The sequence below is a fragment of the Pedobacter sp. UYP24 genome, assembly GCF_054057295.1.
This window is the reverse complement of sequence record NZ_JBSRZD010000001.1, coordinates 749,729-807,399: the sequence shown is the minus strand read 5'-3', so window position 1 is coordinate 807,399 and position 57,671 is coordinate 749,729. Positions and strand designations below refer to the sequence as shown.

Here is a 57,671-nt window from a genome sequence, read left to right as displayed (position 1 = left end):
CCGAAGCAGGTATGTGGGTAATATGGCTTTAAAAGATTTGACAATATAAGCCACAATTATAATAATCGGGTTAATCCAAACAGATCCCTTCTGTGTTTAATTTTTTAACCTAAAGACCAATAACTTAAATGAACCGGGCAACGGGATTTTACTACCCTGCTGATAGTCAGATACAGGAAAATATATTTCATGTGTTTCTGCATCTAAAGCCATTGTTTTAGCACGAGGCTGTGTAATTAATGTTTGCAGTAATGTATAGCTATCAGGACTGTTTTGTTTAAATACATTGGCCGTACCGTCACCATTAGAGGCGATGACCAGTTTGTTAACTGCATCATAAACTACTGCGTCCACACCCGCGCCAATGGGCAAGGTTTGTAAAACTTTACCATTGGTAGCATCAATTACGCTCATTCCTTTATTTTCGCGACAAACGGTAAACAGCCGTTGATTCTTTTTATCCAAGGCGAGGCCAGTTGGTCCACCACAGCGATCAAGGGGGTAGCTTTTAGACACCTTCAACGTTTTAGTATCGATAACTGCAAGCCTACTTTTATCTTCCAGATTGGTATAAATCAACCCCTTGCCGTTAGATACTGCAAATTCAGGCTCACCGCCTGCATCTATAGCGCCAACTTGTGTTAATTCCTGCGGATCGATGACAGCGACAGAACTACTGTGACCCTCAAACGCAAAAACTTTTTTGGAGAACGGGTCGTAAATTATTGCGTCAGGATTTTTGCCGGTTATCGGGATGGTTTTAATAATCTTTAGTGTTTTAATATCAAAAGCAATAATGGCGTTAGCCTTACCATCGGTAATGAAGCCCCTATTTAAATCATTCACAATAGCGATGCCGTGTACTCCCTGCATACCGTCTATAATCCCGATTGCTTTGCCGCTTTTAAGATCTACCACATTCACGATCGTGCCATGCGAAGCATACAAATGATGGTTTGCCTGATCAATATATACATAATCATTGCCGCCATCTCCGGGCAGCGGTATTGTTTTTTCTAAAACGTATAGATTTTTTTGCGCAAAAACATTTGCTGAATTGATGCCACACCAAAAGGTAATACTTAGTAGAATGTAATATATTTTTTTCATGTTAATGGATTGTATAATGGTTTAAATAATTTGCTAATTAATGTTGATTGCCTTTACCGTCAGAAGTATAAGCACCCAAGTCAAGGTTGTATTTGGGGTTACCTGCACTGAAGGCGGGGGAATTGTTCTGTAAACGAAAGTCATAACTATTTGGAAAACCGTTTGGTGCCGCTACCGTACCGTCGAAATTCACGAACAATGGGTCCTTATCGCCTATCTTTTTAGAGATTAGATCTGACACTTGTGGCTTACCCAGTGCACCTTCCGGATAGAAATTATCCCGGATACTGATTTTTTGTGTAGGCACTACCAAATCAGCATAGGTATCAACAGTTGCGTAAAACAAGTTGTTTCCATAGGTAGTTTTAGTTAGGTCGCCGTCTGTAAATAGCTCAATGCCATGATAACAATTAACGATGATATTATTGTAAATATGGCCGATGGCATTAACGCCTACAGATACTGCCCGACCTGGTTCTGCCGACCCCCGGCGCCAGCCAATGGACACAAAGGTATTGTTATAAACGTCAACTTCAGTTTGCGGGAATGGTACTTTGGAGCTTGTTTCCAGTTTAACACCGGAACCCGCCTGGCTGAAGATCACGTTATAAGCGACCACGCCTTTAATACCGGTTTTCAGATTAATACCTTCACCATCGGTACTACCGGATGAACTGATGGTATTTCTTAAAAGGGTAACCGTAGCGCCATTGCTAATGGCCATTAAATCATCCTGACCATTAGTGAACCAGGAGTCTTCAATGTCTACATTGATCGCTTTAGCAACTTTAAGGGTTCCCCTGGCAGATCCTGAAGCGTCAGGCCCACCGGTGTTGTCAATATGTGTCCACTTAATGGTAATGGCCTGTGCAGTATCGCATTTGAAACCTCCCCAGGTACCTGGCTTATTACTATCTGAGTTGAATGAGATTGGCTGATCTTTTGAACCAATTAATTTCAACGCTCCCTGAACAATAATCTGTGCATTGTTCTTTACAATGACAACGGTACCGGGCTGTGCGGACAGTGTATCGCCTTTCTTTATAGTTATATCGGCAGTGACCGTATAAGTTTGCCCAGTTAATAACGTTCCCTTTACGAAACCGCTTATATTACCCGGTGTAATTGGACTGGAGGTTGGTATTTTTATTTGGTTGAAGGTAGTTACTTCTGATTTTTTACAGGCGTTGAAGGTCAACGCCAACAGCAAACCTGCTGCAAGCGTATAGGTATAGCTTAATTTCATCTTCTTATTTATTTTAAAGTGCATAACGGAAACCTATATTGAAGTTTACATTATAAATATCCCGCGACTGAATAAGATTGTTGATCTTAACCGTTGTAGGCGTGTTCAGGATGTTATTGACCTTGGTTGTCAAGGTAAAGTGCTTGCCTACCTGCTTTTCTCCTGAAAGTGCCAGGAAAGACTGTGGTTGCTGATAATAGTCATAACCATAATTGCTATATACAAGCGTTAGTGTACGGCTGGTATAGGTGTATGCTAGTTGCACGAATGCCTTTTGCGTATCATTTTTATACATTACCGATAGGTTCACAACGTTTCCAGTCTGTCCCTGCAGCGGCCTGCTTTGCAGTTTCGGAACCGATGTAGTTACACCACCGGCATCAGTGGAAGTATAGATTTTAGTAGTGTTAATATCAGAATAAGTGTAGGTATAATTACCTGACACACCGAAGTCGCCAAAGTATTTGCTGTAAACTACTTCGGCACCAGCTACTTTTGCTGTTCCAAAGTTTTGAGGCGTTGTACTTAGCTGGCCATTGTTTGAACTATTTAATGCAAATTCAATCGGATTAACGATATTCTTATAAAAACCACCGATAAATATTTGTTCTTCCTTTTTCGGGAAAAGTTCAAATCGGAGGTCATAATTATCTGCTACAGTATGCTGTACAAATGGGTTACCAGTTACATCAGTACTTTGTCCTAATGTTGGAGTAGGCACCAATTCGTATAGCGCCGGGCGTGAAATAGATTTAAAATAAGACGCACGTAAATTTGATATTTCAGTTAGCCTGTATTTAAACTGCAAACTCGGCAAAACATCTGCATAAGTTTTTTTAGAATTGCTTCTGATGTCCAGTACCACCGGATGTGTATCATAGCCCTGCTGAGTCTTTTCTAATCGCAAGCCACCTACAACATCCATCTGATTTAGCGTAAGTTTAAATTCGCCATAACCAGATGTTATATTTTCATACGCCGTATAATTAGCCTTATCACTTGCCAGTGAACCGGTAACATTGTAAACTATCCAGTCGGCCGAGTAGATATCAGTGAACGGGCTTTTTACTCCATTTGCTGTTGCTGTAGGTCGTAATGAATATTCATTTTGACGATTATATCGTGTGCTATGCCGATATAATCCTCCTGCTTTTAATTCTATTGATTTGTTAGCGCCCAAGCCAGTTTTATAACCCAGGTTCGCCATAGCACTCAGATCTTTATTGCCATTTTTTTGCCAGATGCGGGATATATTATTAAAATAGTTAGGTGTGTTGGTAAAATCGGGATTGACTAAATGGTTATAAGAAATATCCGCCCGATCTGGCGAAATCTGTGTAGCATTAGAATAAACCCCCGCCCAGTCAAATAGGAAATGCTGAGACAACACATGCTTGGCTGATAGTTTAAGATTTTCCACATATTGGTTCTGAAGGGTAGAACGATTGTCATTAAATACTGTACCTGTTCCAGGACCCACTCGGCCGCCGTTGCCCCCTAAAATAGAGGTATCGATGCTTAAACGGGTTTGGGCAAGACGTGTATAGAGGAACACATTGTCAAGGCTAATCTTATTCTGATCGTCGAATTTATAATCTACGTGACCTGATAAACCATTGTTCAATTGTTGCGTGGAATAAGTACGGTTGGCCACATCGGAAATGACCGGCTGAAAACCTTTGCCTGGCCGTGTATCTAATTGCGCATTATTAAACTGTGAATTGGTACCATAATATTGATTTTGATAACTATCCCCAATAATAAAACCCAATTTGTTATTAAAGAAACGGCGACCATAAGTAAAGCCCAGCAGCGATGTAGCTGGTGCATTCTTGCGAGTAAAATCCAGGTTAGCCCTTGAAAAGTATCCCGGTGTAGCCAGGTAAGAAGATCCAAACCTTTTAATGGGACTTTGCCTTTGCACCGCACCTTGGTTGAAATCATCATATTTTCTGTTTAAAAACAGACCGCTGTAACCAATAGAACCATTGGCTTTGAAATATTCATACTCGGGAGCATCTTTAAACACCAGGTTAACTGTTCCGCCAATCGCATCTCCTTCCATCTCCGGTGTTAATGATTTACTTACTTCAATCTTTTCCAACAAATCCGATGGTACGATGCTTAAGGAAATGAAACGAGATACCGGGTCCGGACTGGTTACTTTAACACCGTTGATCAGGGTATTGTTATAACGCGGCTCCAAGCCCCTGATAATGGCATAGGCATCATCAGAACCGCTATTACGCTGAATAGTAACCGCTGAAACACGGGCTAGCGCATTGGCTGCACTGATATCCGGTGACCGCTTCATGGCTTGTTCTGAAAGAACGTTAGTGATGTTATTTGCATTTTTCTCAGAGCGACGCGAAGAGGTTTCTGATTCTCCATCAGTTTTCCCATATACCTGAACCTGTTTAAGTGACTTTGACTTTTCCGAAAGTTTGATATTTAAAACTTGACTCTCGGAAATCTGGATCTTTTCTTCATATTCGGCATAGCCAACATATTTGACTTTTAATTTGTACTCCCCTCGAGTTATATCGTTAATTGAATAATAGCCAAACGCATCTGTAATGGCGCCGCCTTTTTTATCCTCGAAGTGCACATATGCACCTGTCAGGGGCTCGCTAGTATTTTTATCAACAACCTGCCCTTTTAAAATAATTTGTTGGGCATAGGAAAAGGAAGCTATAAAAAGGAGCCCTGTAATGAGGTAGAATGTTTTCTTCATAGAGAATTTTTGATCGAAAGACCCGACCAAATCTGGAGGAAAACTGAATAAATAAATAGAAAGTAAAATATTAATATATTAATAATCAACAATTAACATTTCATTGGTGCTTTCAACAGCTACTTAACATGTATCGTTTTTCATTTAACAATACCTTAATGGAAAAGTGCCCATAATATTGGTGACTTTTTATTTATTACTTTTGTTACTCGTCAAATCTGAATAGTAACTCCAGAGTAGCGTAAAAATTAACATCATATGTCCGGTATATATATCCACATTCCATTTTGTAAAAAGGCTTGTACCTACTGTGATTTTCACTTTAGTACTTCTTTAAAGTATGTAGATGAAATGACAGATGCGATTTGCGATGAAATTTCTAAGAAGAAGGACAGGATCACAGATCAAGTAGGCACCATTTACTTTGGCGGAGGCACTCCTTCGGTATTGCCGACTAAACATTTTGAAAAAATCTTTAATACCATCACCAAAAACTTCTCCGTTACAGCTGATGCAGAGATTACGATTGAAGCAAATCCAGACGACCTTAGTTCCTCAAAGATCTCTGAGCTTAGGCAGTTGCCCGTGAACCGCTTTAGCATTGGTATTCAGTCTTTTTTTGAGGAAGATCTGATTTGGATGAATAGGGCACACAATGCCAGCGAAGCAGAAACTTGTATTAAAAGGAGTCAGGATGCAGGCTTTGAAAACCTGAGTATTGACCTCATCTACGGCTACCCCCTGCTTACGGACACTAAATGGCTGCAGAATATTAATAAAGCAATTGAACTGGAAACGCCACATATATCAGCCTATTCCTTAACCGTTGAGCCACGCACAGCATTGGCCAGTTCTATAAAAAGAGGAAAAGATATTCCGCTAAATGATGAGCAAAGTGCCGCCCAATTTATCGCGTTAATTGATAAACTGAAGCTCGCCAATTTTGATCATTACGAAATTTCTAACTTTAGTAAACCCGGAAAGCACGCAGTGCACAACACCAACTATTGGCGAGGTGTTCCTTATTTAGGCATTGGTCCTTCTGCTCATGGTTTTAATGGTAATGTCAGGTATCTCAACATAGCCAATAACGCCGCTTATCTAAGTAGCATGGCCGAAGGAAAAATACCAGAAAGCATTGAGGAATTGGGTATTTACGATAGGTTTAATGAGTATATGATGACTTCCCTTCGTACCATGTGGGGCAGTAGTTTAACTAAGATTGAAAACGAGTTTGGTCAATTTTTCCTGGCCGATACACTTAAAACCAGTAAAACTTTTGTGCAGCGAAACTGGCTGACAGAGAACGAGGGTTATTTACAATTAACTGATGATGGTAAGCTCTTTGCAGATTATATTGCATCCGAATTTTTCCTCTCTATTGAAGACCACAGATAAATAGCAATACCATGAATAAAAACGTGATCTGGATAACAGGTGCTTCTTCAGGCATAGGCGAAGCATTGGTTAATGCATACAGTAATGAAGGTGCTAAGCTGATTATTTCTTCCCGCAACAGAGAGGAATTGTACAGGGTTAAAATGGCTACTAAAAACATGATTAACATTCACGTTCTGCCACTTGACCTTGCCGATACCGCGTCGCTTAATCAGAAAGCTGAAGAAGCATTGCGCATATTTGGACGCATTGATCTGCTAATTAATAGTGGTGGGATTAGTCAGCGTGCCCTAGCTCTTGATACTCAGTTAGAAACCGAACAGCGTGTGATGAACGTGAATTTTTGGGGAACAGTGGTTTTGAGTAAAGCGGTACTTCCTTTGATGATTAAAAATGGTGGGGGACAAATCGTATGCATCAGCAGTCTTACTGGCAAGTTCGGAACAAGATTGCGCTCCGCCTATGCGGCTTCTAAACATGCGCTTCATGGGTATTTTGATTCACTTCGCTCGGAAGTTTTCGATAAAAACATAACAATAACCATAATTTGTCCTGGTTTTATTAAAACAAATGTATCCATCAATGCCGTAACAGGTGATGGTTCTCCTCAAGGAACAATGGATGGAGATCAGGAAAATGGTATGTCTGCTGAAGAATGCGCAGCGAAAATAGTTGCTGCCATTAAAGCTAAAAAGGAAGAGGTTTATGTAGGTGGAAAAGAAGTTAAAGGGGTTTGGCTTAAACGCTTCTTCCCCTTAAGATTTTCCAAATACATGAGAACAGCCAAAGTAACGCGTTAAGTAATCCCTTAGCTCATCACCCCGATCTGTTTACCCGTCCATTCCGGGAATAATATTTTATCGTTATGGATGCCAAGGTGTTTATCTGCTACCTCGCTAAACACACTCCTGAAATCTGTAGTTACTGCCAGATCTCTTCCATCTTCCAAATTTTCTACAGCTAATGGATTTACTAATCCATGTACCAAACCTCCTTTAACACCGCTACCCAATATAAAATTACAGGAAGCGCGACCGTGATCTGTTCCTCCTGTTCCATTTTGTTTTACGGTACGGCCAAATTCAGTCATTGTCATCACCGTTACATCGTCTTGTAAAGTTCCCATGTCCTTCCAAAATGCCATCATACTCTCGCTCAGATCATTTACATTTCGGGCAAATATCCCGGTTTCTTTACCTTGATTAAAGTGGGTATCCCAGCCACCTGATTCAGTAAAGGCCACCTCCATACCTACATCCATTTTTATAAGCTGTGCAATTTGTTTTAAGGAATTACCTAAAGATGTATTGGGATAAACCGCATTGTTTTCAGGTTTGTAATTTTTTATATCAGTTTTCTGAAGCATTTTAATGGCATCAAAACTTTCTTTCCCGGTTTCTTTTAACAAGCTGGAAGAGGTTTGATCATATAGGTCTTCAAAGCTTTTGGCTGTGCTATTTACCAACCCCGCACTGCCTTTCATTTGCAGATTAAAATCTTGCAAGTTATTGATAGCTACCGCAGCATTGTCACCATAAAAAGATCTGGGTAAAGATGAGGTAAGGCTAACTCCCTGGAACGGTGTTGCGGCTTCATGACCCAACAAACCCACTGCTCTATTTAACCAACCGCTATCAGTCCCCTTTTTAAAAGGCGTCCCTGATTCCATATAATCCTGCGCATCAAAATGAGAACGGGTATTATTTGGAGACCCAATGCCATGTACAATGGCCATTCGTTTATCTCTGAATGCAGACTCAAAAGCAGACATTGATGGGTGCAAACCAAATTTACCATCCAGGTCTATCAACGGATTTACAGATGAACCCTGCGCGGCCGACATAAACAAATTTGGTCGTGCAGCTTTCAAATATTCATCTGTAAACGGAGTAACAGCCATTAATCCATCCATGGCGCCACGTTGAAATATGCATACCATCACCTTGCGTCTTTTAAATAATCCTGGTGCTTTTGTGCCAGCAACAGCGTTGGCAAGAAAGCCTGGTATGCCTCCTAATCCAATACCAAACAGGGCCAAGCCCCCTCCTTTTATAAATCCTCTTCTTGAAGTCATGATCTATTTCTTTTAGGTCTTTATTTACGTTGAAATTCTGGAGAGCCGATAATTACACCCACCACCTGGGCCAGCATGTTGTTGTTTACTACAGCTACAGAAACAGGCTTAATTTTTTTAGGCTCAGTTCCCTCATCACTCATCATATTGTCTCCCTCTCTCTGCTGCATTGCGGGTTGAAGTACCGGCGACTTTTCCGCAGCCTTAGCTACTTTCGCCGTTAATTCCGGATCGTTTAACATTGGTTTTAATCGCTCAATTGTTTTTGTCAGGTCGCGCTCTGGCATAACCAGTTTGCTGTATGTAGACAAAGCAGCTTCTGAGCTCTCGGGCTCATGGTTGTTATTTAGTGCTAGTAAATTGATTTTAATACCCGGTATTCTTTGAGCCGCTAATGCCAATCCGAAATTCATCCTATTGAGCAACGCACCTGTGTTTATCCAGTATTGTCCACGGTCTGGAAAACCGGTTGGTGCCTGGTAATAGTACATCTTTTGTCCCATTTTGTTAATCCAGTTGTAAAGCTGATAAGGCTGGGTAATTTGTGCATCAAGCCCCCTTACTGCACTGATGGCCAACTCAAATGGAGACTTGGTTTTCTCTCGCAGGGAGCTGGCCGACCAGAATTCTGGTGCGGATACCATAGTAATCATCACTTGTTTAATATCGCCATCTGTACTCAAAAAAGTCTTGGCCATTTTATCAACCAGCTTAGGATCTGGCTGATCATTAACAAATCTGGTAGCTAATTTCTTAGCAATGAACTTAGCGGTTGAAGGATGATGTGCCAGCATATTTAGCAAATCAACTCCTTCCTGATATCCGCCTCCGGCGGGAAATTTTTTACCTAAAACTGTTTTCTCCTGATTATCATGGCGAGGTGGAACGAACAGGAAGTCGCCTTCTTTTACAAAGCCCCTCTTTCCCAGGTTTTCTTCTCCAATTTTTTCAATCACTTTCTTGTAGGCGGCACCATAACCCCCTTCGTCGCCCATTGGTGCGATAGTCCAACCTGTTAATACTCTGGCGGCTTGTGTTACATCGCTTTGGGTATAGCCTCCGTCAACACCTAGCGTATGCAATTCCATAACTTCCCTTGCATAATTTTCATTCAATCCACCAGAGGTTTTTTTATTTTGTTGGGCCTTTTTTAGTTTTCCCACCATTGCTGTATCCAATGGAGAAAGGTTCTTGTTGTTCATTCTTCTCCGAAACAAGTTTGCACGGACTTTAGCACCCATATCTGTGTTGGGATTGGCCATTTGCATGCCATCCATATCTGTTGCAGCGACAGGCTGACCAGCACTGGTGAAATTATCCAGATAAATGAGCATGGCCGGCGATTTGGCAGTAGCCATTAATAATGTGCTGAACTTGCCCGTTACATTGGGACGGATTACGTCACGCTCAAAGGCTGGCACGTACGCAGCACATTGATTTTTTGTAAGCGATACATTAAAATGATTAAACCAAAAATCCGTAAGCAACTCTTGTAGCTGGTTATTGGTGTAGGTAGCACGCAACATTTTCTGATTGATGAACTGGCGAAGCAGATCCTGTTCCTGTCCGTACCCCTTTAAATCTCTATAACCCTGAAGTTGCTTCCTATAGGCTTTTTGATCACCCTTATTTACGGAATCCTTATTGATTACACCTTCTTTAATAGCCATTCTTAGCACCTTAGGTGCACGGGGATATTTGTTTTCAACCTCGGTGTTGGTTAAATTAATATCTGCAAAAGGCTTTAGCATGGCTTCCAATTCCTGATCCGGCTGTCCGCCATCGAGCTCCTTTTTAAACCATTTTTCCAATCCTTCTTTCACTACTTCATCAACATCGCCTGCTTTAACTCCATAGGTAAAACGACTAAGCAAATGAGCTGCCGCCTGACGTTCTGTAAGTCCGGCCTGCTTATAAGGGAAGGTCAGCTTAATTAGGGCAGTTTTACTACTTTGAAATGCAGTAAATAAAATGGTTAAACTGAGAACAAATAAAAATGAACTGATCACTCTAACTGGTGTTTTCATAGAGAATACTTTTATAATTGTTATGGGTATGACAACTAAAAGATTAAAAAGATTAAAATAAATGTAACGTTACCTGCATTTTAAATAGGTAATTTATAATTTTTGCCGCTGTTTTCATCAGTTATGGAATTGGTTTATTAACTTTATTTAACCAATACAAACTCATGAACACTTTAAGCACTTACGATTACGTCGTTTTCCTGGTATATTTTTTCATTGTGGCCATCTATGGCTGGATGGTATACCGCAAAAAACAAGCACAAAAAGAAAACTCTAAAGATTTCTTCCTTGCAAAAGATTCCTTAACCTGGTGGGCCATTGGAGCCTCGCTAATTGCTTCCAATATATCTGCAGAGCAATTTATTGGGATGAGCGGATCAGGTTTTAAAATGGGTCTTGCCATAGCTACTTATGAATGGATGGCCGCAGCCACCCTGATCATTGTGGCTGTATTTTTTATACCGGTATACATCAAGAATAAGATCTATACCATGCCCCAGTTTCTTGGGCAGCGTTACAACAGTACGGTAGCCATGATCATGGCTATATTCTGGCTGTTGCTATATGTAGTAGTTAACCTAACTTCAATTTTATACCTGGGGGCACTTGCTATTAACAGTATATCAGGAATTAATACGACGGCCTGTATGTATATCCTTTCTGTATTTGCCGTAATTATTACCCTTGGTGGAATGAAAGTAATCGGATATACAGATGTAATACAGGTATTCTTCTTAATTCTGGGCGGTTTGGCAACAACCTATTTGGCTTTAGAACTGGTTGCAACGCATTTTGGTACTTCAGGCGTATTAAATGGATTAAGCCTGATCAAAGAAAAGGCATCAGACCATCTTCACATGATTTTCCATAAAGAAAGCCCACATTATATGGATCTGCCTGGCTTAACGGTATTGATTGGTGGAATGTGGATTGTAAACCTTAACTACTGGGGTTGTAACCAATACATTACCCAAAGAGCATTAGGAGCTGATCTGAAAACTGCAAGAGGCGGTTTATTATTCGCCGCGGGTTTAAAGCTATTGATGCCGGTTATTGTGGTATTGCCAGGTATTGCAGCTTATGTATTATATAAAGAAGGTTATGGATCTTTCCAAACCGCCATGCTTAAGGATGGTTCATTAAATGCCGATTCTGCCTATCCTGTATTACTGAACTTATTGCCTGCCGGATTGAAAGGACTTTCTTTTGCAGCATTGACAGCGGCTATTGTTGCCTCTTTAGCTGGTAAAGCAAATAGTATTGCAACCATCTTTACTCTTGATGTGTACAAGAAAGTAATTAATAAGAATGCTGATGAGAAAAAGCAGGTAATTATAGGTCGGATCACAGTTATTGTAGCAATGGTTCTAGCAATTGTAATTGCACCTCAATTAGGTATTGATAAAAAGGGAGGCTTCCAGTTTATACAAGAGTATACGGGTTTCGTATCTCCAGGTATCTTTGCGATGTTTATACTGGGCTTTTTCTGGAAAAGAACCACCTCAAATGCTGCCCTTTTTGCGACTATAGGAGGTTTCCTATTATCTGTTGGCTTTAAGGTATTACCAATGTTTGCCAATCTGGAATGGTTAAGTCCTTTTGGATTCTCTAAACTTGCAGAACAAAAAGATGGAACGATGTTGTACGAGATTCCCTTTCTGGACAGGATGGGGTTCGTATTCCTGATCTGTGTAGTTTCCATGTTTATCATTAGCAAAATGGAGAACAGAAAAGGCGTTAACCCTAAAGGTCTGGAAATTGATAGGGGAATGTTTAAAACCAGTCCGGCTTTTGCTGTTGGCGCTTTGTTAATTTGCGGGGTAATTGTTGCCCTTTATAGTATTTTCTGGTAAAATAGGAGTATAGAGGGGCAGCAAAACTGCTCCTCTTATTTTAAGGAGAAGGCTATATAGCTATCGCCTTTTTTTGTTCCCAGCTTTGCTCCTCCACAAGCGACAACAATGTATTGCTTACCATTAACCTGGTATGTGCTTGGCGTAGCATAACCCGCCGCAGGCAATTCTATTTCCCACAACAGTGTTCCTGTTCTTTTATCATATGCCCTAAACATACCGTCTTTAGTAGCGGCAATGAAAAGCAGTCCACCGGCAGTAACTACTGGTCCGCCATAATTCTCTGTACCCGTTTGAGGAATGCCCTTTGCAGTAAGTTCTTTGAACTCCCCAAGTGTTTTTTGCCATAAGTGTTTACCCGTATTCATATCTATAGCTGTGAGCCTGCCCCAAGGTGGAGAAATTGCAGGATAACCGTTGTTGTCCAAAAATTTGTTATAACCATCAAATTGGTAAGGTCGCCCGGCGGGCTTTGCAGCATTGACCGTTGCAACATTGGGTGCTTCTGTTTTTTCTTCTTTGAATAGAAAATCTACAATTGTTTGTTTCTGAATACTTGTTAAACTGCTAAAACCGGGCATCATACCCTTTCCAGTGGTGATGAGACGGGTTGCCTCCTTACGTGCCAACTTTGCTTTAATGTTTACTAAAGAAGGAAACCCGCTGGCCGGATTGCCTTTGAGCTCAGGTCCGTGACAGGTAATACAAGTATTGTTATAAAGTAAATTACCCGGACTTAAACTACTTTCTTTATCTTCTTTAGGAGTTAAACTAAGGCTAAACAACCAGGGCATTTCATTAGAATTTACATACAAAATACCCTCGGGATCTGCTGCTGCGCCACCCCATTCGGCACCGCCATCTGCCCCAGGCAATACTACAGTTGGTGTAAGGCCAAGCGGCTGAAACAAACCTTTTCCTGATTTCCTAAAGATAGATAGTAGCTGAGCCCTGTTCCCTGCAAGAGAACTGATCTCGCTTTCAGTAACAGTTTGTCGCGAGAACGGCGCAGGGAGCACAGGTATAGGTTGAGTAGGCCATGCCTGCTCCCCAGGAAGTTGGGATGCAGGAAAAGTTTGTTCCTTAATCGGGAATAAGGGTACGCCCGTACTCCTGTTAAAAAGGAATACCATACCCTGCTTCGTAATTTGGGCCACTGCATCTATAAACGTTCCATTGTGCTTAACCCTGATTAAATTTGGTGGCGCAGGAATGTCTTTGTCCCAGATGTCGTGGTGTATAAATTGGTAATGCCAAATATATTTGCCGGTTCTTACGTTAAGTGCGATTAGACAGTTGGCATAAAGATTTGCACCAAGCCTGTCTCCTCCATAAAAATCAAATGCAGCAGAACCTGTTGGTATAAAGATCATTTCTCTTTTCCTGTCTACCGCCATTCCGGCCCAATTGTTAACAGCGCCTACATCTCCCTTCGCTTTTACATCTGCCGGCCAGGTATTTGCACCCGGTTCACCAGGATCTGGTAAGGTTTTGAAAACCCATGCTATCTTCCCTGTTTTAACATTAAATGCCTGCACATAACCAATAGCCGCACCATAACCTTCACCTACGCGAATGGGCATTACAATCAGGTCTTCAAACAAGGTTCCCGGAGTAGTAGAAATTACATACTGATCTTTTGCAGCTGGCTCCAGTCCGGATTTTAAACTTACTCTCCCAGCATCTCCGAAGGAAGAAATGGGCTGACCGGTTTCAGCATTCAATGCCCAGAGATCTGAATTGTACGCATATAGAATTCTTTTATCATTACCATCTTCCCAATAAGTTACTCCCCTATTGGCATTAGAAGTAGGTTCGCCGGGTTGTTTATACCGCCATTTCTCTATACCCGTGGCGGCATCAAGTGCAAAAACCTGGTTGGAAGCGGTTACACCATATAGTAACCCTTTTACCATAATCGGATTACACTGTACCTGACCAGAATCACCAGACTTGTATTCCCATGCCATTTGCAACTTGCTTACATTCTTTAAGTTAATCTGCGACAGAGAAGAATAGTGGTTACGATCTGGTCCACCCAAATATTCGGACCATTCAGTCTGCTGGTTAGGGCGGTTCAGTTTGCTTTCACAACCTAATAAAAATATAATGGTTATTAATGAAAAGACGAATCTGGTATTGTTATCCATAAAATGATATCTGGTTATTTGCGAGGATAGGACCACGGGTTCCTATAAAAGTAAGATTTTGGAAAATACCATCCGTGTTAAAATCAAGTAAATTTTATATGTTTGCCTTATATAAGATCGGTTAATAGGCATATCGTCGTTTACGAGTATCTTATCCTTAAAATATGAGCTTTAATTTAAAGCCGGTAGATACCGTGGAGCAAATCAGCCCTGCTGATTTCAAAAAAAATTACCTGGACCCCAGGAGACCATTAGTAATTAAAGGTTTAACCAAAACATGGCCGGCCAGGGAAAAGTGGACTACAGATTACCTTAAGGAAATTGCGGGTGATGTAAACGTGAGCCTGATGGATAACTCTAAAGCTGATCCTTCAAAACCTATTAATGCATCTGTTGCCAATATGCGTTTTGGTGATTATCTGGATTTGATTAAATCTAAACCAACTGAACTACGCATCTTCTTTTTCAACCTGTTTAAGCATGTACCTTCACTGGTAGAAGACATCGTAATCCCAAAAGAGCTGATGGGTGGATTTATTGAAAGCATGCCTGCTATGTTTTTTGGAGGCTCTAATTCTGTTACTTTTTTACACTACGATATTGACCTGCCCCATCTTTTCCATACCCACTTTGGCGGCAGGAAACACATTATCCTGTTCGACAATAAATGGAAAAAAAGACTGTATTGTATCCCTAACGCCACCTACGCGCTGGAAGACTATGATGTAGCCAACCCAGATACTAAAAAATTCCCTGCATTGGAAGGGGTTGAAGGCTATGAAGTATTTCTGGAACATGGGGATACGCTGTTTATGCCAACTGGTATGTGGCACTGGATGAAATACCTTGATGGATCTTTCTCTTTAAGTTTGAGGGCCTGGGATGCTTCAATAACCAGGAAAGCGCAAAGCGTATTTAACCTGGCCTTAAAAGGAGGAATAGATAGCTTGCTGAAGATGGCATTCAAAGCGCCTTATGCTAAATGGAGAGAAAAGTTGGCTATTAAAAGAGCCAACCGTGCTTTAGCCAGCGGAAGCCCTAAATAACAGGGTATTTTTACAAGGGGATAACATTAATCAAACCTTAAACTTTTACCTTCGATAATTCGTTTATTATCAATATATGAGAGGGTTCCAGTTTTCAAATTTAATGCCTGACGATTTGCCTAAGGGTGGATTTGATGAATTGCTTAAACTTTTTACCCAGTTGCTTAACTATACTGCAGGTGATGCAGGGGAAACTCTGGCCTGGATGAACGAGCTGGATAAAAAATATAAGTTTACAACCAACGATTATGGTATGGGTGACTTCATAGATGACCTGAAAGATAAAGGTTATATTAAGGAGGATGGAAAGAACGGCGATTTAAGCATTACCAGCAAAACAGAGCAGACGATACGTAAATCTGCATTAGAAGAGATTTTTGGGAAGCTAAAAAAAGCCGGCAAAGGAAATCACAACAGCAATCTATCAGGTATTGGCGAGGAGAAGAATGCGGATAGAAGAGAGTTTAATTTTGGCGATAGTCTGGATCAGATAGATATGACTGCCTCCATTCAGAATTCCCTGATTAATCATGGCATTGGCGATTTCACTTTGACTGAGCGTGATCTGGAAGTGGAAGAGAAGGATTACAAAACACTCACTTCTACTGTTTTAATGATTGATATTTCCCATTCCATGATTCTTTACGGGGAAGACCGCATCACACCTGCCAAAAAGGTAGCTATGGCTTTAGCCGAGCTGATCAAAACTAGATATCCTAAAGATACACTGGATATTGTTGTGTTTGGTAACGATGCATGGCCAATTTCAGTTAAAGACCTGCCTTATCTTCAGGTTGGCCCATTCCATACCAACACTTTTGCTGGATTAGAATTGGCTACCGACCTTCTGCGCAGGCGCAAGACACATAATAAACAGATCTTTATGATCACAGATGGTAAGCCTACCTGCCTAAAAGAGAATGGTCGCTATTACAAAAATAGCATGGGACTGGATAGGAAGGTGGTTAACAAGACCCTTAATATGGCGGCCCAGTGCAAAAGGCTGAATATACCAATTACCACATTTATGATTGCGCAAGACCCATACTTACAGCAATTTGTGCGTGAATTTACCCAAATAAATGGAGGCCGTGCTTTTTATAGTTCTCTTACTGGCCTGGGCGAATACATATTTGAAGATTACATCAAAAACAGAAGAAAAACAGTGCGGTAATTTACTACGACTACTAAATGGATCACATCAACATAAAAACACTTGGCGCTTTAAAAGACGCTGGCTATCAATCACAAACAGTTAAAGATGAACTGCGTAAGAACCTGATTAAACAGCTCCAAAATAAGGAAGCTGGTTTTGAAGGTATTCTTGGATACGACGAAACTGTTATTCCTGAACTTCAAACGGCCATTTTATCGAGGCATAATATTTTGCTACTCGGCCTACGCGGACAGGCTAAGACACGTATTGCGCGCTTAATGGTTAACCTTTTGGATGAATATATTCCGTACGTTGCAGGCAGCGAGATCTTCGATGACCCTTTAAACCCGATATCCTGGTATGCAAAACACGAAATTTTCATTCATGGCGACAATACTCCGGTTAGCTGGCAACATCGAGCAGACCGTTATACTGAAAAGCTGGCAACACCGGACGTAACAGTAGCGGATTTGATTGGCGATGTTGACCCCATCAAAGCAGCTACCTTGAAACTTACTTATAACGATGAGCGTGTAATACACTTTGGTTTGATACCGAGGGCTCATAGAAGCATCTTTGTTATTAACGAACTTCCCGATCTTCAGGCACGTATACAGGTAGCTTTATTTAATATGTTACAGGAAAAAGACATCCAGATCCGAGGTTTCAAACTACGCTTGCCATTGGATGTACAGTTTGTATTTACAGCGAACCCTGAAGATTACACCAATAGAGGGTCTATAGTTACGCCTTTGAAAGACCGGATAGAAAGTCAGATCCTGACACATTATCCTAAATCGATCAACATATCCAGGAAAATCACTTTCCAGGAAGCGAAACTTACAGGAGAGCAAAAGCTGATAGAAGCTGATGGATTGGTTAAAGACCTGGTGGAACAGGTGGCCTTCGAAGCCCGTCAAAGTGAATTTATTGATCAAAAATCTGGGGTTTCTGCCAGATTAACCATTTCTGCCTACGAAAACTTAATTAGTACAGCCGAACGCAGAATGCTGATCAATAGCGAAAAAACAACGTTTGTAAGGCTATCTGATTTAACTGGCATTATACCAGCGGTAACAGGCAAGATTGAGCTCGTTTATGAAGGAGAACTAGAGGGCCCAGCAAAAGTAGCCAATACACTTATTGGTAAGGCCATAAAAACCTTATTTGTGCGCTTCTTCCCTGATCCTGAAAAAGCGAAGAAAAGCAAAACGGCAAACCCTTATCATAGCATTACGGAATGGTTTACTGAAGGTAATACACTTGATGTTTCTGATGCACTAACAGCCATCAAATACAAAAAAGAGCTAATGCGCGTAACAGGACTTTATGATCTGGTTAAAAAATTCCATCCGAAGCTGAGCGAGAACCAAACGTTATTGCTAATGGAGTTTGTATTGCACGGACTAGCTGAGCATTCTCAACTGAGCAAAAAGTACCTTGATGGAGGTTTCGGTTTCTCTGACATGTTTGAAAGCCTATTCAATACCGATCTGAATGAAGAAGATGATGATATTGATTTTAGATAACTTTAAAGGATACTAGTTAATGGGAAGATTACCCGTACTGATTGTTTTATCGGTGCTAATACTTGCGTTCGATTATTATTGTTGCAATGCAATTTTAGCTGTATTTAAAACATGGAAACCACGTACCAGAAAAATCTTCACTAAGCTTTGGTGGGGATATTCTATTTTTTTAATTATAGGTGTATTTATTTCAATATTCATTACCATACCTAGTACTTACCTGGGTTTCCGGTCTATTGTACTCGTAGCATTTTTCCTCACTTTAGCTTGCAAGTTTGTATTTCTTCCATTTTTAGTAATAGACGACCTGAGAAGACTATTCATTAAAACTAAAAGAGCGATAAATAAAGAAAGCAATCAAGCACAAAAAGCCACTCAGATTGGCGACCCAATTAGTCGCTCCCAGTTTCTTTTAAAAGCTGGTTTGGTTACTGCTGCAGTACCATTAACTTCATTAACATGGGGCATAGCATCTGGCGCATATGATTACCAGGTGATAAGAAAGACATTAGTTTTACCCAACCTACCTTCAGCGTTTGAAGGCATTAAGCTAGGTCAGATTTCCGATGTGCATTCTGGAAGTTTCTATAACCAAAAAGCTGTAAGGGGTGGTGTAGATTTGCTACTTGCAGAAAAACCTGATCTGATCTTTTTTACAGGGGATTTGGTAAATGACATGGCAACAGAAATGCGGGATTATCAAGACATTTTCAGTAAAGTAAAAGCCCCTCTTGGCGTATATTCTTCTTTGGGAAATCACGATTATGGTGATTATCATTTTGGTAAAGAAAGTTCTCCAGAAAAAGTAAAGAATTTGCAAAATGTGATTAAGACTCATGAATTAATGGGCTGGGACTTGCTGATGAACACGCACAGACGCCTGAAGGTTGATGGTGAAGAGATTGGCATATTAGGTATTGAGAATTGGGGAATGGGAAGATTTCCAAAGTATGGACGAATGGACCTGGCGACAAAAGATACAGATGACCTTCCGGTAAAACTGCTACTATCCCATGACCCCTCTCATTGGCGTGCAGAAGTATTGGAGAAATATCCTCAAATTGATGCCATGTTTAGTGGCCACACGCACGGTATGCAGTTTGGTGTACGTACTAAAGATTTCCAATGGAGTCCGGTACAATATATCTACAAGGAATGGGCAGGATTTTATACCGAGAATAAGCAGCAATTATATGTAAATGTTGGTTACGGTTTTCTGGGATATCCCGGCAGGGTTGGAATATTACCAGAAATAACGATATTTGAATTGAAGCGAGCATAAAAACCGCTTATCGTGGTGTTTAAAAAAATAGGCCTTTCAATACTGGATTTTCTACTGTTTAGCAACCTTTTCATTGCTATATGTGCGGTTGCGCAAGGCATGATTACCTACCACTTGCTTAAAGTACCACCAGATCAGTATGTATTGGCGTTTATCTTCTTTGCCACCATAGGGTTATACAACTTTAGTATGCTGCTGTCGAAACCCAAAAAACCCGAAAATTCTCCATATAAAAGGGTTCGCTGGATATTTTCTCACCACCGGATGATCATCTCCATTACCTTGATTTCCATACTTTGCCTAATTCCCTTGGGTTTATTATACCTGAGTATTGAATCTAAACTTCTAATGGGATTTACCGGTCTAGTGGCTGTTGGATATAACATTCCCTTCTTAAAACTCAATAATCAAAATATCGGCCTGAGGAATATACCCGGAATCAAACTTTTTCTAATTGCAATGGTTTGGGCGGTAAGCTGTGTGCTTTTGCCAATTATGGAATTGCAACACACCAAACTATTGAACATTACACCGTCAGATACCCTATTGTTAGTTTTTAAACGCTTTCTTTTTGTAGCAGCCATAACCATCCCTTTCGATATCAGAGATCTTTTTCAGGACAAGATGTATGCTTTAAAGACTATTCCAGTTATGCTGGGCGAAAAAAAGGCCTACATATTTTGTCAGTTTCTGTTACTCGGCTACTTTCTACTTTTGCTCTTGTTTAGACAGGCAACCTATTCAGATATTGCAGCAGTACTGCTCAACCTGGGCATTACAGGGTGGTTGATCTTCAAATCAAATATAAAAAAAAACGAGTACTACTATTTCCTGTATTTAGACGGCACTATGCTTTTGCAGTGGGTACTACTTGTATTATTTAGTTACCTGGGTTAAAGCGATAACCAATTCCCCTAACGGTTTGCAATAATTGAGGGTTATCAGGGTTTAGCTCTATCTTTTTGCGCAAACGCACGATATGCATATCCAATGTGCGGGTATTTACATCAGAATTATAACCCCATACCACCAGCATCAGCTCGTCGCGGTTAATTACCTTACTTGGATTTCTTAAAAAGTAAAGCAGTATGCGATTCTCCAAAATGGTAAGCTCTATTTTCTTACCGCTTCTGTACAGCGTATGAACATTGGGATGATGTTCCATATCCCCAAAACGATGGATCTCCGATCGGTCATTATTTAAAAGGAATTTAACCTTATTATCAAGCATGGCTACCAGCACATCCATATTAAAAGGTTTAGTAACATAATCAGACACTCCAAAATTGTACGCATCTATTTTATCAATATCTTGCGCTTTTGCAGTCATCATAATAATTAGGTTTTCGAAGCCTTTCTTACGCACTTCCTCACAAACTTCAGCACCTTGCTTACCAGGAAGCATCCAGTCTAATAATACAATATCAGGCTTTTCAGAAATGATTAACTGTACAGCAGCTTCCCCATCTCCCACTTCCAAAACGTCATATCCTTCTGCTTTAAGACGATGGACTACCAAGAATCTTAGATTTTCATCATCTTCTACTAATAATATTTTGATCCCTTTAGACATATCTTTCAGTTTTTTTAAATTTCTACTTATTCTTCGTTATAAGGCAATACAATTTTAAATTCAGTTCCCTTATCAACTTTGCTTTTAACACTAATCTCTCCTTCCATAAAGTTAACGAGTTCCTTGCAAAAAGCCAAGCCAAGTCCTACACTGCCATTCTGATTATATTGATTCTGTATGCGAAAAAACTTCTTAAATATATTGTTAATTTCTGATGACGGAATTCCAATACCCTCATCTGCAAACCGAAGTACGATTTTACCTTTAATCAGCTTTGCACTAATGTGCAATTTTTTTCGCTCTATTGGAGAGTACTTATATGCATTTTCTGCAAGATTATCAAACAAACTACCCAGTAAAACCGGATCAGTAATAAAGGTACTAAAGTCACTCACTTCATAAGTAAAGTTAAAATCTGGGTGCTTTAAACGATGCGAGTCAATGGTACTCTCTATAAAATCAACCACATTTACCAAATCCCTGTTCAGCTCTATTGCTTTATTTTCAATTTGTGTAAACGCAAGCAGTTTATTCATTAAGCCATTCAGCTTATCTGCCTCCTCATCAAGAATCTTACCATACATCTTTTGTTCCTTTTCAGTAAGGGAACTGGCACTTTTAATATTGTTCCCGGCGATTTTAATAACGCTTACCGGAGTCTTAAACTCGTGAGTCAGGTTATTCATAAAATCATATTGAAGCTTAAACATCTTCTGATTAATGTTAAGATTCCTAAAGATCAGGTAGGCAACGAGTACCACAATACTAAAAAACAAAAGTAATCCCAAGGCAATTGGAACAAAATAGCTGAGTACTTCCTTATCTATAAATGCTTGTGAGGATATAAAATAAAGTTTATAATCAGAAAACGGTCCGGGCAGGGTAATCTCAGTAGTTACATAACTTACCCCGGTTTCCAATGGATCGTAAGTAAGCGGTTCTATCCTGATGTGCTCGTAAAGTTTAGGTCGGGAGTTGATGATCTTGATTTTGTATGGATCAAGATGAAAGGAAAGCATGTCTTGCTGGTATACTGGCTGGGAATGCATTTCCTTACGGATCATTCGCTTGTACATCTTCAGATCTTCAATTCGAGGTATGTTCAGATATGTGATTTTATTGGACCTGACATTACTGAAATTACTAAAAAGTTGATCCTGTGTGGGTACCTTATTCGTATCCAGACTCTCAATATAAGTAACCAGTTTAAGTGCGAGCGAATTAAAGTCATCTCCCACAATAAAGTTCCGCGTATTTTCTCTGGAGAAAAGCTCAACAGAATCTATAGGAACCAAAGTACCAAACTGGTATATGTTTTTAGGGCCGAAAGAGAATTTTCCAGTATTTAATCCATCACTTACAGGGGTGTTTCTTACTTCAGAATCATAAAAGATTACCTTGGATACAAAGGGATACTCCATTAGCAAGGTATCGGCAAAATTGGAAGCCGTAGTTGAATCTAGATACCCGTTGTAGTAAGAAACCTCTGGTAACTTTTTCTGGAAGAAATCATTATAAGTTTTAATGCTCCGCTCCAGCACATTTACCTTTTCAGAAACGAACTCATTTTCAATAAATTTGGTGCTAAAACGGTAAGCAAGAAAAAGGGAAAGGGAAAACAAAACCGTCATCAAGGCAATGAATGTGATGATCAATGAAAAATTTTTCCTGTAACCGCTCTTTTTTTCTGCAGGCATGTATTGAAGTTACTTCTTTTTAAGGTTAACTTTCAGAAATTCTTCGAGGGCTGTATATAGTTTTTGTCTTTGTTCTATGTGTTTACCAAAAAAGGAATCTCCATCATTTTCAACATAGGTGACCGAAATATTCCGTTTTTGCAGATTTTTTACGAACTGTATGGTTTCCCCTGAGTTATTATTTGGATCTTTGAGATTTTGAGCAATAAATACTGGAACATTGATCTTATCAACCTGGAATAATGGAGAAGATTGACGCATGCGGTCTACGTCTGTCAGGGGATTACCTACTACCTCATAAAATTTTTGTAAGTTAGGTTTAAGAAAGGGGGGGATAGATTTTAAATAACTGAACAAGTTGATAACGCCGGAGGTAGATGCCGCACAAGCATAGTGAGCATCCTTCGCGTAAAGCGCATTTAAAGCAATATTGCCACCAAAGCCAGTACCGTAAATGGCAATACGTTTTGGATCTGTAATTTTGTGGCTGATCAGCCATTTAACACCGTCATTAATATCACCCTGAATTTTGCATCCCCATTGCTTAAATCCTGCAGCAGAAAACTCTTTGCCATAACCAGTGGAGCCTCTATAGTTAACTTGTAATACCGCATAACCTCTATTCGCCAAGAATTGAACTTCGGGATTATAACCCCAATTATTTCTCGACCCGGGTCCATCATGTGGCAATACCACTACAGGCAGGTTTTCTGCTTTTCTATTTAGTGGAAGTGTTAGATAACCGTGAATGGTAAGGTTGTCCCTGCTGGTATAACTGATGGGCTTCATTTCACACATTTGATCTTCCCTAATGGCAGAATTAAAGTCGCTCAACTTTCTTAGTTTCCCTGTTTCTACTTTGTAAAGATAGAATGAGCCAGGATTTCTATCGGTAAAAGTCCGCACGATGAAAACACTTTCTGCTTTATCCCTATCTATAATTCTAGTCTCTGTTTTTGGCAGCAGCTTATCTAAATCCTTATAAAGCAATGCGGTTGAATCATCCAGAAAGTACTTCTCTTTTTTCCAGGTTTCGTAAACAACAAAAGCCATCTTTTTCTTTTTACGGGAATATTGAGCATCGGTTACATTAATGGAATCATTGCCATACAGCACCTTCACTTCCTTGCCAGTGTTGCAATCAATCTCTACAAGAGCGCTTTTATCTCTACCAACATCGGATATAGCATAGATGATATTCTGACGCTCTTTGGCAAATGCAATAGGCCTAAAGGTCGTTTTAAAATTATTGGTTACTATAGGTTTAAACGGCTCTGCTTCTGTAGCTCGGTATAGGAAAGTCTCGTTAACACCATCACTGCTCGTTGCCAAACGTAATTTACCATCTGCATCCGTAATCCAATTGGTTACAGTACCAGGATTCCTTGCCGCCATTTCCATCTGACCATTACGAACATTTAACCGGTAAACATCAAATACCGTTGAATCCCTCTTATTGGATGATACAAGCAAGTATTTATCATCAATCAGCTGATCTTCCAATATCCTGATTTTACTCTTCTCATTGTTGGTCAACTGCCGCTCACTTCCTCCATTTCTATTGATAATAAAAATATCAGAACGACGGTTTACCGCATCTATTTCTTTATAATAAATGAGTTCATTACTGTTAACCCAGAAATAAAAATATATGTTCTTTCCTTCAAGCTTTGTAATTTTTTGGTGCTGTCCAGTCTTTAGATTCTCTATATAAATATTTTGATCATTACCTTCCAGCATAAGATAAGATAGGTAGTTCCCATCAGGGGAGATATGGTAAGCCATTTTCTCTTGCGCCTTAAAGAAATCCGCTACAGGGATTACCTTAACACCATCCTGCTGACCGCAGGCCAGCAGGAACAAGCTTAAAAAAATGTAAACGTATTTTTTATACACCATAATGTCTTTTCGCAGTTGCAAAGTTAAGTAACCCCCGCAGTAAAAGTTATATTTACCAATATTGTTACTATAAGGCTCTTTTAACACCTTCTAGAAAAATCAAATTAAGTATTTTGAGTAACATCTCATGCTGATGCCGGTAACATTTAAAATACGTTAAGTATTTATCTTGTAGCAATAGCAACCATTTTAGTCCGTAATTTCTTAATTTGGGATACTTAATAAAGGAATAGAAAATGAAGAGCCTGATTATCGCCTTGTTGTTTTGCACCAGCAGTTTTTTGTGTCTTGCGCAAGAGAATATCAATGATGCGCTGGCTTTTCAATATTATCAGCGCGGACAGTACCAGGAAGCAGTAGCGCTGTTAGAAAAGTTATTTTCAAAAACTAAAAGCGACGATTATTTCGACATGTACTTTAATTCTTTGCTGAAGTTAAAGAAATATGAGGACGCAGATAAACTGATTAAAAAGTTAAATAAAGAAAATTCTAAAAACCTGACTTATGGAATTGCCGCCGCAAGACTGCTGCAAGAGAAAGGGCAAGCTGATGCAGCAACAAAAAAATATGCTGAGGTACTAAATAACTTACCTGCTGATGAGTTCCTTATACGTGATGTTGCAAACCGCTTTTACACTTACCAGTCTTATGATCTTGCCATATCTACTTTTTTACAGGGCCGAAAGGTGATGAATAACGATAAGCTTTTTGTTTTTGAATTGCTTAGCGTTTACCGTTTTAAAAAAGACAAGAACATGTTGGTGCAAGAATATGTATCTGCGCTTGCATCCATGCCCGAAATGCTGCAGCAAGCTGAAAGTGTGCTTTCGTCGGTTTTTGAAGAGAAATCAGACTACCTGATCTTGCAATCGGCACTGTTAAAAAAAATTCAAAAAGAACCAGAGGTTGAAGTATATACTAAAATGTTAATCTGGCAGTACTTACAGCAACAGGAGTATGAAATGGCACTCAGGCAACTAATTGCACAGGATAAAAGGATTAGGGATGATGGCTTCCTTTTATTCAACACTGCAAATACATTTTTGGAAAACAAAGCATATACTACCGCCATAAAAGCATTTGAATACATCATGAGCAAAGGCAAAGAACAGCCTTATTTTTTACCGGCTAAAGTGGGAATGATCAACGCAAAATACCAATTGGTTACTACAGGAAAATATGAAAAGCCAGCAATTGTTGAGCTGGCTAATGCATACAATTCAATTGTAGAAGAATATGGCAAAAATCTACGTACCGTATTTGCCCTCAGGAAATGGGCAAATTTACAAGCCTTTTATTTGAACGACCTGAGCAAAGCAGAAAAAGCTTTAGAAACAGCTTTAACTATAAATGGATTACCGGCTTCCGAACTCGGACAAATAAAACTTGATCTGGGTGACATCTATATACTTACCAACCAGCCATGGGAAGCATTCCTGGTCTATGAGCAAGTGGCAAAGCAATTTGAAAACATGGCTATCGGAAACGAAGCTCATTATCGTTCAGCTAAGCTTTCCTTTTACCAGGGTAATTTTGTCTATGCTAAATCACAGGCAGATGTATTAAAAGCATCTACATCTCAGCTCATAGCCAACGATGCACTTAACCTGAGTTTGATGATTTCAGATAACCTGCAATCTACCTTAGATAGTAATGCGCTTAAGATGTACGCCGATGCAGAAATGCTAGACTTTAGGAATCAACCCGCTAAAGCACTAATAAAGCTGGACAGTATCGATATCGTTTATCCCAATAATTCATTAACAGACGACGTACTTATGTTCCGATCCAGGATTTTTATCAAGGCTGGTGATGTTGAAAAAGCAGTCAGTACTTTAAAAACATTAGTAGAAAATTATAGCTCGAGCATCTGGTCAGACGATGGTTTATTTACCTTGGCAGAGCTTTATGAGAAGAGCCTTAAAAACCCGGAACAAGCCAAAGTATTTTATCAGAAACTGATCAACGATCATCCCGGCAGTATGTACACTGCAGAAGCCCGTAAACGCTTCAGAACATTACGTGGTGATAATATTGGTACATAGTTGCTATCTTTGCAAATGCTTTTATACAACGTAACACTAATTATAGAAGATTCAGTAGCCGAAACATGGCTAAACTGGATGCAGGAAGTTCACATTCCAGAGGTGATGGAAACCGGAATGTTTGTTTCTTCCAGACTACTTAAAGTAGTTGATTCTCCAAATGAAGGAGTAACGTACTGCGCACAATATGTTGCAGAAACCATGGACAACTATTTAACTTATCAGGAGCAATTTGCTCCAGCACTTCAGGCTGACCTTAACGAAAAATTTGCGAACCAGTTGGTTGCTTTCCGTACATTAATGGAATATGTAGACTAACTATTGCTTAATCAGGTCGTATAGCTCATCCAATTTTGGTGAAAGTACGATCTCGATTCTGCGGTTTTTGCTCCTTGATTCTGCACTGGTATTTGGACCCAATGGTTGGAATTCCCCTCTTCCTGTAGCCGTCATACGCACACTCTCTACCTTGCTTATTTCAGTTAAGTACCGAACCACAGAAGTAGACCTTAATACACTCAGATCCCAGTTATCCTTAATTTGTCCTAGGTTAGTGATCTTCTGTGAATCCGTGTGACCTTCTACAGCGATATTAATTTCAGGTTGCTGCTTCAATACATCAGCTAGTTGGCTTAACGCTTGTTTACCCTTTTCATCAATAATGATACTGCCAGATGGGAATAACAACTTATCTGTTAGGGAAACATATACTTTACCATTCCTGATCTCTACTGTAAGTCCATTTTTAGTAAAACCAAGAAGTGCCTGCTGTAACTTTTCCTTAAGCAAATTGGTAGCCTCATCTCGTTTCCTTAAAACTTCTTCCACTTCCTTTAAACGTTGCTCACGCTTTTTCAAGTCTGCCGACAGCTTATTAATCTCAGAAGAGCTATTGCTTCGCAATTTGGTATAATTGTTATCCATCTCTGAGTATCTTCCTTTCAGGTCACTCAAAGCAGCACTCATCCCTGTGGTATCTTTTCTTAATCTTGCAATCAGTGTTTCCAGGTTTTCATTTAACAATTGTGATTCATTCCAGCCTTTGTTAAGGGAATCCTGCTTTGACAATAAGGCTTTGTACTTTTTAGGAGAGAGGATTACGCATGAACTGATGGCGCTTGCCAGCATGGCCAGGAATACAAATAAGAAAATATTTTTCATTGATTATAGTTGTGAATTGGTCTAGTTTCTATTGTGCAACAGCATTTCTCAAAAATAGCACAAAAGGTTTAATCCTTTTAAAAGCAGTTTTCAACTTATCCACTATTTTTGGTGATAAAAGCTCAGCATCTGTTATCGGACATATGGCTATGAAGCTTTTTAGCTTTAAAAGATTGATCTGAGGATGATCAATCGCATATCCTTTTGGTGCATTTTTAAGTGTATCTTCCTTACTCAATTGGAAGTGCCCAGCAAAATCTTTTGACTCCAATATTGCAGTAAACGCTGAGGTGTTGTAATCTATCTCTTCTCTTACTTGCTTTAGTACAGTAGCTTCAGGCATCCAAAAGCCTACACCAAAAAAACTCTTACCAGGTTGTATATGCAGGTAATAATCAGGATTAGGAACCCCCTTTGCTTTTACATTAAATGAAATGCCGTAATTATTTTTGTATGGGTCTTTATTCTTGCTAAATCTTACATCTCTGTAAATGCGCATCAGACATTTTTTGGCCGGAGTATCAATAGAAAATTCAGGATCAATGGCAGCCAGTTCAGGAATCAGTTTTTCAATAAGACTCAGCACATCTTCCTTCGCCAATTCGTAACGGTCCTTGTGTGCTGCAAACCACTCCCGGTCGTTGTTTTCAGCCACATCCTTAATAAAGGAAAGTGTTTCTACTTGTATCATACTTTATCGTAATATGGGTTGTATCTTATCTTGGGCGACAGCCAGTGTAAAAGTATCACACGCGAGTATCTATAATTAAATGGCGCCAACAAAAAACATCCCGTAAAAACAACAGTTATATACAACCAAAGGGATTCAAACTCCAAATTACCCCCCGAAAACAAATAAGTTAAGATACCCAGACTAAGCATTTCCAATACATTCATCGCATAACTCACGTACATTGCTGCATAAAAGTAACCTGGCTCTATCTCAAATCGTTGTGTACAATGGCTACAAACAATATTGGTACGCTGGACATTAAACCCATAAATACTTCCGGTAAAAATATCTCCTCTTCTGCATTGTGGGCATTTGCCCTGTACTAAAGCATAAAACTTAGACGTTTTCTGCATAATTTGGTGCTTTTTTCCTGTATTTCATGTACCACAGCATACCTATACCCGAAATTAGTATATAAGGTATAACGAGAAGATAAATGATCCCGGCGTTTAAACCCAGACCTTGTTTATTGCCATTCTTTACACTCTGCTCAGCGCTTACGGCACACATGGCACATTGCGCGCTGGCTAAAGGCGCTACAGTACTTCCTGTTAGGATTAGAAGAAAGAGCACAAAAACAATTTTTTTCATCATTCAGGTATTAGGAGATTGGGAAACACAAAGTTAACTAAAAAGAACTCAGCATAACTTATTGCAATTGCAACAAACCTGTCAATAAGTTAACGCCGCAAATAGGTTAAAAATTGTAATAGGGAGAAATCATCAGGTATACAATAACTCCGGTAACTGCCACATACAACCATATAGGGTAAGCCCAGCGAACAATTTTCCTATGACGCTCAATCTGCATACTAAAGCCCCTTAAAAAACTAATCAGAATTAAGGGAAGCACGACTACTGCAAGCACAATATGAGTAAATAAGATAAACCAGTAGATGTATCTTGTAAACCCTACAGCTGCAGCCTCTGTTCCTGATACAATTCCATTATGGTCTAGGTCTCCAAATTTTGTATCCTTCTCATAAAGGTGAAAAATGATGTAGAAAACAAGGAAAATAGCAGAAAGCACAAAAGTAATCACATTAGTAATTTTATGTGCCTGTATGTTTTTTCTTTTGATGAATATCAGGGAAATAATCAATAGTATCGAACACACTGCATTGATCCCGCCAATAATATGCGGAAACATATAAATAAAGGATGGCACTGGTTGTGGAGGAGGAACAATTTTTAAAGCAATCACAACCAATAACACAAAAACAGTCACACCCCAGATCAGTCTCAGAAAAAATTTATCGTTTTGTATCATAATGAAAATATAGAGCGGTATTACCTGCCGTCGTTAATGTTTCTTAATTCTTCTGCCATAAGAACCTTGATCTCATCATCAAGTTTAGAGAGTGCCTCTTGAGTTGTGGCTTCATAGTAACCTCTTATTCTATGGTGGGTATCCAATAATATAAATAGATTGCTGTACACAAACTTCTTATTTACGCCTAAACCATTTTGATGTGCATCTACCCCAAGTTCTTTATTGATTAAATTAAAGATCTGTGTACTATCGCCTGTCAGCATATCCCATTTTCCTGCAACTGCAGATGACTCCATTGCATATTTGGATATCCTTTCGGGGGTATCTCCTTGAGGGTCTATACTTAGACTGATAAAATTTATTGATTTATTTTTACCAAAAGTTGCATCAAAAGCACGCATTGCTTTATTGGCAAAGGTAATGCCATAAGCCTCACCTCTTGTATTAAACAGGTTTAAGATGAGTAACTTCCCTTTATAGCTTTCAAAACTTACGGTATCATTTGCCTGATTAACCAATTTAAAGTCGGCAACCTGATGATAAATAGTATCTGGAATTTTATCACCTCTTACGGAATGGAAGGTTGCGGCAACTTCCTTTGGTCCGAATATATGCAAAGGCTTATAACGGTTCTTTCCCTTTTCCTGAAGTAAATAATATAAAAATCCTGGTACAGCTAAAATGGCGACCAGGATTAAAATCTTCTTAATGGAAGCACTATTGTTCTTCATTAAACTACTGGCATGTGTAAATTCAGGTAACCGCCTTCAATCATCATCAATACAATAAAGTAGGTGATAAAGAAAAAAGAAAGTCCTAGCGCAAGCTGTAGTCCTACCTTTTCAAACTTAAGGTGCATAAAGTAGGCAACAATATAAAACGCTTTAAAAAGGGTTAAAAAGATGTATATGTAGTTACCAAAATGTTGGGTGATATGACCGCCTGGAATGGCCCAAAGTGCGATAATGAATTCAATAACAGTTATCATCAACAATATGGCAAACACCTGCCAGATCTTACCTTTTGATAAGCCTGCGTGATCTTCGTGTTCGTGTCCTTCTGCTGAATGTGAGTGATTTTCTGACATGATAATATTTTTATAAAAACTAATAATTAAACCAAATAGAAGAATGTAAATACAAACACCCAAACTAAATCCACAAAGTGCCAGTACAAACCAACTTTTTCCACCATCAAGTAATGTCCTCTTTTTTCGAAAGTTCCATTAATAGTCATAATTAAGATAATAATATTGATGATTACTCCCGTGAATACGTGAAATCCGTGAAATCCTGTTATGGTAAAGAAAAGGTTAGCAAATTGTTGTGCTGCTACAAGTGAAACGGGGCCGTTAAAGAATTGCACAAGTTCTTCTGCAGATGGTATTTCTCCCCAACCAAATCCCTCATGGAACAAGTGGCTCCACTCAATAGCCTGACAACCAAGAAACATGATACCTCCGATAATGGTAGCGATCATCCATCCAATAACTTCCTTTTTGGAACGTCTGTGTCCTGCCTCAACAGCAAGTACCATTGTAACCGAACTCATAATCAGGATAAAGGTCATAATACCAACAAATACCAGCGGAGCACCGTGCTCAACTACACCCGGAATTGATTGGAAAACCTTATCTGGTGCTGGCCAGGTAAATTTAGAAAAACGCTGGGCTCCGTAATAGATCAGTAAAGACGAGAAAGTGAATGCATCAGAAACCAGGAAAAACCACATCATGATTTTGCCATATTCCAACGACCAAGGTGAGCGGCCTCCACTCCATGGGGTAGTTTTAACCTGATCTAACTGTGATAGTGAACTCATTTTGTAAATAGTAATAATTTGTTAAAAAATCTAACTGTTCAAAAGTAAAAAAACATACAGATATATCCATAATATATCTATAAAATGCCAAAAAATTGAGGCGATTTCCATACGATAAATGCGTTTTTGCATGGGTACCTCTTTATAAGCACCCATCAGAGCACTAAATACAAGGCAAATGCCTGCAAATATGTGTAAGATATGAAATCCAGATACCACATAAATCAATGAAATTGCTGCATTGTTGTTGCTAAAGAACGCACCTGTCCTAACCATACTTCCCCAGGCATCTATTTGAAGTACACCAAAAACAATTCCTAGAAGGATAGTTATCGACAGAAATAATTTCTGTAAAGAATAGTTTCCACTTCTAAATGCTTTAGTGGCTAAAAAAAGAAAAACGCTGCTCGTTAGTAAAACAACGGTACTATATATAAAAAGCTGCGGCAAAACAATACCATGCCCTTTACCTTTAGAGGCAGAAAAAACAATATAATAACTAGTCCAGCCACCAAACATAATGGTAGAGGAAACTACAAATAGCCAGATAATAAATCTCTTGGCCTTAAATTGAATACCTAATTCTTCTTGTTGAATTGATTGAACCATAATTATTTATTTATAAAATCAAAAAATAAGACCAACTGCACTACAGGTAAATAAAAAAACGAACAAAACATCACTTTTCTGGCGCTGGCCAGATCCATACTCATCCACATCTTAAAGGCCAGCCATGCAAATATCAGCCCTCCTATTACAGAAACTATTGAAATATAATAACCGCCAAAGCCATAGAATGCAGGCAACAAACTAACAGGAATAAGTATCAAAGTACTCAGAAACGTAATGAAAGCACTCGTTTTATCTCTTTTGGTAGTTGGTAGCAATCTAAAACCTGCCTTTTTATAATCGTCATCTAATACCCATGCAATGGCCCAGAAATGAGGGAACTGCCAAACAAACTGTATTAGAAAAAGTATAACTGCAATGTTATCAATCTTTCCATGGGCGGCAACATAACCAATAAGCGGAGGTAATGCACCTGGAATAGCACCAACAAATACAGCAATCGGAGATTTTCTCTTTAATGGAGTGTAGGCAAAAGCATAAAGAAATATGGAGAAAACGGATAGTAATCCAGTTTCTATATTAAGCTTTCCGAGCAACCAGGTTCCGATTATCCCCATAACAAGTCCAGAAACCAGTCCCTGGCCAGTAGTCATATGTCCTGCCGGCATAGGTCTGTCCTTAGTCCTTGCCATCAACTTATCAAGATCTACCTCTATGACTTCGTTAAAACAATTAGCGGCAGATGTTACAAGAAAGCCGCCTGCAATAAGAATCAACCAGTTTAACCAATTAATACCAGGCACAACTCCGTTTACTTCTACTTTTGATCCAATTAAAAAAGTAACAGACGCAGAAAAAACCACCAAAAAGGTTAACCTGAATTTAATGAGCTTTGAAAAATCTGCTAAAAACTGTTTCAATCTTTTCCTTGATTTATATGTTGTTGATAGGTTGTTGTCTTGTAAACCAGAAGGTATAAATAATACTGGAGGCTGAACAAGACAGTCGAAAACAATATATGTAATGCCTGTGCATATGGAGGCAGTGCAAAGTTAGACAATATTAAGCCAGTAGCAATCTGAATTACCAGAACAATTCCAATAGAATTACCTACGATTAAAGCATTAGCTTTACCATTAAACCGCTCCTTAACTGCTCGGTATACCAAAACATTCAGCACCAAAACAACCAGAGCCATATCCCTATGGTAAGACAACACATTGCCAACTCTTGTTAACCAACTGCTCCTCTCCTCATCAACCAGCAGCTTTGATACTGCATCAACTGCTTCTCTTACCTCTGTGCCCAATACAATCTGTATTATACTTACCACGATAGTAATAAATATCAATAGTTTAAGCCAAACAACTTTTGCCATCACGACAGTCGCACTGCGGTCCAGTTGTATGGCAAAATTGTAAGTATAAATCAATATTGCTAAAATGACCAGGGCAAGTAACATATGTACAGTTACAATCCATGCCACCAGGTTTGTTGAGACCACTATAGAACCAAGCCAACCTTGAAATCCCACAACAATAAGGTTTATTACACTGAGTACTATTATTCGTTTCGCACGTTTACTGTAAATGAAAGAGCTTATTGCCAATGCCAGAAGCAGTAATCCTGTAATGGCTCCCATCAATCTGTTAAGGTACTCTGTCCAGGTTTTTGACACATTGAAAATTTCCGGAATTAAAATAGATTGGTCATGCCTAATACTGTCTGCGAGGTCAACCTTACCCATCCTATCCAAAGTTTTGGCGAATCGCTCATTCTTAACAATACGTTCTGCAACATACTTTTCCTTATAATTTGGAGGCAATTGAGAAACCGAAGTAGGCGGAACATATTGGTCAAAACACTTTGGCCAGTCGGGGCAGCCCATGCCAGAACCAGTGCTACGTACAATTCCACCAGCCAAAATCAGCAATAAGGTAACAATTATCGTAATAAGGTTTAGCCTGATAAATCTCTTTTCAGATTTAGGAACCATGTGTTTTCATATTAAAAAAAGGGCATCCGTTGTAAGTATTTACCTACTGCAGATACCCTTTTATGATAAGCTATGTAACTAGTCTAGTTTTGCAATTTTAGCAGCGTCTTCCTGCGCTTCCCATTCACGCTGTATGCGCTCAGACTCTCCGTTTCCTTCAAAGTCATGTGGCATATTAGAACTCATTGTTTGTGAGAATGGAATAGTTTGAGGAATGAAATCTTCCTCAGCTCCAGGCTTGCTATAATCATACGGCCAACGATAAACTGTAGGAATTTCTCCAGGCCAGTTACCATGTAAGCGCTCAACAGGTGTAGTCCATTCCAAAGTATTTGCCTGCCAAGGATTCTGAACAGACTTCTTACCTTTAAATATAGAATAGAAGAAATTGAATAGAAATGCAACTTGTGCAAGCGCTCCCATAATAGCAGACCACGTTACGAATACGTTTACAGTAAGCCATTTTTGCATAAACTCAAACTCTGTAAAAGCATAATAACGACGAGGTACGCCATCAAGACCTAAAAAGTGAAGTGGGAAAAATACAAGATAAGCAGAAGTAAAGGTTAACCAGAAGTGAAGATAACCCAATTTGGCATTCATCATCCTTCCAAACATTTTAGGGAACCAGTGATAAACACCAGCAAGCATACCAAATATAGCAGCCGATCCCATTACAAGGTGGAAGTGGGCAACTACGAAATAAGTATCGTGTAAGTTGATATCTAATGCCGCATTACCTAAAAATATACCGGTCAAACCGCCAGAAATAAAGAATGATACCAATCCGATTGCAAATAACATTGCAGGCGTAAACCTGATGTTACCTCTCCATAGAGTTGCAAGCCAGTTAAAGGTCTTCACCGCTGAAGGTACCGCAATAATTAAGGTCGTAATCATAAATACACCACCCAGTAAAGGATTCATACCTGTGATAAACATATGGTGACCCCACACAATAAAAGAAAGTATAGTAATGCCAATCAACGAGTAAATCATCGCATGATAACCGAAAATTGGTTTTCTTGAGTTCACAGACATGATCTCTGAAGACAATCCCATCGCTGGCATAATTACAATATATACTTCCGGGTGACCTAGGAACCAGAATAAGTGTTGCCACAAAATCGGTGAACCACCCTCGTTTGGAAGAACCTGAGTTCCCATAACGATATCAGAAAGATAAAAACTGGTACCAAAACTACGGTCAAATACCAATAGCACAACACCTGCTACCAATACCGGGAAGGATAAAATACCCAATATCGCTGTCAGGAAGAATGCCCAGATCGTTAAAGGCATTTTCCAAAGGTCCATCCCTTTTGTACGCATGTTAAGTATAGTACTTACATAATTGATACCACCCATTAAAGAGGAAGCAACAAAAAGCACCATACTAATCAACCATAGTGTCATACCCATACCTGAACCTTTAATAGCCGTAGGTAAAGCAGACAATGGCGGATAAATCGTCCATCCCGCACTGGCTGGGCCAGTTTGGATAAAGAATGAGCTCATCATGATCATACATGCTGAGAAGAAGAACCAGTAAGAAAGCATGTTAAGGAATGGCGATGCCATATCTCTTGCCCCCAACTGTAATGGAATTAATAAGTTACTAAAGGTTCCACTTAACCCGGCAGTTAATACAAAGAACACCATAATGGTACCATGTATTGTTACTAAAGCCAGGTAAAAATCAGGTTTGATTCTACCTCCTGCTGCCCACTCTCCTAAAAAAGTTTCAAGAATAGGGAAATTTTTATCAGGCCAGGCCAGTTGGATACGGAACAATATAGATAATCCCATTGCTATAACAGCCATGATAATACCGGTTATCAGGAACTGCTTAGCGATCATTTTATGATCCTGGCTAAAGATGTACTTCGTTAAAAAAGTCTCTTTGTGATGTCCATGATCATCATGGCTATCGTGGTTATGTGTATCGTGTAATGATATAGTTGACATAATGTGCTATTCCAGTATTGTTATTTCTTTAAAGCCAATTGATTATTTGAAACTGCCACAGTAGCTTTTGCTACTGTATCAGCCGGAGCTGCTGCTGCAGGTGCAGGCGCCGCTACGGGCATATTAAATAGCTTTCTTAAATCGTCTGTAACATAAGGAGCTTGTTGCTTAACCCAGGCATTGTACTCTTCCTGTGAAACAATCCTCACTTTCCTTTGCATGTTATAATGTCCTGCTCCACAAATCTTCGCACACAAAATCAAATATTCGAATTTAGGATCATTCAATTTTAATTTCATGTCAGCCGAACTGATAGTAGGGGTGAACTCAAAATAAGAAGTCATACCTGGCACTGTATTCAACTGAACCCGGAAGTGTGGCATATAAAAACTGTGCAGTACATCCTTACTTGTCAGGATCAATCTTACTGGCTTATTGATAGGTAATACCAACTCATCAGCAATCTGATCGTCCATATTATGTCTGTCATTCAAATCAACGCCTAGCGAGTTGGTGCCATTAATCAATTTATAGTTCTTAATCCCAACAATACCATCAGCTCCAGGATAACGGATAGCCCAGGCAAATTGTGATGAAGTAATCTCCACACTCAATGGCTTATTTTTCGGGTCTTCTATCTTGTAAAAAATAGATCTCCAGGTAAGGAATCCCATTAACACCAATACAGTTAGTACTAAAGCAGGAATAATAGTCCATATACGCTCCAACGTATTGTTATGCGGATAATAATAAGCTAATCGCTTACCATTATATTTATAGATATAAGCAAAAGCAAATAAAGCGATGTGCGTACCTATAAAAACTATGGTAGTCAATATCAAGGTGATATTGAACATGCTATCTATCTTTTTCCCATGCTCTGAAGCAGCTTCAGGAAGAATCATATTTCCATGAACTGTATATTCCCAATATACACCATAGAGACCTACAACTAGAAATATCGCAAATAAGGTTCCGTTAACCACATTCCAATTGATACCTTCTGGTTTGTCCTGCGCTTCACGGGTCAATTCATATACTTTTAGCGCCTTTCCAACAATTGCTATGAATAAGCAGAGTGTCAGAAATGCCAGCACGTAAAAAATTGCCGACTTGTAAACCGGACCCATGTCTACAGGTTTCTCAGCGGTAGCTGCAGCAGCCTCCTGTGCAAAAGCAGCTGTACTTGCAAATGCAGATACGATGACCGCTAGTGCCGCTATTGTTTTATTACTTATAAATTTTCTTAAACTCATTTCCTTAAAAGTAGTAACACTGTACTTCTATTATACCATTATTTATTTATGTAACCTGATCACCAATTACAAATGGTGATTTAAACTTTCTTGTAAAAACGGATGGTTCTTTGCAATTAGCGGCTTCTTACTCAAAGCATTTAAGACCGTAAAGGTAAACAATCCTACAAAACCTATTGCAGTTCCAATTTCAATAATACCAAAACCGTTGTGTTCATCAACTGTTCCAGGCATGATCATTTGATAGTAATCAACCCAGTGTCCACAAAGAACAACAATTGAAACCGCCAATAATATATTCTCGTGTCTTTTATTGTCTCTGTCCATCAATAGTAATACAGGAGCCAGGAAGTTAAGTACCAAGTTCAAATACCACAAGAATTCATAATTCTCCCATCTTCTGTAGAAATAAACTGTTTCTTCCGGCATATTCGCATAGTAGATCAGCATAAACTGAGCAAACCATACATAAGTCCAGAAAATAGAGAATCCAAAGATGAATTGTCCTAAATTATGAAGGTGACTGTTATTCACCCAGCTCATGTAACCTGCTTTTCTCAATAGAATGATGATGATTGCAATAGTAGCCAAACTGCTTACCCACATTGCTGCAAAGTTATACCAGCCGAACATCGTCGAGAACCAGTGTGCCTCTAAAGACATTACAGTATCGAAAGCAAAGATAGGAGTAGTAAATCCGTAGATTACCAAAAAGATACAAGAATATTTAAAACTCTTGGTATAAGATTTCAATCCGCCCTCAAGATCCTCATTGTTTGAAAGTTTAGATAACAGTAAAGCGAAGAAGCTATAAACACCCAGAAAGATTACCTGTCTGGCCATAAAGAAAGGCACGTTAAGGAAAGCAGACTTTCCATCAATCAGACTGTCGTAATTTGCATCTCCTTTAACCGTTAATCCTGGAGCATTCCAATGGTGATATAAGTTATGTGTATATAAACCTGCTCCAATTACCGCTAGTAAAATTACTACTGCTATCGGAAGTGTTTTTGCCATAGCCTGTGGTACACGAAGTATAGAGGCAGACCAGCCGGCTTGTGCTACAAATTGTACCGCTAGAAAGAATGCGCCAGACATGCAAACGCAAGCGAAATAATAAGCCATCAGCAACAGGTTTGCAAAAGTACGCTCATGAAGCGCTTCTGCAGAAAAGCCATAAACTATAGCAATGATACCGATAACGATACCGACAATGCTTAAAGTTTTTGCTTTACCTGTAAACTCAAACTGCTCAGTTAAATTATAATTATGAGTTCCCATTTATTTCTTCTTTACTATTTTCCTTTTTGTAATTGTTGTACATACATCACCACTTTCCATCTTTCCTCAGGACTTAGCTGAGAGGCATAAGATCCCATCATGTTCAAACCGTATTTAATGGTATGATAGATTTTACCAGCAGTTAAGTCAACCATTCTGCCTCCTCTTGAAGAAGTTTTCTCCGGATCAATGAAGGAAGGAACACCAGAAAACTTCTCAATTTTAACAAGATGGCCTTGTCCGTTTCCTAGTTCTCCATGGCATGGACCGCACATTACTACAAATAAATGTTGTCCTTCCAATAAGTTCTTTTCAGTTACCGGCAATCCATTAACCAGGCTAACACCAGCAGCTTCATAACCCTCTTTATTGTTTGGATAAGTATCCGTTTCAATAAAGCCTACCGGAGATGTATTTGCCGGAGGAGTTTGTGCAGTTTGTCCGTTTGCGAAGTTTTTATTTGCCTGATCAGGATTATAAGCAATCGGATCATACATGTTCCTTGCGTATTCTAAACCTGTACTTTGCTTATCCCTGCATGCTGAAAATACTACAGCACCAGCAAGTATACAAAATGAGGCTAAAACTACTTTATTCTTATTCATAGCTAACATACTTCCTTTCATTGTACTTCACTTCTAAAGCACCTGCATCTTTTAATAAACCATCAATTAATGTATGCTCCGCATTTTGTTGCGCATCGATAGCTATAATAAACCTGTCGTCAGTTGCCCTAAGGTCCATCACTCTTGGAGCTCTTCCTGGAAACAAATGTGTAGAGGCGTAATAAGCACCAACCAAACTGAAAGCTGTAAACAAGATCGTTAACTCGAACATAATTGGAATAAAATCGGGAAGTGCCAAAGCAGGCTTACCACCAATATTATGTCTCCAGTCTACTACCGATGTTAAATAGATCAATGAAAATGCTGTTGCAGTTCCGGAAATACCGCAAAAGAATGCGAGTATATCTAACCTTGATCTTTTAACGCCTAACTTAGCTTCGATTCCGTGAATAGGCATTGGTGTATAAACATCATGAATCGCAATGTTATTTTCCTTTAACTTATCGATGCCATGCATCATTTCGTCAGGATCACCAAAACTGCCTAAAATATATTTGATATTACTCATTGTTATATTTTTGCGTATTGTTCTTGTTTAACACTATCAAACTTTTCTAAAGATTCTACGTATTCTGTAACGTATTCCTTATCCAAATGACCTTCTTTAATTTGTTCCAGCTTCGCTTGCTCACTTGCACTCTTCAGTAGTAACTTTACCTCTGCAATAGCAATGGAAGGTAGCACCCTTAAAAACAGGAGGAATAAGGTAAAGAATACACCGATAGATCCTACAAAGACACTCACTTCTATCCAGGTAGGATAGAACATTGCCCAACTTGAAGGAAGATAATCACGGTGTAATGAGGTAACGATAATTACGAAACGCTCAAACCACATACCGATATTCACTACAATTGATAAAATCCAGGTAGCAGGTATACTCGTTCTAATCTTCTTGAACCAAAACAACTGTGGAGAAACTACGTTACAGGTCATCATCATCCAGTAAGCCCACCAGTATGGTCCGGTTGATCTATTAATAAATGCGTATTGTTCATACTCAGATCCTGAATACCAGGCAATGAAGAATTCAGTCAAGTAAGCCACACCCACAATAGATCCAGTTAAAATGATGATCTTATTCATCGATTCTATGTGGAACATGGTGATATAATTTTCCAGACCCAATACTTTACGTGCAACCAATAATAACGTTAATACCATTGCAAATCCTGAGAAGATCGCACCAGCCACAAAGTATGGAGGGAAGATGGTGGTATGCCATCCCGGAATAACCGAAGTTGCAAAGTCCATTGATACAATCGTATGTACCGAAAGTACAAGTGGAGTAGAGATACCAGCAAGTACCAGAGACACAGCCTCAAAACGTTGCCAGGTCTTAACATTACCAGACCATCCAAAAGAGAAGATCGAATAAATTCTGCGTCTCATGCCAGTAGCACGGTCGCGGATGGTAGCAATATCAGGTAATAAACCTGTATACCAGAATAACAATGATACCGAGAAGTAAGTAGAGATGGCAAACATATCCCAAACAAGAGGAGAGTTAAAGTTTACCCAAAGTGATCCAAATTGATTTGGAAGTGGCAATACCCAGTAAGCTAACCATGGGCGACCCATGTGTGATACTACATATGTTGCTGCACAGATTACAGCAAAGATGGTCATTGCCTCTGCAGAACGGTTAATGGAGTTCCTCCAGTTCTGTCTAAAAAGTAGCAAAACCGCAGAAATAAGTGTTCCCGCATGTCCTATACCTACCCACCAAACGAATCCGGTAATGTCCCACGCCCATCCAACTGTTTTGTTTAAACCCCATGATCCGATACCAAACCAAAAGGTATAACTCACGGCAAATACCCAAAGTGATGCACCGCAAACTGAAAGTATAAATCCAATCCACCATGCCTTATTGGGCTTGTTCTCAACCGGCATTAGAATATCATTCGTAATCTTAGCATACGTGATATCATTACCCGTGATTAATGGCTCTCTTAATATTGATTCCTTATGTCCTGACATAATTTATATTTTCTTTAATATCAGCTTACGCTTGTACTGTTGTGTCTGTATTTCTAATTTTTGTCATATAACCTACACCCGGTTGTACGTTGATCTCTTCCAATACGTAGTAGATACGCTCACTACGCAATGCTTTAGAAACTTCCGAGTTAGGATCATTACCGTCTCCAAATATGATCGCATTTGCAGAGCAAGCTTCCTGACAAGCCATTTTGATATCACCATCTTTTAATGGACGTTTCTCAATTTTAGCTTTTAATTTACCGCCCTGAATACGTTGGATACACATAGAGCATTTTTCCATAACACCTCTGGAACGTGTAGTTACATCAGGGTTAAGCACCAACTGCGTAAATTCATTGTTCAGGTAATTATCAAAACGGGAATCATTCCAGTAATTGAACCAGTTAAAGCGACGAACTTTGTACGGACAATTATTTGCACAGTAACGTGTACCTACGCAACGGTTATAAGCCATGTGGTTTAATCCGTCTGATGAGTGTGTTGTTGCCAATACCGGACAAACTGTTTCACAAGGTGCATGGTCACAATGCTGACAAAGCATTGGTTGATGCACTACGGAAACATTATCCATATTATCTAAATGGGCAATTTCTTTCTCTCTTGTTACTGCATTAATGCCTGTACCATGTTCTCCATGCTCACCTTCAGCACCATGGGCATCAGCCTCTACGTTATAGCTGTAATAACGATCGATACGAATCCAGTGCATCTCTCTGCGTCTGCGAACTTCATCCTTACCTACAACAGGGATGTTGTTTTCTACGTTACACGCAACAATACAAGAACCGCAACCCGTACAAGCATTCAAATCGATTGCCATTACCCAGTTGTTACCTGGCTTCTCATATTTATCCCACAAATCGTAAGATTTATGTTTTGCATGCTCATTACCTGAACCTGCAGCAGGATTCTTTTTGTATTCAGCAAAAGTTGCTTCGCGAATGATATTTCTGCCTTCAAAAGAGTGGTGCGTTTGTGTTTGCGCCAGTTCTTCTTTACCACCAGTCGCCGTTAAGCTAACCGTAGTTGCATATTTATAAGTACCATTGGTAAAGCTTACAAATGGATAAGCATTTTTACCCACGTTATCTCCTGCTTTTCCCACCTTTGTACGTCCGTATCCAAGTGCAATAGATGCAGTACCTTGTGCCTGTCCTGGTTGTATCAATACAGGAAGGTCAATAGTATAGCCTTTAGCATCCCTTATAGAAACGATATCAAATTCTTTGTATCCTAATTTTTCAGCAAACTTTGGAGCCAATGCAATGTAATTGTCCCAGGTAACTTTAGATACCGGATCAGGAAGCTCCTGAAGGAACGCATTGTTTGCATGTTTACCATCGCGCATCGACATACTTTGATAAACCTGAAGCTCAATCTGACCTTCTTTAGCCAATGCTTTGCTGTTGTTAATGATAGAAGGTATCACTGCAGCAAGCGATAAACCAAAAGTATAAGTACCCGCTGCTTTAGGAACACCTGCAAATACACCGGTCTGTAAAACGTCAACCCAGGTCTTTCCTAATACAGGAAGTATTTTAGATTCCCAGTTGTTACGTACATATTGGTAATACTCTTTAACTGGAGCGTTAGCCCAGTTTAACAAACTTTCTTCTGCCTGGCGAGAATTAAATACTGGGTTGATGGTTGGCTGTACGATGGAGTAATTTCCTTCGTAAGCACTTGCATCACCCCAAGATTCCAGGTAGTTGTGATTTATAGCAACAACATCACATAAAGTAGATGTTTCATCTTTTCTGTCTGAGAAAGAAATCTTCAGTCCTACTTTAGCAAGACCATCAGTAAATGCTTTCGTATTGGCAACATCATATCCAGGGTTACTGTCAAGGAAAAGAACTGCAGCAACTTCGCCCCTGTTCATCTCATTGATTAACTCTGCAAATTCAGCATCGTTACCTGAGTAACGTTTGTTAGGATTGTCAAGATCTATTGTAGTTCCGTAGCTTCCTATAGCGGAGTTGATTGCATTTACCAGAATTTGGGTAGACACATCATTTGATCCGCAAACCACCAATGATTTCCCCTTATTTTGTAGAAGTTCTTTAGCAACTAATTTAAGTGCCTTATCAGCAGTTACATTAGACGGTAATGATCCACCAGCTAAACCAGCACCGGTAATCGCATTATATAAGGTAATTAATGCTGGTCCTTCTTCAGAAAGTTTAATTGGAACTCGTGTATCAGCATTTGTACCCGTTAAGCTCATCCCTGCTTCAAACTGGAAATGACGAGACATTTTACCGCTTTTCAACGAGGTATAGTCGCGGTTAGATACATACTGTGAGGTAAATTCCTCGCCGCTAATCCAGGTACCTAAAAAATCGGCACCAAAACTCACCACTAAATCAGCTTTGTCGAAATTATATTTAGGAACTACTGATTTACCGAAACTATTTTCATTTGCTTTAATGATACCGGTATAAGATATGGCATCATATTGTACATGTTTAGTTGCAGGGTATGCAGCAGTAAAATCGGCAACAACAGCAATTGTAGAAGGACTATTAACGGTTGATGAAACAATTCTTATTTTTTTACCGGAAGCTTGTGCCTTGGTCAATTCTGCCTTAACGAATTTATCTATTGCAGCCCAGTTGCTATCAGACAAGGTACCTGCAGTATCCTTTAATAAAGGACTCTTAAGTTTAGACACATCATACAGGTCAAGCACGGAAGCCTGAGCTTGCGCATCAGTACCACGGTTAAAAGCACCTGCATTAGGATTCGGTTCAATTTTAATTGGCCTACCCTCTCTGGTCTTAACCAGCACACTCTGACCATTAAAACTTGATACGTAGTAGTTAGGTATCCCCGGAACTACTTCCTCAGGCTTTATCAGGTAAGGGATAGATTTATGAACAGGGGCACTTTGACACGCCGCCAGTGTTACTGCACCTAAACCAAAGCCTAAAGCTTTCAAAAAGTCGCGGCGCGGAGTAACTGTACTTAATCCTGCTTCATTTAAAACATCTTCTATTGGAAGGGGCTCGGCAAATTCGTTTTTGTTATTCTCAACAAAATCGGGAGTATTTTTGTACTCTTCCAGGCCTTTCCAGTATCTTTTATTGCTTTCCATTTAAGCTCTATTACTGTTTATCGAACGTTCTTTTTACTAAACTCTATTAATAGTGACATTTGCCACACTCTATACCACCAAGGGCTGCAGGTGTAATCTTTTCGCCCTTTTTGATTCTCTCATGCGTTTCGATAATCTTATCGTAATACGCGTTTCCTTTAACCTCCAATTTGGTGTCTTTGTGACAGTTGATACACCATTTCATGGTTAACGGAGAATACTGATAAATCTCTGGCATGGTATCAACCGGACCGTGACAAGCAAAACAAACAGGCTCATTAGGTTTCAATCCTTTTTCTTTTCTAATCGCTTCCGCTGCTACAACAACGTGTTGTGAGTGGTTAAAGTAAGCAAAATCAGGAAGGTTGTGTACACGAATCCATTCTACTGGTTTCTCTTTAGATTTGTCGTAAGTCTGCGTTGCAGGATCGTAACCTAAAGCAGTGTAAATCTTCTGAATCTCCGGAGAAATCTGACCATCATATTTCTCTGTAGCTTGTACGGACTTATGACAGTTCATACATACGTTTGAAGAAGGAATAGTTGCATTTTTTGATTTAAACGCGCCGGCATGGCAATACTGACAATCAATCTGATTGGTTCCTGCATGTAGCTCATGCGAGAATTTAATCGGCTGTACTGGCTGATATCCTGTATGAACACCGGTGTTCCACATCCCCATCCAACCAAATGACCCCAAACTGATCACCAAACACAGGATGAAGAAAAACACAAACTTCTTGTTTTTAAACAGACCCTTAATGCCAACTGAAAATGGTATTGCTTCATCTTCTACAATAACAACTCCTTGTTTCTGAAGGATCAGGCGCTCTAGCATTTTGATCGCGCGACCCAATACAACCAGCACAATTATTGATATTAGAATGATCGCAACGATACCTGCTACAGAAAAATCAGATACACCTTCATCCGTTGCAGCAACAGTACCGCCAGCTGCATCGGCTTTCTTAGGCTCACCTGCTTTTGCATAAGCAATGATGCTTTTAATCTGTACATCAGTTAACCTTGGAAAGAATGACATCTCTGCCGGCGAAAACTTAGTGGCTTCAATAGCCTGTTTGTCTCCTGCATCAACTAACGCTTTCCAGTTCTTGATCCATTTGATGGCAAATGCCTCGTCAAGCTCATTCAGCTTCGCGGTTAAGGCAGGGCCTACACTATTGCTGGTTAACTGGTGACAAGAGCTACAATTTTCTTTGAATAATTTCCGCCCCTCTACTACATCTTGTGCTTGTGTTGCAGAAACAGTCAAAACAGAAAGAGCCGCAATAACAAGCGCCGACTTCCAAACTCTTTTAACGATCAATGAGATATCCCTCATAATGAGTATTTTATGCTATTTTTTAAAAAACTTATTAAACGTCTTTAATGACAGAACCCAGGTTCTCCACCAAAACGTCCACAAAAGTAAAATTTATTAACTTACCAATGACAAAGAAATGACAGTAAATACAATTTATAATCAATCTAAACAGATGCTTTAATATGCTTTAAACGACGAAAATCAGCAATTTCCTTAAAATTGCTGATTCCCGATAAGGTCTTTCAAAAAGAACTATTTGTTAATTTAGATTACATTTTTAATATCCATGCAAACATAAGGGGCGCTACGATTGTTGCGTCAGATTCTACGATGAATTTAGGGGTATGAATATCCAGTTTACCCCAGGTAATCTTCTCGTTAGGCACTGCGCCTGAGTAAGAACCATAAGAAGTTGTCGAGTCGGAAATCTGACAAAAATAACTCCAGAAAGGTATATTCTGCATCTCCATATCCTGATAAAGCATCGGTACAACACAGATCGGGAAGTCGCCCGCTATTCCACCGCCTATCTGGAAAAAGCCAATTCCTTTGCCTGCACTATTGGCAATATACCAATCAGCTAGCCAGCCCATATATTCAATTCCGCCTTTCACTGTGGTAGCTTTTAACTCAGACTTCATCACATAGGAAGCAAAAATGTTCCCCATTGTAGAATCTTCCCAGCCTGGAACTACTATAGGTAAGTTCTTTTCAGCAGCAGCAAGCATCCATGAATTTTTAGGGTCAATTTCATAGTATTGCTCTAAATCTCCGCTAAGCAACATTTTATACATGAACTCATGCGGAAAGTAACGCTCACCAGCAGTATCTGCATCTTTCCATATTTTATGGATGTGCTTTTGCAATCTTCTAAAGGCTTCTTCCTCAGGGATACAAGTATCAGTAACGCGGTTGTAATGGTTCTCCAAAAGGTCCCACTCGTCTTGCGGACTTAAATCACGATAATTAGGAACGCGTTTATAGTGTGAATGGGCCACAAGATTCATAATATCTTCTTCCAGGTTAGCGCCAGTACATGAAATGATCGCTACTTTATCTTGTCTGATCATTTCTGCTAATGATATACCCAATTCTGCAGTACTCATCGCACCTGCAAGGGTAATCATCATTTTACCGCCTTCATCTAAATGTGTTTCGTACCCTTTAGCCGCATCCATCATTGCCGCAGCGTTAAAATGGAGGTAGTTGCGCTCCATAAATTGGGATATTGGTCCTCTTGTGCTCATATTGATCAATTTTGTTGGCGCAAAAATAGGTATTTAATTATTCATGATCTAATTTTACAGAACCAACGACTTTCTGATCGCATGGCATCTCCCTTGGGTTTAACTAGAGATGCTGTAGGGAAGGGTTAACAGTGAGTGCGCCATGACTGCGCAGTGAGTCCGCCCTGAGTCCGCCTTTTTACAATAAAAAGGCGGACTCAGGGCGGATCTATGGTTGACAGAATGCGCATTCACCCAAAGCCCTTCCCTAACCCAACCTTATTGAAAGGTATACCAGAATTGAAATTTGTTATTTATGGCCTTAATCTTGCTACAGCGGAATTATATTTAAATAATTGCATTATTTTAGGCCAATGAAGAAAATCTCGCTTTGCACCATCCTCTTTTTGATAGCTGCAAACGTATTTGGACAAAAGAAATTAATTGAACGATACCTGTCAAACAAAACAGATTCATCTAGAAAGGCAAGTTTTATGCCAGTTCCTGTTTTTAGGTACAGCCAGGAAATAGGCATTGAATTTGGCTTAGGCGCACTCTTTTCTACTTATTTGGATCGGGCAGACTTAGCAAATCGCAGCTCTAACTTCAGCACAGTACTCTCTGTTTCTACAAAAGGGCAGTATAATGTTTCTTTGAAAAGCGACATCTGGACTAAAAAGAACGCCTATCACTATATCGGCGAAGCCCGATTTAAAAGAATGCCATTTGATTTTTTTGGCGTTGGTAACCATACCGCCGAGGCGGATAAAGATCGATTGGTTCAAGGTTCAGTTAAATTGGTACTGGAGGCCGAAAAGATGTTGGCCGCACATACTTATTCGGGCATTTCACTGGGCTTTGAAAACTATAATTTTAAGGATAACGTTGTTGGAGGTATTTTTACAACTGATCAATCCGTTATCCATAAAGCTGGCGGCTCGGTAATCTATGCTGGTATTTCTCAAAGCTATGACACCAGAAACTCCAACAATTACACAACAAAAGGTTTTATGGGTCGCATTACTTATCAATATGCGCCCGACTTTTACGGTGGCGAAAATTTTACAGGAAGCTTAATTAAAGCAAACGTTCGCAATTTCTGGCCGCTGTCACGAAAGTTTGTTCTTGGCGTTAACGCGCTATTCCACTCTATTCAAGGCAAGAACACCCCTTTCTATTTGCTACCCCAACTGGGCAACGATGAGATGATGCGGGGCTATTATACAGGGCGCTTTCGGGATAGGAACCTTTTGGCTGGTCAGGCAGAGCTTCGGTACAGATACAATAACAGGTTTGGAGTTGTAGCCTTTGCCGGCGGCGGACAAGTGTTTGGCAATGGCGATCTGGCTGTTAAAAACTTCAAACCCTCTTATGGGGCTGGAGGCCGATATTTCTTTGACCCTGAAAAAGGGTTAAGTGTAAGGGCAGATTATGGTATTGGAGAAAAACGTACAAACGAGAAACGCCAAACCGGATTTTACATCAGTTTGGCGGAGGCGTTTTAGCAGTCTGTTTACAAGCTAATTAATTTAATACTTTAACTTGAAGTGCTCTTTAACCTGCCCCTTTCTAAAGTACACCAATCCTATCCAGAACAGATCAACAGTAACAGTTACTTGCGGGTTTGATTTGATTTCTTCCCATGCTTCCTTCATTCCTTTGCTCCAGTATATGTCATCGAAAATAAGGAGCGAGCCTTCATGTACTCTAGGCAGGCACCACTTAAAATAGTTTAATGTGGCATCTTTTCTATGGTTGCCATCTACATAGACAAAATCCAATTGGGGATGCGCTTCAATTACCGAAGGTAACAGCAAGTCAAAATTACCCACTTGTAATTCTACATTATCCAAGTCTAATTCCCTGAAATTATTATAAGCTACTTTGGCTGTTTCGGGACATCCCTCAATGGTAACAATATCTGCTTCAGGGCATGATTTTGATAGATATGCTGTAGTTATACCCAGGCATGTGCCCAGCTCTATTATGCCTTTTGGATTGTTGTCTTTCGCCAATCGGTAAATTAACTGCGCCAGTCGAGGGTTCTTTAGCGCGTTCTTAGCAATCTGACGTACTTTCTTTGTGCGGTTCTTATTCAGGTGAGAACCTGCCCCTAAATCAGTTACGGTGACTAGAGATTCGTCATTCAAAAGTTTTTTTCGCTGGTCTTCAATTATTTTATAATCAATTTTAGACTTAAAATCGTAAATTACCTCATCAGCTAACTTATAAACGAATGGTGAGTGGGTACCGTGTCTGCTTTTTGATGTAAGGCGATGTTTAAGATAATCGCTAATGAAATTAAAGACCATAGCCGCAAAAATAGGGATTCAAATTTGTATGTTTAATGGAAAACGTTAAAGAAATAAATGCACTGGTTAAACTTTTAGATGATCCTGACCAGGAAGTGTACCAGCACGTTGAAGAACGGCTGTTGGAATTTGGTAGTGAAGTCATAGACTTTCTGGAAAATACATGGGAACATTCTTTAGATGTGCTCTTACAACAACGTATTGAAAATATTGTTCATAAAATTCAGTTCAGTAACGTAAAAGAAGATCTGAACTTATGGTACCAAAGCGGTGCCTTTGATCTTTTGCAGGGTGCCCTTGTTATTAACCGTTACCAATATCCTGACCTGGATGAAGATAAAGTGATTTTTCAGTTGGAAGAAATAAAGAGAGAAATCTGGATTGGCTTGCAATATGAAATGAGCTCTATTGAAAAGATAAAGCTCATTAACCATATTTTTTACAATGTTTACGGCTTTGCGGGCAATACCAAGAACCACATGGACCCGCAAAACTCTTTCATGAGTCAGGTGATGGAAAGTAAAAAAGGCAACCAGATCTCCTTGGCTATTATTTATGCTACACTTGCCCAGAAACTGGATATTCCTGTTTACGGCGTAAACCTGCCACAGCATTTTATATTGGGTTATATAGATGAAGCCAAGCGCGAAGAGCATGAATTTGGGGTGCTGTTTTACATCAACGCGTTCAACAAAGGGGCGATTTTTGGAAAGCATGATGTTGATCAGTTTCTCCGACAGCTAAACCTTGATCCTCAACCTGGCTTTTATGCACCCTGCAGCAATGTAGAAATCATAAGAAGGGTCATCAGAAATCTGATCTCCGCCTATGAAAACCTAGGCTCTAAAGAAAAAGCAGAGGAGATGAAAGAACTTCAGGACATCCTGATCAATACCGATCTATAAGAATTTATTGTCCTTCATCCAATTATGCAAACGTTCAAACCAATCATCTGATGTGGTAGGGTTATGTAATCCAAAGCCATGTCCTCCACCCTGGTAAACGTGCATTTCTGCTTTTACTTTATTCTTAACCAGGGCTTCATCAAAGCGCAGACTGTTCTGTACAGGCACGGCACCATCATCATTGGCATGCACTAAAAATGTAGGTGGTGTATTTGCGTTTACATGTTCTTCATTAGAAAAGTAGGCTATCTGAGCCGAGGTAGGTGCATTTCCAAGTAAGGCGTTTAATGAGCCTTGATGGGTATATTCTCCAAAGGTTATTACAGGGTATATCAGGATAGAAAAATCTGGTCGCAGGCTCAATTTCTCTTTGTTCTCTATTTTAACATCATCGTAATGAACAGTAAGGGTTGATGCCAGGTGGCCACCTGCCGAAAAGCCCATAATACCAATCTTATTGGGGTTAACCCCCCATTTTGCAGCATCTTTCCTTACCAGATAAATGGCTTGCTGTGCATCCATCAGCGGACCAAAAGTTTTATCTTTCATAATGGCATCACTTGGTAAGCGGTACTTTAAGACAAATGCAGTTACACCAAATTCATTAAAACGTTTTGCAATGTTGTATCCCTCATGATCGATAGCTAGTATGCCATATCCGCCACCCGGACAAATAATCACAGCTGCTCCAGTAGCCTTTTCTTTTGCTGGTTGATAAACAATCATGGTAGGAATAGATACCTTAGAACTCCTGGTAATGTGATCAGTTCCCATTGGCGAGTCTTCAATATAGTCTGCCGGTATAGGCTTAGATCCGGGAACTGTTCCTTTGTAAAGGTTTACAACTTCTTGTGCCTTAAGGCTTGCTACTGAAAACAACATCATGGCCAACAATGTGAAATATTTCATAATTAAAACTCCATTAAATACGCTTTTAAAAAATCATTTAAATCACCATCAAGCACCGCCTGAGGGTTAGAAGATTGAAAGTTAGTTCTATGGTCTTTAACCCTCCTATCATCCAGCACGTAGCTTCTGATCTGAGAGCCCCACTCAATTTTCTTCTTATTCCCTTCTATCAAGGCCGTAGCTTCCATCCGCTTCCTAATTTCCGCTTCGTATAACTGCGACTTTAACAACCGAATTGCATTCTCTTTATTTTGTAGCTGAGACCTCGATTCCTGGTTCTTTATCACAATGCCTGATGGCTTATGGTATAATCTAACTGCTGTTTCAACCTTGTTAACGTTTTGTCCGCCTGCACCGCCAGACCTAAAAGTCTCAAACTCTATTTCTGAGTCTTTAACTTCTATTTCTATCGTATCATCCACAAGCGGATAAACATATACAGACGCAAAAGAGGTATGTCTTCTGGCGTTGGAATCAAATGGTGAGATCCTTACCAATCTATGTACCCCATTTTCCCCTTTTAAATAGCCATAGGCGAAATCACCAACAAACTGTATGGTAACCGACTTAACACCAACAATTTCCCCTTCCTGGTAATCCTGCTCTGATACTTTAAATCCGTTTTTCTCGCCCCACATGATGTACATCCGCATCAGCATGGCTGCCCAATCGCAGCTTTCAGTTCCACCTGCACCTGCCGTAATTTGCATTACTGCCGGAAGCTGATCTTCCTTATTCTTGAGCATGTTTTTGAGCTCCAGGTTCTCTACCGCTTCCCTGCAAAGGTCAAACTGCTCTTGCATTTCATCGGCGCTAGCATCCCCACCCTGGAAAAAATCAAACAATACTTGCGTATCTTCCAGCAAGCTATTTACTTCCTGCCAGGCATCCGTCCACACTTTCTTTGAATTGATCTGTGCAATATGCGCTTCCGCCTTTTTCGGGTCATCCCAAAAGTTAGGCTGCAAAGTCATCTGCTGCTCTACATGTATATCTTCTAATCGGGTTTCGACGTCAAAGATGCCTCCTCAGCGACGCTATTCTGTCTCTTAAATCCTGAATTTGTTCCTTAGTCATAATCACAAACTTAGATAAAATAGTTAATTATTGATACTACTTCTTTAAAAGCATATAATCAAGCGCAAGATTACATAAGGTATTAACGCCTAGTGTAAAGCCGCTTTCATCAATAAAGAAATCAGGTGTATGGTGCGACGGTGCTTTTATTGGGTCTCCGTTTTTAGGCATGCCGCCAAGGAAAATAAACAATCCCGGAACCTTTTCCTGGTAAAAAGAAAAATCCTCTGCTCCTGTTACCGGCGGCTTCAATTTTACGTGATCTGCACCTGCACTGGCCTGTAAGCTAGGCAGCATCTTTTCTGTAAGTGCCACATCATTAAACGTTACCGGATAATGTGCACTGTATGGAATCTTTACGTCTGCTGTGGCACCGCCAGCCTCGGCAGTCTTGGTAACTATGGTTTTCACACGCTGAATAAACATCGCTTCATCTTCTTTACTGAAATTACGGATGGTACCCAGCATTTCTACTTTCTCGGGAATAATGTTAGACCGTATGCCGCCATTGATGGCTCCAATGGTTACCACACCCGGATTCTCTGTTAAATTAAGGTTGCGACTAACGATAGTCTGCAGGTTATTTACAATTTGGGCAGAGATAACAATAGGATCAATACTGCTCCAGGGGTAAGCGCCATGCGCCTGTCTCCCGGTGATGACGATCTTCATATCATTTACCGCAGCCATGGTACCCCCAGGCCTGTAGGTAATATCGCCAACTGGTGTTTGAGAATTGATGTGCAATCCAAACACTGCATCTACTTTCGGGTTCTCCAGAACTCCTTCCTTAACCATTAGTTCAGCTCCGCCTTCTTCGCCAACCGGCGCTCCTTCTTCTGCTGGCTGGAAAATAAACTTAATGGTACCTGGTATATCTTTTTTCATCGAGGCCAGCACCTCTGCTACGCCCATTAATATCGCTACATGGGTATCGTGGCCGCAGGCATGCATTACACCAACTTCCTGACCGTTATAAATTGCTTTAACTTTTGAAGCAAAGGGTAAGTTTACTCGTTCTGTAACCGGCAAACCATCCATGTCTGCTCTTAGTGCGACAACTGGTCCGGGTTTGCCTCCTTTTAGTATGCCAACTACACCCGTTTTGGCAACTCCTGTTTTTACTTCTATACCCAGCGATTTCAAATGGTTGGCAACAATTCCAGCTGTTCTGATTTCATTGTTCCCTAGTTCTGGGTGCTCATGAAAGTCTCTGCGCCAGGCAATCACCTTTTCTTCTATGGACAATGCCTTTTTTGAAACAGCCATTCGCAAAATATTTTTCTGTGCAATAGCGTTATAAGAGAGGAGCAAAAACAGGATAAAGTAAAGTTTTTTCATGAGCCAGCTTTTTTATGTTAAATATAGTATTATCGACCGATAATTCCATCTGCAGCAATTATCAATAACAAACTTTATCAAATAAAATAAACTGCTACATTTACAAAAAACACGATAAGATATGTTCCCTACAGTAAATTTTACAGAGACAGAAGCCTACAAATATCTTGCTGACCATTTCATCAGCATCAATGAAAAAAACCTGAAGCAATTGTTTACGGAAGACAGTGCCCGGTTTGAGAAATTCTCTCTAATATTTGAAGATATTCTGGTAGATTATTCTAAAAACAGGGTAGATGATACCACCATTGCTTTACTCATTCAGCTGGCCAGAGAGTGTAAACTTGATGAGGCAATTAAGGCCATGTTCTCTGGAGAAAAAATTAACCAAACTGAAGGGCGACAAGTATTACACATCGCTTTGCGCGAGCCTGCCAATGGCGAGATCCTGGTAGACGGCAAGAACGTGGTTAAAGATGTACATGCCGTGCTGGATAAGATGGAGAAATTTAGCAATGAAATCATCTCTGGTAAATGGAAAGGTTACACTGGAAAAGCAATTACTGATGTAGTGAACATTGGGATTGGCGGTTCTGATCTTGGCCCTGTAATGGTAACTGAAGCATTAAAGGCGTACAAGAACCACCTGAACATGCACTTCGTTTCCAATATTGATGGTACACATATCGCAGAGACGCTTAAAAAAGTTGATCCGGAAACTACACTATTCCTTGTAGCATCTAAAACATTTACTACTCAGGAAACAATGACCAATGCCCATACTGCACGCAGTTGGTTCTTGGAGAAAGGTGCAAAGGAAGATGATATTGCAAAACATTTTGCTGCGCTGTCTACCAATGCTAAAGATGTTGCCACTTTTGGTATTGATACCGAGAACATGTTTGAGTTTTGGGATTGGGTAGGCGGTCGCTATTCACTATGGAGCGCCATTGGTTTATCTATCTCCCTAAGTGTTGGCTTCGATAATTTTAAACAATTACTTGCCGGTGCGCATGCAGCCGATCAGCATTTTGAAACGGCAGAGTTTGAGATCAACATACCGGTAATTCTTGGGTTGATTGGTGTTTGGTACATCAATTTCTTTGATGCGGAAACCCAGGCTATCCTTCCTTACGATCAATATATGCATCGCTTTGCCGCGTATTTCCAGCAAGGTGATATGGAGAGCAATGGCAAGCATGTAGACAGAAATGGTCATGAGGTGACTTATGAAACAGGCCCAATTATTTGGGGAGAGCCGGGCACAAATGGTCAACATGCATTTTATCAACTTATCCACCAGGGTACGCGCCTTATTCCTTGCGATTTCATTGCCCCTGCGCAGAGCTTAAATCCAATTGGAGATCATCATCCTATCTTATTATCCAACTTTTTTGCACAAACTGAAGCATTAATGAATGGAAAGACAAAGGAACAGGTTACAGAAGAATTGAAAAAAGACGGTAAATATGCCGAAGAGATTGAAGAGCTTGCGCCATTTAAAGTGTTTGAAGGAAACAGGCCTACCAACTCCATCATCCTTAAAAAAGTGACGCCATTCAGTCTTGGTAACCTAATCGCTATTTATGAGCACAAGATCTTTGTACAGGGAGTGATATGGAATATCTTTAGTTTTGATCAATGGGGTGTAGAGTTGGGTAAGCAATTGGCAAAAAGCATTTTACCTGAATTGGAAGACGATAAAGAGGTAACTTCACATGATGGATCTACTAATGGTTTGATCAATCAGTACAAAGCCTGGAGATAATTGGATTTACCGAATAAATTAGCGTCATTTGTTTAAACCTTATGACTGCTAATTTGTTCTAATACAAGTAAATAAAACCAAATATATATTCATAAATTAAACTAAAGATCATGAAAAAGCTTAAAAACATTTTAATGATTGCTGTGCTCTTCATCGCAATCCAGGCATCTGCCCAAACTGACAAAGCAACTACCATAAAATTGGTGGAGGGTAAGAACTTTATTTTTAATGCAACTAGTGCCTTACCAATGAATTCTGCAGACATCAGTGCTATCTTGAGCAGAATGCCGGGCGCAATGGCTGGTGGTGTGATACAGCTTTCTGATTCCAGGTATCAGCTAACTGTTAATGATGAAGGTGTTGATGCAAGTTTGCCATATTACGGCAGGTCTTATAATGCCCCTAAAACTGCCAACGAAGGTGGCATTAAATTCAACACTAAAGAATATAGCTACAAGGCAGATAAAAACAAAAAAGGGAATTATATAGTTACCATCAAACCTGAAGATACTAAGGATGATGTGATGTCTATGACCTTAAACATCAATTCAAATGGTTACGCTTCTTTAAGTGTGGTGAGCAATAACAGACAAACCATCTCTTACAATGGTTACATCAGTGATCCTGCAAAGATTGCTTCAAAATAAAAGTACTTCCGTTAGTTCCCTTTTATTGGGGAACTAACGTTATTTCAAAAAGCTTAGGCCATTTCTTGCCGGTAACAAATAAGCGCTTGCCCCCTTTATCCCAGGCTATTCCATTTAAAACATCTATTTCTTTATCTCGGTCGGTTACTTTATAACCTTTAGCTAACAACCCGCTCATATCTATCTTTTTCTCTACAATGCCAGATCTTGGATCAATTACCACCAGGTAATCTTTGGTATAGATGTTTGCATAAATCTTTCCATCAATATATTCCAGTTCATTTATCTCATTTACTGGTCCGTCATTATCATAAACATCTATTGCGCTTTCTTCCTTATAGGTATCCTTATTCAGAAAATACACCCTATTGGTTCCATCTGATTTAATAAGCTGCTTACCATCAAAGCAAAGCCCCCAGCCTTCTCTACTGTTTTGGTATGGAAAACTCCCTTTTTGAACTAAGGTAGTCGCATCAAATACAAACCCAATATTACCCTGCCAGGTCAGCATCACTATCTTGTCGCCAACCAATGTTGCGCCTTCACCAAAATACTTTTTATCAATGCTTACTTTTTTAATAGGGATACCTGTTTTCGGGTTAACCCATCTTAAAGTAGAGAACCCTTCCAATCCCGTGCTTTCCAAAAACCTGCCGTCATGGTATTCCAGGCCCTGTGTATAAGCAGCGGTATCATGTGGAAAAATGTTTAGCACTTTGTAACCGTACAACAAAGGTTTGCTTCCTGCTTTCAGTACAATATTAGTCGTTACTGTATCCTTTTTGCTACCGTTATCCAGTATCACCGTAATCAATTTATAGCCGACAGATAGCCCTTCGGTCTTTATGCTGATGGAATCTGCATTGTTCTTCTGGGCTACCTGCTTTCCATCAACAAGGTAGGTTGCTGAAGTAATCTGCATGTCCTTGGGTACGTCTACCACAACCTTTACCGCCTCACCCAAAGGGAACAACTGTCCTTGTTCAGGGTATTTAAAAACAACGGTATTGATGGCCGTATCGTTATTACAGGCGCTAAGCGCAAGTATTGCCGATAAAACAACTAGTGCGCTAAAGGTTTGAAAGGGGGATTTACGGGTATTAACTAGGCCAAAATGCATCTTCTATATGATTAATTTTATATGTATTTCTATTTTCAAAAGTAATTGCAATCACGTCAAATCTGATCTCACCATTGTGTTCTTGTTGTTCTATAAAGGCAAGGGAAGCAAACTCCAGTTGTTTTTCCTTTTTCCAGTCTACAAAATCCTCCGGCTCACCATAGTCTACAGAACTGCGGGTTTTAACCTCCACAAAAACCAACACACCATCGCACATGGCAATCAAATCTATTTCTGCACGTGCATGCCTCCAGTTCATACGCAAAATATGGTAGCCCTTATTCTCTAAAAAGTCCTTCGCGATGTCTTCGCCTCTTTTACCAAGGTCATTGTGACTTGCCATCTATTTCAATATTACAGAGCCCAAAAACTTAGAGATCTCTTTCTCCACACCTTTGATAACGGTATAACGTTGCATTAATATTTCCTGGTTT

The 57,671-nt window shown here is 39.7% G+C and carries 50 protein-coding genes (1 of these 50 cut by a window edge); 14 read left to right on the top strand and 36 right to left on the bottom strand.

All coding sequences use genetic code 11. The annotated features are described in order from the left end of the window. Window positions 1–96: 96 nt before the first annotated feature. From ACVWYN_RS03610 to ACVWYN_RS03600, 3 genes are read right to left on the bottom strand one after another with little or no spacing between them, the layout of a single operon-like run. Entirely contained in the window at window positions 97–1,110 is a 1,014-nt protein-coding gene (locus tag ACVWYN_RS03610) for a YncE family protein (RefSeq protein WP_457287458.1), read from the bottom strand. Between the two features lie 37 nt (window positions 1,111–1,147). Then, on the bottom strand, window positions 1,148–2,356 hold the full coding sequence (locus ACVWYN_RS03605; protein ID WP_457287457.1) for a right-handed parallel beta-helix repeat-containing protein: 1,209 nt from the start codon (window positions 2,354–2,356) through the stop codon (window positions 1,148–1,150). Between the two features lie 13 nt (window positions 2,357–2,369). Continuing rightward, window positions 2,370–5,090, bottom strand: coding sequence for a TonB-dependent receptor domain-containing protein (locus ACVWYN_RS03600; RefSeq protein WP_457287456.1), 2,721 nt, complete (start codon window positions 5,088–5,090; stop codon window positions 2,370–2,372). A gap of 258 nt (window positions 5,091–5,348) precedes the next feature. On the opposite strand from ACVWYN_RS03600, the gene hemW reads away from it, so the two are divergent. Then, on the top strand, window positions 5,349–6,488 hold the full coding sequence (gene hemW, locus ACVWYN_RS03595) for a radical SAM family heme chaperone HemW (RefSeq protein WP_457287455.1): 1,140 nt from the start codon (window positions 5,349–5,351) through the stop codon (window positions 6,486–6,488). Window positions 6,489–6,499: 11 nt separating this feature from the next. Continuing rightward, window positions 6,500–7,288, top strand: a complete 789-nt coding sequence (locus ACVWYN_RS03590; protein ID WP_457287454.1) for an SDR family oxidoreductase — start codon at window positions 6,500–6,502, stop codon at window positions 7,286–7,288. 8 nt (window positions 7,289–7,296) lie between these two features. Here the strand turns inward: ACVWYN_RS03590 and ACVWYN_RS03585 are convergent, their stop codons facing one another. After that, window positions 7,297–8,562, bottom strand: coding sequence for a DUF1501 domain-containing protein (locus tag ACVWYN_RS03585; protein WP_457287453.1), 1,266 nt, complete (start codon window positions 8,560–8,562; stop codon window positions 7,297–7,299). 20 nt (window positions 8,563–8,582) lie between these two features. Continuing rightward, a complete protein-coding gene (locus ACVWYN_RS03580; protein WP_457287452.1) occupies window positions 8,583–10,589 on the bottom strand; it encodes a DUF1800 domain-containing protein in 2,007 nt (668 codons plus the stop codon). Between the two features lie 164 nt (window positions 10,590–10,753). On the opposite strand from ACVWYN_RS03580, the gene ACVWYN_RS03575 reads away from it, so the two are divergent. After that, the gene (locus ACVWYN_RS03575) at window positions 10,754–12,442 is read left to right on the top strand and encodes a sodium/sugar symporter (protein WP_457287451.1); all 1,689 of its coding nucleotides are present in this window, start codon (window positions 10,754–10,756) and stop codon (window positions 12,440–12,442) included. 35 nt (window positions 12,443–12,477) lie between these two features. Here ACVWYN_RS03575 and ACVWYN_RS03570 read toward each other — a convergent pair whose 3' ends face one another. Next, on the bottom strand, window positions 12,478–14,592 hold the full coding sequence (locus tag ACVWYN_RS03570) for an outer membrane protein assembly factor BamB family protein (RefSeq protein WP_457287450.1): 2,115 nt from the start codon (window positions 14,590–14,592) through the stop codon (window positions 12,478–12,480). A 164-nt stretch (window positions 14,593–14,756) separates the two neighbouring features. Here ACVWYN_RS03570 and ACVWYN_RS03565 point away from each other — a divergent pair, with 164 nt between their 5' ends. The 5 genes from ACVWYN_RS03565 to ACVWYN_RS03545 all read left to right on the top strand — a co-directional run bounded on the left by ACVWYN_RS03565 (window position 14,757) and on the right by ACVWYN_RS03545 (window position 20,502). Beyond that, window positions 14,757–15,638 (top strand): cupin-like domain-containing protein, encoded by an 882-nt coding sequence (locus ACVWYN_RS03565; protein ID WP_457287449.1) that lies wholly within the window; start codon window positions 14,757–14,759, stop codon window positions 15,636–15,638. A gap of 76 nt (window positions 15,639–15,714) precedes the next feature. After that, a complete protein-coding gene (locus ACVWYN_RS03560) occupies window positions 15,715–16,812 on the top strand; it encodes a vWA domain-containing protein (RefSeq protein WP_457287448.1) in 1,098 nt (365 codons plus the stop codon). A 17-nt stretch (window positions 16,813–16,829) separates the two neighbouring features. Then, window positions 16,830–18,323, top strand: coding sequence for a sigma 54-interacting transcriptional regulator (locus tag ACVWYN_RS03555; protein ID WP_457287447.1), 1,494 nt, complete (start codon window positions 16,830–16,832; stop codon window positions 18,321–18,323). A gap of 19 nt (window positions 18,324–18,342) precedes the next feature. Beyond that, the gene (locus ACVWYN_RS03550) at window positions 18,343–19,605 is read left to right on the top strand and encodes a metallophosphoesterase (RefSeq protein WP_457287446.1); all 1,263 of its coding nucleotides are present in this window, start codon (window positions 18,343–18,345) and stop codon (window positions 19,603–19,605) included. Between the two features lie 12 nt (window positions 19,606–19,617). After that, window positions 19,618–20,502, top strand: a complete 885-nt coding sequence (locus ACVWYN_RS03545) for a hypothetical protein (RefSeq protein ID WP_457287445.1) — start codon at window positions 19,618–19,620, stop codon at window positions 20,500–20,502. On the opposite strand, the gene ACVWYN_RS03540 is transcribed toward ACVWYN_RS03545, so the two are convergent. From ACVWYN_RS03540 to ACVWYN_RS03530, 3 genes are read right to left on the bottom strand one after another with little or no spacing between them, the layout of a single operon-like run. Then, on the bottom strand, window positions 20,486–21,178 hold the full coding sequence (locus tag ACVWYN_RS03540) for a response regulator transcription factor (protein WP_457287444.1): 693 nt from the start codon (window positions 21,176–21,178) through the stop codon (window positions 20,486–20,488). The genes ACVWYN_RS03545 and ACVWYN_RS03540 overlap by 17 nt on opposite strands. A gap of 26 nt (window positions 21,179–21,204) precedes the next feature. Further along, window positions 21,205–22,875, bottom strand: coding sequence for a sensor histidine kinase (locus tag ACVWYN_RS03535; protein WP_457287443.1), 1,671 nt, complete (start codon window positions 22,873–22,875; stop codon window positions 21,205–21,207). A gap of 9 nt (window positions 22,876–22,884) precedes the next feature. Then, a complete protein-coding gene (locus ACVWYN_RS03530) occupies window positions 22,885–24,795 on the bottom strand; it encodes a S9 family peptidase (RefSeq protein ID WP_457287442.1) in 1,911 nt (636 codons plus the stop codon). A gap of 215 nt (window positions 24,796–25,010) precedes the next feature. Between ACVWYN_RS03530 and ACVWYN_RS03525 the strand changes: the two genes are divergently transcribed. Both ACVWYN_RS03525 and ACVWYN_RS03520 read left to right on the top strand, forming a co-directional pair. Continuing rightward, window positions 25,011–26,819 (top strand): tetratricopeptide repeat protein, encoded by a 1,809-nt coding sequence (locus ACVWYN_RS03525; protein ID WP_457287441.1) that lies wholly within the window; start codon window positions 25,011–25,013, stop codon window positions 26,817–26,819. Between the two features lie 15 nt (window positions 26,820–26,834). After that, window positions 26,835–27,137 carry a DUF4286 family protein gene (locus tag ACVWYN_RS03520; protein ID WP_457287440.1) on the top strand — a complete coding sequence of 101 codons (303 nt, stop codon included), beginning with the start codon at window positions 26,835–26,837 and terminating at the stop codon, window positions 27,135–27,137. On the opposite strand, the gene ACVWYN_RS03515 is transcribed toward ACVWYN_RS03520, so the two are convergent. The 20 genes from ACVWYN_RS03515 to ACVWYN_RS03420 all read right to left on the bottom strand — a co-directional run bounded on the left by ACVWYN_RS03515 (window position 27,138) and on the right by ACVWYN_RS03420 (window position 47,179). Continuing rightward, on the bottom strand, window positions 27,138–27,980 hold the full coding sequence (locus ACVWYN_RS03515) for an OmpA/MotB family protein (protein WP_457287439.1): 843 nt from the start codon (window positions 27,978–27,980) through the stop codon (window positions 27,138–27,140). A 28-nt stretch (window positions 27,981–28,008) separates the two neighbouring features. Continuing rightward, window positions 28,009–28,671 (bottom strand): DUF2461 domain-containing protein, encoded by a 663-nt coding sequence (locus tag ACVWYN_RS03510; RefSeq protein ID WP_457287438.1) that lies wholly within the window; start codon window positions 28,669–28,671, stop codon window positions 28,009–28,011. Next, on the bottom strand, window positions 28,668–29,066 hold the full coding sequence (locus tag ACVWYN_RS03505) for a DUF983 domain-containing protein (RefSeq protein WP_457287437.1): 399 nt from the start codon (window positions 29,064–29,066) through the stop codon (window positions 28,668–28,670). Before ACVWYN_RS03505 ends, ACVWYN_RS03510 begins: the two co-directional genes overlap by 4 nt. Further along, window positions 29,050–29,307, bottom strand: coding sequence for a hypothetical protein (locus ACVWYN_RS03500; RefSeq protein WP_457287436.1), 258 nt, complete (start codon window positions 29,305–29,307; stop codon window positions 29,050–29,052). Before ACVWYN_RS03500 ends, ACVWYN_RS03505 begins: the two co-directional genes overlap by 17 nt. A gap of 103 nt (window positions 29,308–29,410) precedes the next feature. Next, window positions 29,411–29,983, bottom strand: coding sequence for a DUF420 domain-containing protein (locus ACVWYN_RS03495; protein ID WP_457287435.1), 573 nt, complete (start codon window positions 29,981–29,983; stop codon window positions 29,411–29,413). Window positions 29,984–30,003: 20 nt separating this feature from the next. Further along, the gene (locus ACVWYN_RS03490) at window positions 30,004–30,717 is read right to left on the bottom strand and encodes an SCO family protein (RefSeq protein WP_457287434.1); all 714 of its coding nucleotides are present in this window, start codon (window positions 30,715–30,717) and stop codon (window positions 30,004–30,006) included. After that, complete coding sequence (locus ACVWYN_RS03485) at window positions 30,717–31,073, bottom strand: cytochrome C oxidase subunit IV family protein (protein WP_457287433.1); 357 nt, start codon at window positions 31,071–31,073, stop codon at window positions 30,717–30,719. The genes ACVWYN_RS03490 and ACVWYN_RS03485 overlap by 1 nt, the downstream gene beginning before the upstream one ends. Window positions 31,074–31,099: 26 nt before the next feature. Then, window positions 31,100–31,807: a cytochrome c oxidase subunit 3 gene (locus ACVWYN_RS03480; RefSeq protein WP_457287432.1), complete on the bottom strand. Its 708-nt coding sequence runs from the start codon at window positions 31,805–31,807 to the stop codon at window positions 31,100–31,102. Between the two features lie 30 nt (window positions 31,808–31,837). Beyond that, window positions 31,838–32,416: a cytochrome c oxidase subunit 3 gene (locus ACVWYN_RS03475; RefSeq protein ID WP_457287431.1), complete on the bottom strand. Its 579-nt coding sequence runs from the start codon at window positions 32,414–32,416 to the stop codon at window positions 31,838–31,840. Between the two features lie 2 nt (window positions 32,417–32,418). Then, window positions 32,419–33,297, bottom strand: a complete 879-nt coding sequence (gene cyoE / locus ACVWYN_RS03470) for a heme o synthase (RefSeq protein WP_457287430.1) — start codon at window positions 33,295–33,297, stop codon at window positions 32,419–32,421. Next, window positions 33,294–34,373 (bottom strand): COX15/CtaA family protein, encoded by a 1,080-nt coding sequence (locus ACVWYN_RS03465; RefSeq protein WP_457287429.1) that lies wholly within the window; start codon window positions 34,371–34,373, stop codon window positions 33,294–33,296. The genes cyoE and ACVWYN_RS03465 overlap by 4 nt, the downstream gene beginning before the upstream one ends. 78 nt (window positions 34,374–34,451) lie before the next feature. Further along, window positions 34,452–36,341 carry a cytochrome c oxidase subunit I gene (locus ACVWYN_RS03460; protein WP_457287428.1) on the bottom strand — a complete coding sequence of 630 codons (1,890 nt, stop codon included), beginning with the start codon at window positions 36,339–36,341 and terminating at the stop codon, window positions 34,452–34,454. Window positions 36,342–36,361: 20 nt separating this feature from the next. Continuing rightward, window positions 36,362–37,597 carry a cytochrome c oxidase subunit II gene (locus ACVWYN_RS03455; protein ID WP_457287427.1) on the bottom strand — a complete coding sequence of 412 codons (1,236 nt, stop codon included), beginning with the start codon at window positions 37,595–37,597 and terminating at the stop codon, window positions 36,362–36,364. Window positions 37,598–37,663: 66 nt separating this feature from the next. After that, window positions 37,664–38,878: a quinol:cytochrome C oxidoreductase gene (locus tag ACVWYN_RS03450; RefSeq protein WP_457287426.1), complete on the bottom strand. Its 1,215-nt coding sequence runs from the start codon at window positions 38,876–38,878 to the stop codon at window positions 37,664–37,666. 14 nt (window positions 38,879–38,892) lie between these two features. Next, window positions 38,893–39,483: a c-type cytochrome gene (locus ACVWYN_RS03445; RefSeq protein ID WP_457287425.1), complete on the bottom strand. Its 591-nt coding sequence runs from the start codon at window positions 39,481–39,483 to the stop codon at window positions 38,893–38,895. After that, on the bottom strand, window positions 39,476–40,012 hold the full coding sequence (locus ACVWYN_RS03440) for a DUF3341 domain-containing protein (protein WP_457287424.1): 537 nt from the start codon (window positions 40,010–40,012) through the stop codon (window positions 39,476–39,478). The genes ACVWYN_RS03445 and ACVWYN_RS03440 overlap by 8 nt, the downstream gene beginning before the upstream one ends. 2 nt (window positions 40,013–40,014) lie before the next feature. Further along, window positions 40,015–41,487 (bottom strand): NrfD/PsrC family molybdoenzyme membrane anchor subunit, encoded by a 1,473-nt coding sequence (gene nrfD, locus ACVWYN_RS03435; protein WP_457287423.1) that lies wholly within the window; start codon window positions 41,485–41,487, stop codon window positions 40,015–40,017. Between the two features lie 25 nt (window positions 41,488–41,512). Continuing rightward, window positions 41,513–44,608 carry a TAT-variant-translocated molybdopterin oxidoreductase gene (locus ACVWYN_RS03430; protein WP_457287422.1) on the bottom strand — a complete coding sequence of 1,032 codons (3,096 nt, stop codon included), beginning with the start codon at window positions 44,606–44,608 and terminating at the stop codon, window positions 41,513–41,515. 46 nt (window positions 44,609–44,654) lie between these two features. Beyond that, window positions 44,655–45,950 carry a cytochrome c3 family protein gene (locus ACVWYN_RS03425; RefSeq protein WP_457287421.1) on the bottom strand — a complete coding sequence of 432 codons (1,296 nt, stop codon included), beginning with the start codon at window positions 45,948–45,950 and terminating at the stop codon, window positions 44,655–44,657. Between the two features lie 251 nt (window positions 45,951–46,201). Further along, window positions 46,202–47,179: a deoxyhypusine synthase family protein gene (locus ACVWYN_RS03420; RefSeq protein ID WP_457287420.1), complete on the bottom strand. Its 978-nt coding sequence runs from the start codon at window positions 47,177–47,179 to the stop codon at window positions 46,202–46,204. Between the two features lie 353 nt (window positions 47,180–47,532). On the opposite strand from ACVWYN_RS03420, the gene ACVWYN_RS03415 reads away from it, so the two are divergent. Next, window positions 47,533–48,663, top strand: a complete 1,131-nt coding sequence (locus ACVWYN_RS03415; RefSeq protein ID WP_457287419.1) for a polymerase — start codon at window positions 47,533–47,535, stop codon at window positions 48,661–48,663. Window positions 48,664–48,687: 24 nt separating this feature from the next. Here ACVWYN_RS03415 and ACVWYN_RS03410 read toward each other — a convergent pair whose 3' ends face one another. Then, entirely contained in the window at window positions 48,688–49,470 is a 783-nt protein-coding gene (locus ACVWYN_RS03410; protein ID WP_457287418.1) for an O-methyltransferase, read from the bottom strand. 35 nt (window positions 49,471–49,505) lie between these two features. Between ACVWYN_RS03410 and ACVWYN_RS03405 the strand changes: the two genes are divergently transcribed. After that, a complete protein-coding gene (locus tag ACVWYN_RS03405) occupies window positions 49,506–50,375 on the top strand; it encodes a transglutaminase-like domain-containing protein (protein WP_457287417.1) in 870 nt (289 codons plus the stop codon). On the opposite strand, the gene ACVWYN_RS03400 is transcribed toward ACVWYN_RS03405, so the two are convergent. The 3 genes from ACVWYN_RS03400 to ACVWYN_RS03390 form a co-directional block, all read right to left on the bottom strand. Continuing rightward, complete coding sequence (locus tag ACVWYN_RS03400; RefSeq protein WP_457287416.1) at window positions 50,370–51,284, bottom strand: alpha/beta hydrolase; 915 nt, start codon at window positions 51,282–51,284, stop codon at window positions 50,370–50,372. The two genes, ACVWYN_RS03405 and ACVWYN_RS03400, sit on opposite strands and share 6 nt — an antisense overlap. A 2-nt stretch (window positions 51,285–51,286) precedes the next feature. Further along, window positions 51,287–52,361 (bottom strand): peptide chain release factor 2 gene (gene prfB, locus ACVWYN_RS03395; RefSeq protein ID WP_457287415.1). Its coding sequence is split into 2 segments (ribosomal slippage): window positions 51,287–52,300 and window positions 52,302–52,361, totalling 1,074 coding nucleotides; the frame shifts between segments, so codons are not numbered across the junction. 36 nt (window positions 52,362–52,397) lie between these two features. Further along, a complete protein-coding gene (locus ACVWYN_RS03390; protein WP_457287414.1) occupies window positions 52,398–53,702 on the bottom strand; it encodes an amidohydrolase in 1,305 nt (434 codons plus the stop codon). A gap of 121 nt (window positions 53,703–53,823) precedes the next feature. On the opposite strand from ACVWYN_RS03390, the gene pgi reads away from it, so the two are divergent. After that, complete coding sequence (gene pgi, locus ACVWYN_RS03385; RefSeq protein ID WP_457287413.1) at window positions 53,824–55,470, top strand: glucose-6-phosphate isomerase; 1,647 nt, start codon at window positions 53,824–53,826, stop codon at window positions 55,468–55,470. 110 nt (window positions 55,471–55,580) lie between these two features. Next, complete coding sequence (locus ACVWYN_RS03380; RefSeq protein WP_457287412.1) at window positions 55,581–56,117, top strand: DUF4251 domain-containing protein; 537 nt, start codon at window positions 55,581–55,583, stop codon at window positions 56,115–56,117. A 22-nt stretch (window positions 56,118–56,139) separates the two neighbouring features. Here ACVWYN_RS03380 and ACVWYN_RS03375 read toward each other — a convergent pair whose 3' ends face one another. The 3 genes in view from ACVWYN_RS03375 to dnaG are tightly spaced (each overlapping or abutting the next) and all read right to left on the bottom strand, a layout consistent with a single transcriptional unit that may run on beyond the window. Beyond that, on the bottom strand, window positions 56,140–57,237 hold the full coding sequence (locus ACVWYN_RS03375; RefSeq protein WP_457287411.1) for a glutaminyl-peptide cyclotransferase: 1,098 nt from the start codon (window positions 57,235–57,237) through the stop codon (window positions 56,140–56,142). Continuing rightward, window positions 57,218–57,580 carry a YraN family protein gene (locus tag ACVWYN_RS03370; protein WP_457287410.1) on the bottom strand — a complete coding sequence of 121 codons (363 nt, stop codon included), beginning with the start codon at window positions 57,578–57,580 and terminating at the stop codon, window positions 57,218–57,220. The genes ACVWYN_RS03375 and ACVWYN_RS03370 overlap by 20 nt, the downstream gene beginning before the upstream one ends. Continuing rightward, window positions 57,581–57,671, bottom strand: the final stretch of a protein-coding gene (dnaG, locus tag ACVWYN_RS03365; protein ID WP_457287409.1) for a DNA primase. The gene runs 1,874 nt beyond the window's last position; only the last 91 of its 1,965 coding nucleotides appear in the window; the start codon falls outside the window, past its right edge — the gene reads right to left on this strand; it ends in the stop codon at window positions 57,581–57,583.

Bases quoted from the DNA above. Each gene is read 5' to 3' on its own strand.
- ACVWYN_RS03560 (WP_457287448.1), top strand. From the start codon at position 15,715: ATGAGAGGGTTCCAGTTTTCAAATTTAATGCCTGACGATTTGCCTAAG.
- ACVWYN_RS03520 (WP_457287440.1), top strand. From the start codon at position 26,835: ATGCTTTTATACAACGTAACACTAATTATAGAAGATTCAGTAGCCGAA.
- ACVWYN_RS03525 (WP_457287441.1), top strand. From the start codon at position 25,011: ATGAAGAGCCTGATTATCGCCTTGTTGTTTTGCACCAGCAGTTTTTTG.
- ACVWYN_RS03440 (WP_457287424.1), bottom strand. From the start codon at position 40,012: ATGAGTAATATCAAATATATTTTAGGCAGTTTTGGTGATCCTGACGAA.
- ACVWYN_RS03425 (WP_457287421.1), bottom strand. From the start codon at position 45,950: ATGAGGGATATCTCATTGATCGTTAAAAGAGTTTGGAAGTCGGCGCTT.
- ACVWYN_RS03370 (WP_457287410.1), bottom strand. From the start codon at position 57,580: ATGGCAAGTCACAATGACCTTGGTAAAAGAGGCGAAGACATCGCGAAG.
- ACVWYN_RS03535 (WP_457287443.1), bottom strand. From the start codon at position 22,875: ATGCCTGCAGAAAAAAAGAGCGGTTACAGGAAAAATTTTTCATTGATC.
- hemW (WP_457287455.1), top strand. From the start codon at position 5,349: ATGTCCGGTATATATATCCACATTCCATTTTGTAAAAAGGCTTGTACC.
- ACVWYN_RS03585 (WP_457287453.1), bottom strand. From the start codon at position 8,562: ATGACTTCAAGAAGAGGATTTATAAAAGGAGGGGGCTTGGCCCTGTTT.
- pgi (WP_457287413.1), top strand. From the start codon at position 53,824: ATGTTCCCTACAGTAAATTTTACAGAGACAGAAGCCTACAAATATCTT.
- ACVWYN_RS03490 (WP_457287434.1), bottom strand. From the start codon at position 30,717: ATGAAGAACAATAGTGCTTCCATTAAGAAGATTTTAATCCTGGTCGCC.
- ACVWYN_RS03495 (WP_457287435.1), bottom strand. From the start codon at position 29,983: ATGATACAAAACGATAAATTTTTTCTGAGACTGATCTGGGGTGTGACT.
- ACVWYN_RS03600 (WP_457287456.1), bottom strand. From the start codon at position 5,090: ATGAAGAAAACATTCTACCTCATTACAGGGCTCCTTTTTATAGCTTCC.
- ACVWYN_RS03575 (WP_457287451.1), top strand. From the start codon at position 10,754: ATGAACACTTTAAGCACTTACGATTACGTCGTTTTCCTGGTATATTTT.
- ACVWYN_RS03390 (WP_457287414.1), bottom strand. From the start codon at position 53,702: ATGAAAAAACTTTACTTTATCCTGTTTTTGCTCCTCTCTTATAACGCT.
- ACVWYN_RS03570 (WP_457287450.1), bottom strand. From the start codon at position 14,592: ATGGATAACAATACCAGATTCGTCTTTTCATTAATAACCATTATATTT.
- ACVWYN_RS03540 (WP_457287444.1), bottom strand. From the start codon at position 21,178: ATGTCTAAAGGGATCAAAATATTATTAGTAGAAGATGATGAAAATCTA.
- nrfD (WP_457287423.1), bottom strand. From the start codon at position 41,487: ATGTCAGGACATAAGGAATCAATATTAAGAGAGCCATTAATCACGGGT.
- ACVWYN_RS03480 (WP_457287432.1), bottom strand. From the start codon at position 31,807: ATGAGTTCACTATCACAGTTAGATCAGGTTAAAACTACCCCATGGAGT.
- ACVWYN_RS03515 (WP_457287439.1), bottom strand. From the start codon at position 27,980: ATGAAAAATATTTTCTTATTTGTATTCCTGGCCATGCTGGCAAGCGCC.
- ACVWYN_RS03610 (WP_457287458.1), bottom strand. From the start codon at position 1,110: ATGAAAAAAATATATTACATTCTACTAAGTATTACCTTTTGGTGTGGC.
- ACVWYN_RS03460 (WP_457287428.1), bottom strand. From the start codon at position 36,341: ATGTCAACTATATCATTACACGATACACATAACCACGATAGCCATGAT.
- ACVWYN_RS03465 (WP_457287429.1), bottom strand. From the start codon at position 34,373: ATGGTTCCTAAATCTGAAAAGAGATTTATCAGGCTAAACCTTATTACG.
- ACVWYN_RS03550 (WP_457287446.1), top strand. From the start codon at position 18,343: ATGGGAAGATTACCCGTACTGATTGTTTTATCGGTGCTAATACTTGCG.
- ACVWYN_RS03500 (WP_457287436.1), bottom strand. From the start codon at position 29,307: ATGATGAAAAAAATTGTTTTTGTGCTCTTTCTTCTAATCCTAACAGGA.
- ACVWYN_RS03555 (WP_457287447.1), top strand. From the start codon at position 16,830: ATGGATCACATCAACATAAAAACACTTGGCGCTTTAAAAGACGCTGGC.
- ACVWYN_RS03455 (WP_457287427.1), bottom strand. From the start codon at position 37,597: ATGAGTTTAAGAAAATTTATAAGTAATAAAACAATAGCGGCACTAGCG.
- ACVWYN_RS03580 (WP_457287452.1), bottom strand. From the start codon at position 10,589: ATGAAAACACCAGTTAGAGTGATCAGTTCATTTTTATTTGTTCTCAGT.
- ACVWYN_RS03485 (WP_457287433.1), bottom strand. From the start codon at position 31,073: ATGTCAGAAAATCACTCACATTCAGCAGAAGGACACGAACACGAAGAT.
- ACVWYN_RS03375 (WP_457287411.1), bottom strand. From the start codon at position 57,237: ATGCATTTTGGCCTAGTTAATACCCGTAAATCCCCCTTTCAAACCTTT.
- ACVWYN_RS03565 (WP_457287449.1), top strand. From the start codon at position 14,757: ATGAGCTTTAATTTAAAGCCGGTAGATACCGTGGAGCAAATCAGCCCT.
- ACVWYN_RS03380 (WP_457287412.1), top strand. From the start codon at position 55,581: ATGAAAAAGCTTAAAAACATTTTAATGATTGCTGTGCTCTTCATCGCA.
- ACVWYN_RS03405 (WP_457287417.1), top strand. From the start codon at position 49,506: ATGGAAAACGTTAAAGAAATAAATGCACTGGTTAAACTTTTAGATGAT.
- ACVWYN_RS03415 (WP_457287419.1), top strand. From the start codon at position 47,533: ATGAAGAAAATCTCGCTTTGCACCATCCTCTTTTTGATAGCTGCAAAC.
- ACVWYN_RS03430 (WP_457287422.1), bottom strand. From the start codon at position 44,608: ATGGAAAGCAATAAAAGATACTGGAAAGGCCTGGAAGAGTACAAAAAT.
- ACVWYN_RS03450 (WP_457287426.1), bottom strand. From the start codon at position 38,878: ATGGGAACTCATAATTATAATTTAACTGAGCAGTTTGAGTTTACAGGT.
- ACVWYN_RS03400 (WP_457287416.1), bottom strand. From the start codon at position 51,284: ATGAAATATTTCACATTGTTGGCCATGATGTTGTTTTCAGTAGCAAGC.
- ACVWYN_RS03510 (WP_457287438.1), bottom strand. From the start codon at position 28,671: ATGATACAAGTAGAAACACTTTCCTTTATTAAGGATGTGGCTGAAAAC.
- ACVWYN_RS03410 (WP_457287418.1), bottom strand. From the start codon at position 49,470: ATGGTCTTTAATTTCATTAGCGATTATCTTAAACATCGCCTTACATCA.
- ACVWYN_RS03420 (WP_457287420.1), bottom strand. From the start codon at position 47,179: ATGAGCACAAGAGGACCAATATCCCAATTTATGGAGCGCAACTACCTC.
- ACVWYN_RS03605 (WP_457287457.1), bottom strand. From the start codon at position 2,356: ATGAAATTAAGCTATACCTATACGCTTGCAGCAGGTTTGCTGTTGGCG.
- ACVWYN_RS03505 (WP_457287437.1), bottom strand. From the start codon at position 29,066: ATGCAGAAAACGTCTAAGTTTTATGCTTTAGTACAGGGCAAATGCCCA.
- ACVWYN_RS03445 (WP_457287425.1), bottom strand. From the start codon at position 39,483: ATGAATAAGAATAAAGTAGTTTTAGCCTCATTTTGTATACTTGCTGGT.
- ACVWYN_RS03475 (WP_457287431.1), bottom strand. From the start codon at position 32,416: ATGGTTCAATCAATTCAACAAGAAGAATTAGGTATTCAATTTAAGGCC.
- ACVWYN_RS03590 (WP_457287454.1), top strand. From the start codon at position 6,500: ATGAATAAAAACGTGATCTGGATAACAGGTGCTTCTTCAGGCATAGGC.